Annotated in this window: 46 protein-coding genes and 2 pseudogenes (1 of these 48 running past the window's edge); 9 read left to right on the top strand and 39 right to left on the bottom strand. The window is 71.8% G+C overall.

Translation table 11 applies throughout. The annotated features are described in order from the left end of the window. The 8 genes from PGB27_RS09135 to PGB27_RS09100 form a co-directional block, all read right to left on the bottom strand. Positions 1-23 carry the 5' end (the start) of a hypothetical protein gene (locus tag PGB27_RS09135; protein WP_274200053.1) on the bottom strand. 703 nt of this gene lie to the left of the window's left edge, so the window shows 23 of its 726 coding nt (coding positions 1-23); its start codon is at positions 21-23; the stop codon falls past the left edge of the window. Then, on the bottom strand, positions 20-1,447 hold the full coding sequence (locus PGB27_RS09130) for a hypothetical protein (RefSeq protein WP_274200052.1): 1,428 nt from the start codon (positions 1,445-1,447) through the stop codon (positions 20-22). The genes PGB27_RS09135 and PGB27_RS09130 overlap by 4 nt, the downstream gene beginning before the upstream one ends. A 157-nt stretch (positions 1,448-1,604) precedes the next feature. After that, positions 1,605-3,041, bottom strand: coding sequence for a type IV secretory system conjugative DNA transfer family protein (locus PGB27_RS09125; RefSeq protein ID WP_274200051.1), 1,437 nt, complete (start codon positions 3,039-3,041; stop codon positions 1,605-1,607). A gap of 82 nt (positions 3,042-3,123) precedes the next feature. Beyond that, positions 3,124-3,471 carry a hypothetical protein gene (locus PGB27_RS09120; protein ID WP_274200050.1) on the bottom strand — a complete coding sequence of 116 codons (348 nt, stop codon included), beginning with the start codon at positions 3,469-3,471 and terminating at the stop codon, positions 3,124-3,126. Then, on the bottom strand, positions 3,458-4,003 hold the full coding sequence (locus tag PGB27_RS09115) for a hypothetical protein (protein WP_274200049.1): 546 nt from the start codon (positions 4,001-4,003) through the stop codon (positions 3,458-3,460). The genes PGB27_RS09120 and PGB27_RS09115 overlap by 14 nt, the downstream gene beginning before the upstream one ends. After that, positions 4,000-4,422: a WhiB family transcriptional regulator gene (locus PGB27_RS09110; protein WP_274200048.1), complete on the bottom strand. Its 423-nt coding sequence runs from the start codon at positions 4,420-4,422 to the stop codon at positions 4,000-4,002. The genes PGB27_RS09115 and PGB27_RS09110 overlap by 4 nt, the downstream gene beginning before the upstream one ends. Then, the gene (locus PGB27_RS09105; RefSeq protein ID WP_116709536.1) at positions 4,419-4,658 is read right to left on the bottom strand and encodes a hypothetical protein; all 240 of its coding nucleotides are present in this window, start codon (positions 4,656-4,658) and stop codon (positions 4,419-4,421) included. The genes PGB27_RS09110 and PGB27_RS09105 overlap by 4 nt, the downstream gene beginning before the upstream one ends. Next, positions 4,658-4,942, bottom strand: coding sequence for a hypothetical protein (locus PGB27_RS09100; RefSeq protein WP_274200047.1), 285 nt, complete (start codon positions 4,940-4,942; stop codon positions 4,658-4,660). Before PGB27_RS09100 ends, PGB27_RS09105 begins: the two co-directional genes overlap by 1 nt. 198 nt (positions 4,943-5,140) lie before the next feature. Here PGB27_RS09100 and PGB27_RS09095 point away from each other — a divergent pair, with 198 nt between their 5' ends. From PGB27_RS09095 to PGB27_RS09080, 4 genes are all read left to right on the top strand, one after another. Continuing rightward, entirely contained in the window at positions 5,141-6,205 is a 1,065-nt protein-coding gene (locus tag PGB27_RS09095; protein WP_274200046.1) for a hypothetical protein, read from the top strand. Positions 6,206-6,374: 169 nt separating this feature from the next. Beyond that, on the top strand, positions 6,375-7,340 hold the full coding sequence (locus PGB27_RS09090) for a hypothetical protein (RefSeq protein ID WP_274200045.1): 966 nt from the start codon (positions 6,375-6,377) through the stop codon (positions 7,338-7,340). Further along, a complete protein-coding gene (locus tag PGB27_RS09085; protein WP_274200044.1) occupies positions 7,279-7,746 on the top strand; it encodes a gamma-glutamylcyclotransferase family protein in 468 nt (155 codons plus the stop codon). The genes PGB27_RS09090 and PGB27_RS09085 overlap by 62 nt, the downstream gene beginning before the upstream one ends. Positions 7,747-7,823: 77 nt before the next feature. Next, positions 7,824-7,961: a hypothetical protein gene (locus PGB27_RS09080; protein ID WP_274200043.1), complete on the top strand. Its 138-nt coding sequence runs from the start codon at positions 7,824-7,826 to the stop codon at positions 7,959-7,961. A 43-nt stretch (positions 7,962-8,004) separates the two neighbouring features. Here PGB27_RS09080 and PGB27_RS09075 read toward each other — a convergent pair whose 3' ends face one another. The 3 genes from PGB27_RS09075 to PGB27_RS09065 form a co-directional block, all read right to left on the bottom strand. Next, positions 8,005-8,949, bottom strand: a complete 945-nt coding sequence (locus PGB27_RS09075) for a hypothetical protein (RefSeq protein ID WP_274200042.1) — start codon at positions 8,947-8,949, stop codon at positions 8,005-8,007. A gap of 831 nt (positions 8,950-9,780) precedes the next feature. Beyond that, the gene (locus PGB27_RS09070; RefSeq protein WP_274200041.1) at positions 9,781-11,103 is read right to left on the bottom strand and encodes an IS110 family RNA-guided transposase; all 1,323 of its coding nucleotides are present in this window, start codon (positions 11,101-11,103) and stop codon (positions 9,781-9,783) included. 941 nt (positions 11,104-12,044) lie between these two features. Next, a complete protein-coding gene (locus PGB27_RS09065) occupies positions 12,045-14,045 on the bottom strand; it encodes a pentapeptide repeat-containing protein (RefSeq protein WP_274200040.1) in 2,001 nt (666 codons plus the stop codon). 747 nt (positions 14,046-14,792) lie between these two features. Between PGB27_RS09065 and PGB27_RS09060 the strand changes: the two genes are divergently transcribed. The 3 genes from PGB27_RS09060 (at position 14,793) to PGB27_RS09050 (ending at position 18,667) form a co-directional block, all read left to right on the top strand. Beyond that, entirely contained in the window at positions 14,793-17,402 is a 2,610-nt protein-coding gene (locus PGB27_RS09060) for a hypothetical protein (protein WP_274200039.1), read from the top strand. 242 nt (positions 17,403-17,644) lie between these two features. Continuing rightward, positions 17,645-17,866: a hypothetical protein gene (locus PGB27_RS09055; RefSeq protein WP_274200038.1), complete on the top strand. Its 222-nt coding sequence runs from the start codon at positions 17,645-17,647 to the stop codon at positions 17,864-17,866. A gap of 300 nt (positions 17,867-18,166) precedes the next feature. Beyond that, the gene (locus PGB27_RS09050) at positions 18,167-18,667 is read left to right on the top strand and encodes an AfsR/SARP family transcriptional regulator (protein ID WP_274200037.1); all 501 of its coding nucleotides are present in this window, start codon (positions 18,167-18,169) and stop codon (positions 18,665-18,667) included. Between the two features lie 72 nt (positions 18,668-18,739). Here PGB27_RS09050 and PGB27_RS09045 read toward each other — a convergent pair whose 3' ends face one another. The 22 genes and pseudogenes from PGB27_RS09045 to PGB27_RS08940 form a co-directional block, all read right to left on the bottom strand. Further along, positions 18,740-19,351: an AfsR/SARP family transcriptional regulator gene (locus PGB27_RS09045; RefSeq protein WP_274200036.1), complete on the bottom strand. Its 612-nt coding sequence runs from the start codon at positions 19,349-19,351 to the stop codon at positions 18,740-18,742. 14 nt (positions 19,352-19,365) lie between these two features. Next, positions 19,366-20,438 (bottom strand): annotated as a pseudogene (locus PGB27_RS09040) (IS110 family RNA-guided transposase). 271 nt (positions 20,439-20,709) lie between these two features. Continuing rightward, positions 20,710-22,149: a hypothetical protein gene (locus PGB27_RS09035; protein ID WP_274200035.1), complete on the bottom strand. Its 1,440-nt coding sequence runs from the start codon at positions 22,147-22,149 to the stop codon at positions 20,710-20,712. Further along, a complete protein-coding gene (locus PGB27_RS09030; protein ID WP_274200034.1) occupies positions 22,143-23,540 on the bottom strand; it encodes a hypothetical protein in 1,398 nt (465 codons plus the stop codon). Before PGB27_RS09030 ends, PGB27_RS09035 begins: the two co-directional genes overlap by 7 nt. Before the next feature lie 9 nt (positions 23,541-23,549). Further along, on the bottom strand, positions 23,550-25,592 hold the full coding sequence (locus PGB27_RS09025; protein WP_274200033.1) for an ATP-binding protein: 2,043 nt from the start codon (positions 25,590-25,592) through the stop codon (positions 23,550-23,552). After that, positions 25,585-27,132: a serine/threonine-protein kinase gene (locus tag PGB27_RS09020; RefSeq protein ID WP_274200032.1), complete on the bottom strand. Its 1,548-nt coding sequence runs from the start codon at positions 27,130-27,132 to the stop codon at positions 25,585-25,587. The genes PGB27_RS09025 and PGB27_RS09020 overlap by 8 nt, the downstream gene beginning before the upstream one ends. Continuing rightward, positions 27,129-29,192: a phage tail protein I gene (locus PGB27_RS09015; protein WP_274200031.1), complete on the bottom strand. Its 2,064-nt coding sequence runs from the start codon at positions 29,190-29,192 to the stop codon at positions 27,129-27,131. Before PGB27_RS09015 ends, PGB27_RS09020 begins: the two co-directional genes overlap by 4 nt. Then, positions 29,192-31,384, bottom strand: a complete 2,193-nt coding sequence (locus tag PGB27_RS09010) for a putative baseplate assembly protein (RefSeq protein ID WP_274200030.1) — start codon at positions 31,382-31,384, stop codon at positions 29,192-29,194. The genes PGB27_RS09015 and PGB27_RS09010 overlap by 1 nt, the downstream gene beginning before the upstream one ends. Before the next feature lie 9 nt (positions 31,385-31,393). Continuing rightward, the gene (locus PGB27_RS09005; RefSeq protein ID WP_274200029.1) at positions 31,394-31,789 is read right to left on the bottom strand and encodes a GPW/gp25 family protein; all 396 of its coding nucleotides are present in this window, start codon (positions 31,787-31,789) and stop codon (positions 31,394-31,396) included. 41 nt (positions 31,790-31,830) lie between these two features. After that, positions 31,831-34,593 carry a polymorphic toxin type 4 domain-containing protein gene (locus PGB27_RS09000; protein ID WP_274200028.1) on the bottom strand — a complete coding sequence of 921 codons (2,763 nt, stop codon included), beginning with the start codon at positions 34,591-34,593 and terminating at the stop codon, positions 31,831-31,833. A gap of 221 nt (positions 34,594-34,814) precedes the next feature. Further along, positions 34,815-36,431 (bottom strand): hypothetical protein, encoded by a 1,617-nt coding sequence (locus PGB27_RS08995; protein WP_274200027.1) that lies wholly within the window; start codon positions 36,429-36,431, stop codon positions 34,815-34,817. Then, positions 36,428-37,093 (bottom strand): phage baseplate assembly protein V, encoded by a 666-nt coding sequence (locus PGB27_RS08990; protein WP_274200026.1) that lies wholly within the window; start codon positions 37,091-37,093, stop codon positions 36,428-36,430. Before PGB27_RS08990 ends, PGB27_RS08995 begins: the two co-directional genes overlap by 4 nt. A gap of 1 nt (position 37,094) precedes the next feature. After that, positions 37,095-38,177 carry a phage late control D family protein gene (locus tag PGB27_RS08985; RefSeq protein WP_274200025.1) on the bottom strand — a complete coding sequence of 361 codons (1,083 nt, stop codon included), beginning with the start codon at positions 38,175-38,177 and terminating at the stop codon, positions 37,095-37,097. A gap of 36 nt (positions 38,178-38,213) precedes the next feature. Beyond that, a complete protein-coding gene (locus tag PGB27_RS08980; protein ID WP_274200024.1) occupies positions 38,214-38,393 on the bottom strand; it encodes a hypothetical protein in 180 nt (59 codons plus the stop codon). An 80-nt stretch (positions 38,394-38,473) separates the two neighbouring features. After that, complete coding sequence (locus PGB27_RS08975; protein WP_274200023.1) at positions 38,474-39,667, bottom strand: CIS tube protein; 1,194 nt, start codon at positions 39,665-39,667, stop codon at positions 38,474-38,476. Next, positions 39,664-40,314 (bottom strand): phage tail protein, encoded by a 651-nt coding sequence (locus tag PGB27_RS08970; RefSeq protein WP_274200022.1) that lies wholly within the window; start codon positions 40,312-40,314, stop codon positions 39,664-39,666. Before PGB27_RS08970 ends, PGB27_RS08975 begins: the two co-directional genes overlap by 4 nt. Next, entirely contained in the window at positions 40,311-42,254 is a 1,944-nt protein-coding gene (locus tag PGB27_RS08965) for a phage tail sheath C-terminal domain-containing protein (RefSeq protein ID WP_274200021.1), read from the bottom strand. The genes PGB27_RS08970 and PGB27_RS08965 overlap by 4 nt, the downstream gene beginning before the upstream one ends. A 16-nt stretch (positions 42,255-42,270) precedes the next feature. Beyond that, complete coding sequence (locus PGB27_RS08960) at positions 42,271-42,726, bottom strand: phage tail protein (RefSeq protein ID WP_274200020.1); 456 nt, start codon at positions 42,724-42,726, stop codon at positions 42,271-42,273. 28 nt (positions 42,727-42,754) lie between these two features. Then, entirely contained in the window at positions 42,755-43,999 is a 1,245-nt protein-coding gene (locus PGB27_RS08955; protein ID WP_456298474.1) for a phage tail sheath family protein, read from the bottom strand. Then, complete coding sequence (locus PGB27_RS08950) at positions 43,897-44,586, bottom strand: hypothetical protein (protein WP_274200019.1); 690 nt, start codon at positions 44,584-44,586, stop codon at positions 43,897-43,899. Before PGB27_RS08950 ends, PGB27_RS08955 begins: the two co-directional genes overlap by 103 nt. A 16-nt stretch (positions 44,587-44,602) precedes the next feature. Beyond that, positions 44,603-45,517: a hypothetical protein gene (locus PGB27_RS08945; protein WP_274200018.1), complete on the bottom strand. Its 915-nt coding sequence runs from the start codon at positions 45,515-45,517 to the stop codon at positions 44,603-44,605. Next, on the bottom strand, positions 45,514-46,107 hold the full coding sequence (locus PGB27_RS08940; RefSeq protein WP_274200017.1) for a Pvc16 family protein: 594 nt from the start codon (positions 46,105-46,107) through the stop codon (positions 45,514-45,516). The genes PGB27_RS08945 and PGB27_RS08940 overlap by 4 nt, the downstream gene beginning before the upstream one ends. Positions 46,108-46,249: 142 nt before the next feature. Between PGB27_RS08940 and PGB27_RS08935 the strand changes: the two genes are divergently transcribed. Beyond that, on the top strand, positions 46,250-47,194 hold the full coding sequence (locus PGB27_RS08935; RefSeq protein WP_274200016.1) for a hypothetical protein: 945 nt from the start codon (positions 46,250-46,252) through the stop codon (positions 47,192-47,194). 322 nt (positions 47,195-47,516) lie between these two features. Here PGB27_RS08935 and PGB27_RS08930 read toward each other — a convergent pair. After that, positions 47,517-48,765: pseudogene (locus PGB27_RS08930) on the bottom strand (IS256 family transposase). A 306-nt stretch (positions 48,766-49,071) separates the two neighbouring features. Between PGB27_RS08930 and PGB27_RS08925 the strand changes: the two are divergent. After that, positions 49,072-50,130, top strand: a complete 1,059-nt coding sequence (locus PGB27_RS08925) for an IS110 family RNA-guided transposase (RefSeq protein ID WP_274200015.1) — start codon at positions 49,072-49,074, stop codon at positions 50,128-50,130. 1,737 nt (positions 50,131-51,867) lie between these two features. Here the strand turns inward: PGB27_RS08925 and mdlC are convergent. Genes mdlC through PGB27_RS08900 form a run of 5 tightly spaced genes read right to left on the bottom strand, consistent with a single transcriptional unit; the run spans position 51,868 to position 57,396 of the window. Next, positions 51,868-53,451, bottom strand: a complete 1,584-nt coding sequence (gene mdlC, locus PGB27_RS08920; protein WP_274200014.1) for a benzoylformate decarboxylase — start codon at positions 53,449-53,451, stop codon at positions 51,868-51,870. Between the two features lie 6 nt (positions 53,452-53,457). Continuing rightward, complete coding sequence (locus PGB27_RS08915; protein ID WP_274200013.1) at positions 53,458-53,850, bottom strand: hypothetical protein; 393 nt, start codon at positions 53,848-53,850, stop codon at positions 53,458-53,460. Next, a complete protein-coding gene (locus PGB27_RS08910) occupies positions 53,847-54,167 on the bottom strand; it encodes a hypothetical protein (RefSeq protein ID WP_274200012.1) in 321 nt (106 codons plus the stop codon). Before PGB27_RS08910 ends, PGB27_RS08915 begins: the two co-directional genes overlap by 4 nt. Beyond that, positions 54,164-55,960 carry a CocE/NonD family hydrolase gene (locus tag PGB27_RS08905; protein WP_274200011.1) on the bottom strand — a complete coding sequence of 599 codons (1,797 nt, stop codon included), beginning with the start codon at positions 55,958-55,960 and terminating at the stop codon, positions 54,164-54,166. The genes PGB27_RS08910 and PGB27_RS08905 overlap by 4 nt, the downstream gene beginning before the upstream one ends. Positions 55,961-55,968: 8 nt before the next feature. After that, entirely contained in the window at positions 55,969-57,396 is a 1,428-nt protein-coding gene (locus tag PGB27_RS08900) for an FAD-binding oxidoreductase (protein WP_274200010.1), read from the bottom strand. Between the last annotated feature and the right edge of the window lie 275 nt (positions 57,397-57,671).

The following is a 57,671-nucleotide window of genomic DNA, read 5'->3' as shown; positions in this document are numbered from 1 at the left end:
TGTCCCGGTGGGCGGCGGGTCACCGGGGCCACCCCGGCTCGCCGTCACCGTCGCACCGCGTGTCCAGCTGCACGTCAGTGGCGCGGTGATCGTCGTCGTGCCAGCGGAGCAGCTGTTCGCGGCGCTCACCCTCGACGCTCGCTTCCCGGGCGGCGATCGTGGCCCGCAGGCCCTCGACGCGCTGGCGCAACCGCTCGGGGTCGTCAGGTTGGGCCGTGTCGTCCGCGGTGACGGGGTCATCAGCACCGGCAGCCTTGGTCACCGCACCGGTCGACGACCCGCCGCTCCTGCTGTCGTCGGAGCCTCCCTCGTCGGCAAGGTGCTCGCGAACGCGGCGGTCCTCGCCGTGCGAGTCCTGCACCGATCCACGGTCCGGCTCGTCCCGGCCGAGGCGAGGTAGGTCGTCGAGAGCGTCGCGCTCGGGCAGCGGGGCGAGCTCGGCGAGGGCCTCGAGCCGCTGGTACTCCGCCCACGCGTACGGGTCGTGGTCGTGGGCCCAGTCGGAGTGGACCGCCCGCTCGCGGGCGTCTTCCAGGGCGTCGTCGACTTCGGTGCTCGGCGGCAGCGACCAGCCCGGCGCGGCCGGGGTGTTCTCCTCGAGCCACGCGGTGCGCGCCGCGGCTTCGCCGTCAGAGGCGGGCTCGCGCCAGTCCGGGTCGCCGTAGTCCGCGGCCGGGTTGAACGGCGAGGTCTCTCTGGGGCGGCTGTCGAGGTAGGCCTCGTGCTCGTCCGCGGTCCACCGCGCTGGCTGAACCTGTGTGTCGGTGTGGGCCTGCTCGACGAGCGTCGCGCGCTCCTCGGTGGTCAGCGGGCGGACCCCGCCGGGCGCGCTCGGGTCGACCAGGACGAACCCGTCGCGCTCGGCGATCGCGGAGGAGGCCTCCCAGTCGACTGCGCCCAGGTCCTTCGCAGCGGGTCGTCCGTCGAGGCGGACGACCTGGCCGGTGTCGGTGTCGGTGTAGACGTCGGTGTCCGGGTCGTAGCCTGCGACATCCAGCCCCGCGGCCTGGGCCAGGCTCTGCGCCCGGTCTGCGCGCTCCCCCACCATCAGCTCGCTGCCAGCACCGCGGCCGGCCGCGAGGCCATGGGCGGGTTCGCTGTGGGGCAGCGCGGTGTCGAGCTGCTGGCGCCAAGTGGCGGCCTCGATGGCGAGGGCGTGGTCGTAGTCCTCACGGACCAGACCGATGTAGCCGGCGACCTGCGCCGGGACGCTGATCGCGGGCAGTCCGGCGGCGCGTCGCTCGGCCTCGTCCCACGCGGCGTCGAGGTCGCGCAGCGCCGCGGCCTGGGCGGCGGGGCTGCCGGTGTGGGCGATCTCGTCGCAGTACGCAGCCCGGGCGATCAGCTCCCGGTCGGTGAGCTGCTCGGGTGGCAGGGTCGGGTCCGGCGCCGGCCATGCGGGGTCGGCCTCGACGGTGCGGGTGTGGTCGTGGGTGGGCTCGCTCATCAAGGACTCCTGTACGAGTGCGGCGTGCTCGACGCGGTCGAGGTCGTGCTGGGCTCGTCCGCGTCGAGCGGTAGCGGTCGTGGTCGAACTCGGGGCTGCCGTCAACGCGGCTGCCTCCGCGCGCTCGACCTGCTCGGCGGCGGCAGGTCGGGAGTGGTCAGCGCAACCACGTCCGGTCGCGGTAGTCGTGGTCGTGATCGCCGAGCACGGGCGGGGCGACGGGCTCGACATCGATCACCAACGCCGGCCCGTCCTGCGATCGCGCAGGAGGCGGCGAGCTGGTGGTCCGCCGGCAGGCGTTCACCAGCCAGGGCCACCTGGCGCCGGTGCCGGCGGACCGGCTGCCCCGCGGGGCGGCGACCCGGCGCCGCAGGGCGGCGAGTCCGACGTCTGCCCACGCGCGGGCTCGCTGCCACCGGCCACGCCACCCGATCAGGACTTGTTGGCGCTGGGCGCGGACGTCGGGGCGGGTCCAGGCCATGCGGGCCCGCCCGATCACCGGAGCGATCCCGCGGCGGTAGACCACGACCTTCCCCGCCGGGAGGTTCGCGATCTGCGCCGGCGCGAGCACCGGCACCTTTCGCACCGTTCGAGAGGCGACTCGCCCGCGCATGTCGGTGGTGGTGATCCGCTCGTCGCGCTCCCCGGCCAGGGTCGACCAGAAGTGCAGGTCGGCCTGATCACGGGTGCCGCCGAACAGCAACACGGAGCCGGTGTTGTTCAAGATCGTGGCGGTCTTGTGCTCCCCGTACCGGGCGAGGAGCTGGGCGCGGGACTGGAACGGGGCGATGATCGTGACCCCGCGCCCGCCCATGTCCGCGGTCCAGTTCTCCAACGGCACCGGACTGATCAGCGCCGCCTCGTCCAACGCCAGCAGCAGCGGCGGGTCCAACCGCCCCGACGGCTTGGCGACGGCGAGCCGCCGGGCCTCGCGGGCAATGTGCCCGGTCAGCGCGCACACCAGCGGCCCGGTGTCGGCCTCCTCCGCACCGAGCAGGAACACCGTCGCCCGCCCGGCGAGCAGTGCCTCGACGTCGAAGGGCTGATCCGTGGGCGCCGCGGCGGCCGCGGCGTCGGGATGATTGAGCCACCCCAGCGCCGGCATGATCGAGTTGGTGATCGAGGTCCGGGTCCGGTCGTTGGTCTCGACGAACTGCTCCGCGGCCTTCTCGAACGACTCCACCTGCGACCGGCGCAGCAACGCCGGCACCTCACGCGAGGCACGAGCGTTGTCCGCGACCCACCCGAGCACGTCGCGCATCGACCCGCCCCCGAGCGCCGCGGCATGCAGCAGCGCCGCCAGCACCCGGCGGGCCTGGGCGTCCCACCGCTCCGCGTCCCCGTGGGTGGCCCGAGAGGTCGCGGAGACCATGTCCGTGGCGCGCTCCATCGCGGTCACCGGGTCGGTGCAGCCGGTCAACGGGTCGAAGCTGATCGTCGAGCGCAACCCGCCCAGCCCGACCGGGTTGAACACGAACACCGGCCCCCGGGACTTCTGCCGGATCGGGGCGCACAGCTCCAGCAGATCGGTCCGAGTGGACGTCACCACCGCCGCGCCCGGGGCGTCGAGGACCCGGCCGGCCAGCCAGCGCACACCATCGCCGGCCGGATCGCCCCGCGCGTCAACGACACCGCTGTCGCCGCCACCAGCAGCACCAAGATCACGAATGTGCCCATCACCGTGACCACCCGCCGTGGCCGGACGGGACGCGATCAGCCCCGTCGGCGAGCCAGTAGCCACCGTCGCGATGGCCGAGCTGGAAACGCACGCCGTCGCCGAGCATCCGCCGTGCCCAGCCTTGGGCCGCCTCGTCGGTCATCACCTCGTCGGTGCGGCCGACCAGCACCGCGTCGACGAACAGCGCCCACGTCACCGGCCCGCCGGCCGGGACCTCCCCCAACGGCAGCCCGAGCACCGTGGCCGCGACATCGGCACGGACCAGCTCCGTGCCCAGCAGCAGCGGCGCGGTCTGCCCCAGGGCTGTACTGGGCGCCGACGTCCTGCGACCTCTACTCCTCGACATCGGACCCTCCCTCCGTCTCGCGGCGCCACGCCTGCAGGGCGGCGGTCCGCCGGGCGCAGCCATCGACGTGGCCGGTCTCGCAGGCGTCCGGGTGTGAGGCGAACGGGCCGGTGTCACGCACACGCCCTCGGCAGGTCGTGCACGTCCACACCGCCGACCAAGGGCAGCCGGGCTCGCGGGACGGCGCGGGCGGGCGGTGCTCGACCAGCCACTCCCACGCCGCCTCAGCGCGCGTCCCGCCCTCGAGGGCGGCGGGCAGCTCCAACGCCTCGCCGACGTCGTCCCAGGTACGACCGGCACCCCGGGCGCGCAGCGCCCACTCCCGCAGCTGGCCCGCGGCGACGTCGGACACCAGGCGCCCCGCGCGCACCCCGGCCAGCGGGTCGTCCAGCGCCGGACGTGAGAGCTCGTGGAACCCCTCGATGGGCTCCCGGTGCTCGATCGCGTCGAACGCGGTCACCGCCACTCCGCGCACGAGTTCGCGGGTCCTCCACGCCGCCTGCTCACGCCGGCTCACCTCGAGCGCGCTCATCCGGCACCTCCCTCGGCTCCGGTCTGCTGATCACGGCGCAGTCGGGACGCCCAGCGCTCGACGGTCCGTACGCTCACGCCGAACAACCGCGCCACCTCGGGATGCGGCCGGCCGGCCTCGAGGAGCGCGCGCCACCGCGGAGCGCCCAGGCCGGTCGCGGGGCGCAGGTGGCGGCGTTCCTGCTCGGTCAGTCCGCCGGCGATCCCGTACGGCATGCGACGCAGCGCTTCGGCGAGACAGCTCGACCGCACGGGACAGCGACGACAGACTGCCTTGGCCGCCATGACCTGGGCCTGGTAGGCCGGGCCCAGCGACGCCACGGGGAAGAAGAGCTCAGGATCCTCGCCGCGACAGGCCGCCCAGGCTCGCCAGTTCTCGCGCGCTGCGCCCGCATCGGTGCCGGGCGTGAAGGGGTTCATCGCGGCCCTCCCTCGGCATCGGCGTCCTGCGTGCCCGAGAGGGCCGGGGTGGTGGCCTGGTCGACCGTCGACATGAGCGTGGAGATCGCTCCGGGCAGGCTCTGTCCGGCGGGAGTGCCGATGAAGAGCACCAGGGCGACCAGCGAGAACACGACGGCGCCGGCGGCGGAGCGGGTCTTGGCGCAGATGAAGGCGCCGAGGATCGCGAAGAGGATCAGAAGGCCGACGCTGGGCATCACGCGCCTCCCAGCATCTGGTTGTCGGGGTGCGCCATCGCGGACGCGGCGTCGGACCCGGCCGCCCACGCCTCGGCGATAGCCCGGTTCACGTACCAGCGGTTACCGATACGACGGGCCGGGAGGACGTGAGGGATGAGCCGCCGAATGCGTTGGCAATTCGTGCTGGCCGAACCGTTCTTCCCCACCTCACCGAACCAGAGCCGCGCCACCTCCTCCACGGTGATGAGTAGTCCGCTGTCGCCGCGCTCGATGACCTCGGGCGCTTTCTTGCGCTCTTCCATGTCCGCTCCCGCTCTCACGTCCCTCGTGCTGCGGCCCTGACGGCCACCACCCGTTGACGTGCTGAACGGTGCTGTGACGAGGCGTCGCGTTGCGACGCCTCAGATGTCGCATCTCTGCCGCGAGCGTCTCCCGACGTTGCGTCCGTGTCTCGTTTCGTCGTACAATTGACGCTTCCGGGAACGAGTTGGGGAGTCGGAATGGCCGATCCCGTTGTCCTGCGCGACCTCCTTCGCGAGAAGCACTGGCAGAAGTACCAGACGTTTCTTCGTGAGTACGACAAAGCCGCGGCGAGCATCGACAGCTCGTTGGTGGGTACGGCGCCGAGTCGTGCGCAGCTGCACCGTTGGCAGTGCGGTGAGCTGAAGGGCCTGCCGCATCCTCAGCACTGCGAGGTCCTCGAGGCGATGTTCCCGGGCCGCAAGGCGGCCGAGATGTTCGTCCCCGCTCAGCGCAGTGCCGCGCCCAGCACGGCCGACCTCGCGGCCGCTGTCGGGGACGGCCTCGAGGGCGTGGCCCCGGTTCCTTCGGCGTGGTCGACGCCCAGCCGTCCCGTGCCCGAGTCCTCCGGCCCGCTGCCGGTCAACACGCTTCGAGGTCCCGCCCACGACCAGGCCGAATCCCTGGCGAGAGCGCTCCAGCTCCTGGGCAGGCGTCGGCGCATCCCCGACGAGGAGATCGCGGAGCTGGCACTCCTCGCCGGCCACCTGGTCGACCTAGAGATGGAGTGCACCATCGACATCGAGCCCGACGGGTGGTCCTCGGTCACCTACCGGTTCGAGCTCCTCAACCTGACGAACGCACCGGTCAAGCGCCTCCTCCGGGAGCAGTGGTTCGAGAACACCGACGGAGTCCGCATCGAACCGCATCCCGACGGTGAGCGACGGGTCTCGATCCAACGGCTGCACGACATCGGCAACATGACGAAGTTCGCCTGCGTGCTCTCGCCACCGATCGAACCGGGCGATATCGGAACCGTGTCATATACCTCCCGCGGCGGGCGCTTCGTCCACGATCACTATTGGCAACAGTCCACTCCCCGAAACACTCGACACCTCACGCTGACGATTCGCCACCGTGGAGTGGAGATGTTGGTGGGCTGCACCGCGGTCGAAGATCAACCCGATGGCGCGCAGGTCTCCGCGATCGACGACCTCTTCTGCGTCGAGGATGACGAGGGCGCACTCATCACGTTGACCCGCGATTATCTCCAGCCCGGCCAATCAGTGACGATTCGATGGGAGGTCGCGCGTGGAGGATCGTGACTGCTTGGAACGGCTCGTTCGCGGGTGGCACGACCTCGAGAAGAAGGCCGGCTCGAGCGCGGTCATCGACTTCGACTGCGCGCCCGACGTCGTCGGGGACGACGTCCAGGACAGATTCGACGTCCTCGACCGGTTCGTCGCGTTGCGATCCGGAGGCCACGGGGACGACGTGGGTGCCGTGCTGGACGCCCACATCGCCTACCTTCGAGCGCTGCTCGGTGAACGCCTTGACTTGGCCGAGTACATCGAGCTCACTCAGGGCGCGCCCACCACAGGCTGGGCGCCCGCCTACGTCGCCGAGGTCGGCGAGCAAGCGCGCCGCGCTCTCGCGGACGTCGACGTCGCATGGGACGACCAGACGCGCACTGCTTTCGACGCCTTGAGCCCCACCGTGCCGGCGGAGGACGCCGGCGACGTGATCCGCGATTACGCGCGCGAGTACGAGGCGCAGGTCAGGAGCCTGACGGGAGCGGAGACCACCTTCGAGCTCGACGTGGAGACGGTGGAGGTCGACGCGTACTGGTCCTACTGGCTGGACGGCGAGGGCCGACGAGCTCGGCTGCGGATCAACCGGCGCAACGCGTCCTTCACCCAGGTCGACGCCTACCGCTTCGCGCTCCACGAGGTGCTGGGGCACGCGCTGCAGTACGCCAACCTCACCGACGTCTCCGAGCACACGGAAACGCCCTGGCCCCGGCAGCTCGCGATCCACTGTCCGCACCAGGTCCTCTTCGAGGGCCTGGCGCAGGTCCTTCCTCTCGCGGCGAGCCCGGACGACCCCCTCGTGCGGGCGCGGACCCGGCTCGACCACTACGTGCAGCTCGTCAACGCCGAGCTCCACCTCATGGTCAACGCCGGCGCCAGCGCGTCGGCCTGCCGTGACCACGCGCTGTCGAGGTTGCCGTTCTGGCGACCGGCCGACGTCGCATCCGCCCTTCGCGACCGGTCGCTCGATCCCCAGCTGCGCTCCTACCTCTGGGCGTACCCGGCCGGCATCGACTGGTTCCTCAACGTGCACGATCACGGCGGTAGCCTCCTCGCGGAGGTTCTGCATGCCGGTTACCAGCGACCGCTTGTCCCGCGCGAGCTCGAGCAGCTCTGGCCCGCCGGACCGCGGATCGGCGGGAACGCCTGACCTGTTCGTCTACGGCACGCTCGCACTCGACGACGTGGTGCGGACGTTGATCGACCGTGTTCCGGCGAGCGAGCAGACGAGCGCTCCCGGGTGGCGGGCGGCGCGGCTGCCGGACCTGCCGTACCCGGGTCTCGTCCGCGATTCTGAGGCCGAAGCGACAGGTCGGGTGTACACCGACCTCAGCGAGACCGAGTGGAGCGTCCTCGACGCCTTCGAAGACCCGACGTACTCCGTCGAAGTCGTGCGCCTGAGGTCGGGACGGTCGAGCCTTGCCTACGTCTGGCCCGACGAGGTGCTGGCCGACAGCTGGACGACGGGCTCGCTCGAGGGCGCCGACATGCAGGCCTACCTCGAGCGTTGCTCCCGTTGGCGCGCCGGCTGGGAGACCCGCAGCGGAAGTGGCTGAGCGCCGCCTCACCCGCTCGCGTGACATGCCGGTGTCGTCTCCCCGTCGATGTCGGTGGTGCTTCCTACCGTTCTTCCGTGCCGGAGGACTCGCCGCAGGGAGAAGACGCCCGCCCGCTCACCGTGCTCGAGCGGCTCGTGCGAGCTGGCATCGAGGAGGAGCGGCGCGCACCTGGATCCACTCGGGTGGTGCTCGCGTCGACGGCGAGCCCGTGACTGATGTCGACTACCCGGCCGAGCCTCCCCGCCGCGTCGTCCTCTACCCCGCGTGACTCCTGAAGTCCTGTCGCTCTCCGCGCGGCTCAGCGGTCCGTGCTGACGCGAGCTGTTCGAGGAAGCAGTCGAGACCGACGCGGCCGTAGAGGTCCATGGCGTCCTCTCCGGGCTCGCCGACGAGCACGCGGGCGTGGGGCAGGGCGGCGACGAGGCGGTCGAGGCAGGCGAGCCCGGGGTCGTCATGGTCGGGGACGATGACGACGTCGGTGCCCTCGAGGACCCTCGTGAGGGTCTCGATGGGCGGGCTGCCGGCACCCCCGGCCCAGGTGGTCGCATAGACGCCGTGCAGGGCGTCGCAGGAGGACTCGCTCTCGCAGAGCACGACACTCTCGCCGGCGGCCGCGGCCATGCGGACCTCGTCCTCACGGTAGAGGGGCAGATCGACCTCACGCGTGCCGAGCAGGCCCGGGACCCACTCCCCTCGCGCGTTCCGCGACTCCCACCGCATGGTCTTGGAGCCGTCGGCTCGGCGCAGCCGTTGCTTCGCGTGGTCGGGGCCGTAGAGGTGCCAGGCCTCGTGGCGGTAGCCGGCCGTCTCGCGGTGGGCAGCGGCCCTGAGCTCCGGCCATTCCCGGCGCAGCCCGCGGAGGCGGACATAGCGGCTGGGGGTGATGCGAGGCGGCCGCTGCAGGTGGTTGGGGCGCAACCCGAGAGCGCGCAGGACAGCGCTGATCGAACAACCGGCGTGACAGTGGAGCCAGGCGCCCCGATCGTCGTCGCGACGGCCGATCGCCAGGGCGGCGGAGTGCAGCCCGGTGTGTCCGTGCGCGGGGCACTGCCACTTGCGGCCGGCACGGCGACAACCCATGGCCGCGAGCACCTCACCGAGCCAGTGTTCGGGCGAGGGCGTCGGCGCGCCGGGACTGCTGCGTCGGCTGGGGACCCGCGTTGTCGGGCTCGACGTGGTGCGGACCTCGGTGTCGGTCATGACGTTCTCCTCGGGCTTGTCGGGAGGGTTCCCTGTCGAGCGGTCTCGACGCGCGTACGTGGAGTTGGGGCTCGGGGCGATGGGTGGAGGCGTGCTGTCTGCCTCCACCGCCCGAAGGGCGCCGAGCGGGCCGTCGAGGCTCGCGGTCAAGGGCCAGCCGGAGGCTGGTCGCGCAGCGACGCGTAGCGCCCTTGATCAACGTAAGAAGTCGAACGCAAGTGTTGATCTCGCGAAGCGGTGCCTCGTCGGGCTCGGTGCCCATCGGGTGAAGGCGTTCTGTGCCTTCGCCCCGGGGGCGCCGCGTCCGTCCGTGGAGGCTCACCAGCAAGGGTCGATGAGCAGAAGATCTCTCGGGCCGCGCTCGCCGAGTGACGGAGTCGGCCCGCAGGGCCGTCGATGTGGCGCGGCCCGAAGATGTTCTGCGGCCCTTGCTGGTGAGGGGCGGGCGGATCAAGCTTCCGGGCCCGACAAAGAAGTCAGTGCCGCCGCAGGCGGCTCGATCGTCGGTCTCGGCCGCGCGGCCGTGAGCAGCCCTCGGCAAGCCGCGAGCACCGCTCAGACCTGGTGGATGACTCGCCGGCCTGCTCGTCCCTGCATAGCAAGAAGCGGGGTCCCGGCCGGTGTTTCGGCTGCTCAGGCCCCGACAGCGCATAATCGGGCTTCAGTGAGACAGGCGGGCGAGCTGCTCATGATCAAGGGCGAGGTCCCTGCTCGGGCCTCCCTGGGAGAGTGGAGCTTGCACACCGGGCGGACCGGCCTGCCGGCCGGCCCGCGGTCTGAGGAGCCGCCTTGCGACTCGGGTAGGGCCTCGAGGTCGGCGGAGTCAGTGGGTCAGGCGGCGCTGATCACCTTCTCCGGGGGCGCGCCGACGCAAGCGCCCGCAGCGACGGCGACGGGCTGAGGTCGCCGGCCGGCGGCGACGTCGGGGTCCCAGGGGACGCGGCGCACGACCACGACGTGCAGCCAGCGCAGCAGCGTCGCCGCGCAGGCCGCGCGGGCCTGCATCCCGGCCAGACGGTTGTGCTCGCGGGTGGTCAGGTGCTCATGACGCGCGCGCAGCACCGGGTTGGCGTGCTGGGCGCCCCACGTGGCCCGCCACGCCGCCGTGCGCAGCTCGGGTCGCCCGCGCCCGGAGAGTCGGGAGTGACCGCGGTGCTCGCCGCTGGAGTCCTCGCGCGGGCAGAGCCCGGCGTGCTTGACCAGCGCCCGCGGGGTGGGGAACCGCGCCGGGTTCCCGCACTCGGCCAGCACCGCCGCCGCCCCGAGCACCGACACTCCCGGGATCGAGCCGACCAGCTCGGTGAGCTCGAGCTCGTCGAGCACCCCCAGCATCCGCGTCTCGACCTCGGTGCGTCGGGCGTGGACCTCGCGCCAGTCGGCGATCACGAACCCGGCCCGCTCCAACGTCCCGCGCCGATGAGCGACCAGCCCGACGGCATCATCGGTCGCGGCGAAGACGGCCTCCACGATGCGCCGACACGACCGCGTCGAACCCCACGCCGATAGCTCGTGACCCACCGCCGCGACGAACCGCGCCTGGCCCATCCGCCGCACCGCGGACAGGTCGCCGTCGCCGGCGCGAGCGAGGACCACCGCGATCGCCGCGCACCACGACGCGGACTCCAACGGGCGCTTCGCCGCCTCCAGCGCCGCGGGCCACACGCACTCGAGCAGGTCACGCAGCTGCTGGCCACACGCGGTGGACTCGGTGAGCAGCCGGCGCCGGCGGGCGCCGAGCTGGCGCAGCCGCGACCAGGTGCCGTCACTGGTCTCGGGCTCGTAGCAGCGCAGCTGGGTGGTCAACCGAGCGATCAGCATCGCGTCCTTCGGGTCGGACTTGTCCCAGGTCAGGTCCTCGCCCTCCCGGGCCCGCCACACCAGCAGGCTCTGCACACACACCATGTTCAGGCCGCGCTCCGCGGCGAGCTTCTCGAGTACCTGCCAGCGGTGCCCGGTGGCCTCGCACGCCACCGTCACCGACGAGAAGCCCGCGGCCTGGGCCTGCTCAACCGCCCAGTCGAGCACCGGGCCGAGCTCCCAGGCCCGGCACACCGCGCGGCGTCGGGCCAGCACCCGCGAGTCGTGGTCGGTCAGCGCCGCTGCCTGCTTGCGGTCGGCGAGGTCGATGCCCAGCACCGCGTTCGTCGCCGGCACGAGCGCCCGCAGCCGGTCCAGGCGCTTGTTCCGATTCCGATCACCCCGCGAAAGACCGCTAGCGTTCGGCACGGACGTCCCCCTCGATGCGTGGGAAGCCAATCCCGATCACCGCATCAGGGGGACGTCCCCCAGCCCCCGCCCGACGCGCCGTTCCTGCAGGTCTGGGGCACTTACTACCGGGAGAGCGGCCCGATCAAGCTCGCCGGGGCACACCAGACCGCGCCGCGCAGCGGCGTCGATCTCGCGCCGCAGGCCCACTGCCGCGCGGCCCCGGGCGCGCATCGGGCGCGTCGAGCCATCGCTCCGCTGAGGCTGAGAGCTACGCCGATTTCACCATCAGGTCGCGTTCGGATGTCGAATCCAGAACTCTCAACTTAGGGGAGCTTCACGCCGACACACCACTCAGGCGCCCCGGGGCCAGTCCTTCGCCACCCGACGTGTAGGTAAGCGCTGGCGGTTGCATGGCGACCACCTCCAGCGGGACCATGCGTCGGCGAGTCCGGCCCTAACGCGGCCTGGGCGGGCGCTTCGCGAGAGACCTTGCACCTGTCGGCTCACGGTCTAGAACCGTCTCCGCCGGTGGCGGGAGCGCGGGGTGCTGACGCCGAGGCGGGAGCGGTCGGCCTACGCCTGCAGTTCCTCCTCAGCGCGCTCGTCCTCCAACTCGCCCGCGGGACCGATCCTCGTGCGCTTTGCGGAATGGACCGACTGGAAACCCCTCGGTCGTCGAGGTCGTCGAGGTCGCGTACAAAGCTGCACTCACTGCGCAAGCCAGCGGTCAATTGGCCACGGCAGACCTGCTTCGCGACCTGAGACAGCGAGGGCTGATCCTGGCGAACGCCACTCCGGCTCAGGTAGGAGCCGTGGAGGACCGCCTCCCCGCCCAGATACGGGCACGGATCGCGCTCGAGCAGCCCGAACCCTCCAGGGTTCGTCATCTATCTCTTTGTTCGTCCTCGTACAGCAAGCGCACCGAGGCCTAAGAGGAGCGGGCCGAGTAGCCGCAGCAGCATGTCCAGAACCGTCCCAGTCCCAACGGTGATTATCGACGGATTTCCCGGTAATCGCAGTAGGGCGAGACTCTCTCGCACGGAGAATTCCAGGGATTCAGCAAACGATATCTGCCCCCGCTCGCCAGTCCTTTCCACCCCCGGAGCGTAGGCGATCTCCCCCGTCTCGACATTGACTGAGGAGATACGATCAGGAGTCGGAGCCAGCCTGGCAAAGGCTTGGTTCGTAAATAGAACCGCGCACACTACGATAAGGACAGCGTACGCCAAAATTGCCCGAGATGCTCTCAGTCCGTAACCAGATATCACCCAGTAAGCTGCTAGCAGCCAGCGCTCGGATCTCGATGGGACCTGCTCGACTCCATCGTTCTCAAGCCTAGAGCTGGAGTGGCGCCCACGAGGTCGTCGCGCGGACAATCGTCGCATCTCCATCTCCCCATAGTAGAAGTCAGCCGCTTCTGGCTCATCCTTCGAATCCTCCAAGCTCTTTCGCAAATTCCGGTAGATTCCAGCCACCTGAGTAGGCTGAAGGACACGGCGGTGAGTTTGCGGCCAACGTCCCAGGCTACGGAAGTAACCTTCCGGCGCACCCGCTACAGGTACATCGATCTTTGGGTTCGGCCAACGCCGCGTATGTGTTGAGCGCCAGTGCGCTTCCTCAGATAGAACCCGTCGCTGGGAGTAGGGGGACACGGACCAGCGACCAATCGTCCAGACTGGCGGCCGCCCAAACGAGCACGAACTATCCAAACGAATCTCGTCCAGCCCGTGCACTCCAAAGAAGGCACAATTGGACAGATCAATCCCCTCGAGAACGAGATCACTCACTAGAGCGCCACTCAAGGAGAAGACCTGATTCTTCGGGCTCGAGCGCTCTCCAAACTTCTTTGCTAGCTCCACGCGCAACTCGTGACGCAACTCGGGATCGCGCATCGGCCCGGCCTCCCGAAACTCGGACCACCTACCTGGCGCTCGCTCTCCTGCGGCGACGATACTCGGCTTGAGGAACTGAGCATCTGCGAGCCGGAGCTCGTCCGACCTGACAACTAAATGGATACCCTCCTTGGCCTGAAGGCTATTCGCCACGAGCATGGAGGCTGCAAGCTCCAGCCGGCATCTCGAATGAAAAGTAGCTCCAGTCAGACTGATATGTTCTGCTACCCAAGGCCCAACCGTCGACGCGTAGAACTGCGCGTCGTCGAACCGAAAGCCATACCACACACCCGCCTCCACGTTGGTGAAGGTGCCGGCCAAGGCATCTACGAAGCGGGCTGGGCCCGAAAACGAACAGGAGGTGAAATCCGCACCTCTTGCAAAGGTGGAGCTTGCGAACACTGAGGCGCCAATCACAGTGCTTCTACAAAAATAAAAGCCTCGTTCGAACACCGCCCTCGAGAAGTCGACGCTGTGGAAAGAGGCGTCTCGGAAGTCTGCTTGGCCTTTGAAAGTTGCGCCTTTGAAGACACATGGTTGCACAAAGGTCGCATACCGAAAAGACACGTCTTGGTGAAACTCAGTCAGCGTTAGATCGACCGCCCTCGTGAAACGCGACCCATCGAATTCAACTCTGCCAAGGCTGTTTGACGGAGCTGTAACGAGGCCGTCGACACGACAGGATTCTAGTCGAATTTTCGCGCCGGGCGGCCGCCTCGAACCGAGCAGGCTGAGTTCGCCCTGGATTACTGCACCCTTGAGATATATCTCGGCAACTGGCGGGAGATCGAGGTAGTACCCGCCCAACATCGCCTCAAGAATTGAGGCCCTCACGACGCGGTCCTCGCCCCACCCGTCCATCTCGACGACATTGATGGTATCGTCCTGGGACCACCACAGAGCACGAGCCTCGTCCCCTGATCTCACCGAATTTCGAGCAAGATCGACCAACTGCACCTCGGCTGGAGATCGGGGCTCAAACTCATCATCTTCCATGACTGTCTCCGCACCTCCGACGTCCCACACTGTGCGGGCCCCCGTGCCCATACATCGACCACTAGATTGGCAAGCATCGGTTGAGCTTCGCAACCACGGGTGGTACCTAACAAGAAGCCGCTCCTAGCGAGCGGGCAAGCCTCTAAGTCTGGCAGGTCCTTCACGGGCTTTGTACGGGGCCCTTCGTCTGACGAACATACATCCGCAGCGCTCGGCGTCGACTGGAGCAATTGGAGGCCGAGTACGCGCATCCGCAATCCTGTGGAGCGCGCCGAGCACGGCGGCCCGGCCCGCAGCCACCTTCGGCGACACCCTCCATCGGCGAGGGACTCACCGCAACCGCCGCCTCACCCGAGCCGTACCAACTGTCGTCGAGCGCGGCCGGCGAGGAAGGAGCCGCTCGAGTCGTACGAGTGGTCGTGACGTTGACCAACAACTCGAATCGCTACATCAACTTCGGCGAGCGCTACCATCCACAGATCAAGATCGACGGTGCGCGTACCGGCTCAGTCATCGAATCTGCGTGAACCCACCACGATCCACTTATGGTGACAGCCGGAGCACGGAGAGCAGTCAACCGGCGACTTGGCGCCTCTCGTACCCGCGAGACACTGGACTGTTCAGGTGGAACTGCTGGCGCCGTTCTCGGCCCGCGCGAATAATCTGGCAAGAAGCAGGTGTACCGCGTGGGGGGCTGATGACAGCTACACTGCCCGAGGCCTTCAAGGTAGAGGAACCCTCTGCTTCATGAGCAACGACCCGTATGACGTCTGCCGTCCGCGTTCGGTGCGCGATCGCCTGGTAACGCAGCTCATCGCAGGCGAATGGCTCAATCTGGTCCCAGACTACGAATGGCACGTCCCTGTAGGGGAAGCGGCCATGCGCGAGTGGGGGCGAGATCACGATCTCGATGCCGAGGACCTGCGCGCACTACTGTTGGGCCGTGGTCTGCCTGATCAGGAAACGGTTGACCCGCGCGGCGTGCAGTTGCGCGGAGCGCGCATCGTCGGTCGCCTCGATCTCGACCAACTCAGTGCAACCGTCCCCCTCACCCTGGTCGATTGTCGCCTCGACGAAGGCGTGACCGCCCAGGCCGCGCACCTGCCCCACCTGGCGCTGCATAGATGCTGCGTCAGCACCATCTATAGCTCAGCTCTTAACGCAGCGGGCATCCGTCTGGACGACGACCTGCACCTTACGAGCAGCGTCCTGACGACGACCGCTACAGACACTTTCGCCGTCAGCTTGGCGGGGGCGCGTATAGAGGGCGACTTTAACTGCTCCGGTTCGAAGCTGGTCAACGAGTCTGGAGCTGCGCTCGTCGCTGACCGGGCCGAGATCACTGGGGAGGTGAGCTTCAGTGGCGGCTTCTCGGCGCTTGGAGCGGGCATGGCCAGCGCCGTGAGGCTGCGCGGTGCGCGGATCACCGGCGAGCTATGGTGCCGGGAGGCGGAACTCGTCAACGAATCCGGCCCGGCGCTGGACGCCACCGGAGTGCACGTAGGCCGCGACGTCGTCCTCGCTGCCGAGCTCATCGCGCGAGGAAGCGGTGAGAACGGCGCAGTGCTGCTGAACCCAGCGAACATCGTCGGCAGCCTGGTCTGCGCCGGCGCGCAGCTGGTCAACAAGTCCGGACCAGCGCTGTCCGCCGACGGTGTCCAGGTCGGTGGCGACGTGTTCCTGACCACGGAGTTCTCAGCGTCAGGGGCCAGCAAGCGCCCCGCGGTGGGGTTGTCGCGAGCGCGTATCGGCGGGGCGCTCGTCTGTGATCGTGCGGAGCTGGTCAACGATTCTGGGCCGGCGTTGACCGCGCCCTTGAGCCGGGTCGGCAGCGCCGTGCTGCTCAGTAAAGAGTTCAGGGCGCACGGATCCGGTAAGGACGGCGCCGTGGGGCTGACGGGCGCGCACATCATCGAGATGCTCAGCTGTGAAGGGGTGGAGCTCGTGAACGAGTGCGGGCCAGCCATATCTGCCCCCGGGCTCCAGGTGGGCAGCGACGTGATCCTACTCGGCTTCACGGCGCACGGAAGCGGCGAGAACGGCGCGGTGCGGCTGCCCGGGGCAAACATCGCCGGCCAGCTCAACTGCCAGGATGCTGAGCTCGTCAACGACTCCGGGCCCGCGCTCCTCGCTGACGGAATCCAGGTCACCCGCGACGTGATCCTCCAGGGCGTCAGAGCGCGAGGAGTGGGCGAGAACGGCGCGGTACGGCTGTCCGGAGCGCGGATCACCGGCCAGCTCAACTGCCGCAGCGCGGAAGTGGTCAACGACTCCGGACCCGCGTTGACCGCCGACGGGCTCAAGGTCAGCCAATTGGTGGCCATGGACTGTGGATTCACTGCGCGCGGCAGCGGTGAGAAGGGCGCTGTGAGGCTGCTCGGGGCCCACATCGACGGCCAGCTCATCTGCCGAGGCGCGGAGCTGGTCAACGATTCCGGACCCGCGTTGACCGCCGACGGGCTCCAGGTCAGCCGCGAAGTGGCCCTGGACAGCGGATTCTCCGCTCACGGCAGCGGACAGGACGGCGCGGTGCGATTACTAAGTGCGCACATCACCGGTCAGCTCAACTGCCAAGGCGCGGAGATGGTCAACAAGTCCGGGCCGGCGTTGGTGGCCGATGGTATACACGTGAGCGGTGGATCAATCCTGGATGGCGGATTCCCGGGACACGGGGGCTGTGGGGCGGTCATCTCGCTCCGTGGCGCCAAGCTCGAAACGTTGCGGCTCGACGGGTCGACCGAGAGCACCGAGCAATGGAACCTGGACGGAGCAACTTACACGGGTATCCCCCGCCCGGACGATGTGCGGTGGTGGCTCACGTTGCTGGGCTCCAGGACGCCGGGATACGCGGCCCAGCCCTACCAGCAGTTGGCCGCGGCGTACCGGGCGGCAGGTCACGACCGCGATGTGCGCGACATCTTGATCGCCCAGCGCCGAGACCAGATCCATCGAGGCCGTCTCTCGTGGTCCGAGAAGGCGTGGGCGACGTTCACCGGATGGATGCTGGGCTACGGATGGAAGCCCTGGCGGGCCCTGTACGGGCTGATCGCGGTGTTCGTTCTCTCCGCGGTCCTCTCGACCGTGCTCGGCCACGTCGGTGCCCTCATCCGCCCACCACTGCCCGGCGTGGCCCATCAGTCCTGCTCCGTCCTGGAGCGGGTCGGGGCTGGGCTCGACTTGGGCACCCCCCTGTTCGGATCGACCACCAAGCCCAGGGACCGTTGCGTGATCAACCCCGATGCGGGGAGTGCGAGCGCGACGACGTTGGTGATCAGCACCTGGGTGCTCCAACTCGCGGCTTGGGGCTTTGCGGCATTGTTCATCGCCGGCTTCACCGGCGCTGTTCGCAAGACGTGACGCGAGACGACGAGGTCCCCGACGATGGCGCTTGAGGCGCACCCGCAATCCGGGTCGCCGCTCGACGACGCCTGGACGAGGCGCCGTCGCGATCGAGGATCACATCGGACACCCTGACCGGCGATCGCGCGCTGCGATCCGACCTCGTGCCTCGACCGCGGTGCTCGGCATCCGCAGCAGGTACCGAGGCGGATCGGCACCGAGGCAACGGTCTTGTGACGGCTGCACGGCAGGCTCTCCGGATGAGCGCAAGAGAGGGTGGGCAAGCTGTGTGCATCGTTCGCGTGGAACGCCACGATGAACATTTGTATTTCACCATCCGCACCGTTCCGAACACCCTTCGTGACGACACCAACGTCTTCCACGTCACCAACCTCTTCGAGGCGGTGCTGACTGTCAGGAGGTTCCTCGTCCAATTTGCTCTCGGTGAGAGTGAAAGTGATCGACATGCTCCGGAAGGGTGAATATTCGTGACAGCGACGTGACGGGTCGTGCGTAATAGTGTCTGAGGCGCTCACGGAAACGGAGGGTTCGACGTGGACGAGGCACCGTGGCACCTACACCTTCTCGTCGGTCCGTACCTCCAGAGCGGAGAATGCCTGAAGGCCATCCCGGAGGGCGGTAAGAGACTCCTCGCCTACGTAGCGCTGCGCCCCGCACCCGTTCCTCGGCGACTCGCCGCCGGGGCGCTCTGGCCCAACGCTGACGACTTCCGAGCGGCCGGGAACCTGCGGTCAGCGCTGTGGAGGCTACGCGCCGCCGGCGTGGACCTGCTCGTCGACGACCGCGAGACCCTCGCGCTCGACGAGCGAGTGAGCGTCGATCTCCATGTCGCCGAAGGATGGGCGGCACGAATGATCGACCGCTGCCCTCGGCCCAAGGACCTGAGGTTGATGCCCTGGTGTCGAACCGCGCTCGACCTCCTGCCCGGGTGGTACGACGAATGGGCCATCCTCGAGCGTGAACGTCTTCGCGCCCAAACCCTGGCGGCTCTGGAAGCCTTGGCCGCAGAATTCATAGAATGCGGCCGGCCAGCTCGAGCGGTGGAGGCAGCGCTTCTCGCGGTGAGTACCGACCCTTTGCGAGAATCTGCACAGCGAGCCCTGCTCGAAGCGCACCTCGCCGAAGGAAACCGCGCTCTCGCGCAGCGCGCCTTCCGGCTCTACGAGTCCGTGCTGGACCGGGAGCTCGGGGTGGCTCCATCCTCGCGGATTGTCGAGCTGTTGTATCCGAAGGCGAACGGGGCCTGGAAACGCACCGGGTGAGTCGGCCAGCCTCGCGGCCCGAGACTACCGGCCGTCGTCGGTTGGTGGCGTCGGATCGTCACCGCCGGGAACTCATACCGAGATCGGGCGTCGACCGGCTCGCGTCGCGTCCCACGCCGCACGCAGTCCGCGCCTGGCACTCGCCCGCAGAGGAGCCACGTCGACGAGCACGCCGGCCGCCTCGGCCGCCTCGCCGGGTCGACCCACGGCGATGAGCCGGTGAACGAGCGCTTCCCAGCCGTGCACCAGGTGGTGACGAACGAGCTCACGCTCGCGCTCCACCCAGTCGTCGGCGAGTCCGGGTAGGAGCCGTGGCGCGACTGGTGGGCGATGACGGATGTCGAGGTCTGCCGGGCCCTCGACGCCATCGATGAGGCGGTCGGCCCAGCGCATGGCCAGGCGGAGGTCGACGGTCGTGCCGGGCCGCAGCCAGATGGCGCCGGCGTCGCCGTCGAGGACCGTGACGCCAGCGCCGCGGAGCCGCCAGAGCGCCGATCGCAAGTTGGCGACGGCGCGGGCGTCACTGCCCGCCGGCCACAACGTGCCGGCCGCGGCACGGCGGTCCAACCACCCGCCACCCAGCACGACGAGTCCGACGAGCCGACGCGACCCCTCCGGGATCCTGCACGTCACCCCATCCTGGACGCAGTACGGGCCGTCGAAGAGGCAGAGCTGCGGCGTCACGGATTGCTCCCATGTCAAGCCGCCGCGGGCCGCAGGGCAGCCGCGGAGGTGGTCGGGGTCTGCAGGAGGTGGAACACGACGCGGGCGAGGCGTCGTTTCAGGGCTCGCAGTGCTTCCATCTTGTTGCCGCGCAGGTCGAGTCGTCGCTGGTGGTAGGCCCGAGGCCACCGGGCAGGCGGGCCTGGGTGACCGCGATGCGGTGCAGCGCGGCGTTGAGCTGCCGGTTGCCGCTACAAGCGAGCCAGTGGCGGTTCGTGCGCCCCGACGAGGCCGGGATCGGCGCCACGCCGGCGTGCATGGCAAAGCAGGCCTCGGAGCGGAACCGACCCGGCCGAGCGGTCTCCCCGACAATCTTCGCCGCGGTCAACGCCTCGCACCCAGGCAGCTCGAGCAGCGCGGGTGCGTGCTGGCGCACCCGGCCGGCGATCTCGCGTTCCAGCGCCTGGATTCGCCGGGTGCTCTCCCGGATGTCGGCGAGCAGCTCACCGGCCAGGCGAGCCAGTAGCCCCTGGTGGTGCTCATCGAGCTCGGCGGCGAGCCGGTCGAGCAGCACGAGCCGATCCAGCGCCCGGGCCGGGACGTCGAGCTCGGGGTCGAGCTCGTGGAGATGCCAGCCCAGTCGGTTCTGCATCCGGGTCCGCTCGCAGACCAGATCCTCACGATGATCGACCAGCAACTTCAGTTCCCGCGAGGCCTGGTCGTGCTCGGCGACGGGCAGCTGCGGTTCACGCAGCGCAGCCCGCGCGATCGCCAACGCATCGATCGGGTCCGACTTACCCCGCGTGCGCGCCGAGCTACGAGCCCCGGCCATCAGCTTGGGGGGCACCCGCACCACCCGCTGCCCGGCCGCGAGCAGAGCCCGCTCCAACCGGACCGACACATGCCGGCAGTCCTCCACCGCCCACACCCGCTCACCGCCCTGCGCGCGCCCATGCGCCCACCGCACCAGCACCCGGTGCCCGGCATCGGTAGCCCGACAGGTGCGCTGGGCCCGCTCCCGCCCGAGCTCGTCGACCAGCACCGCGGTGTGGGTGTCCTTGTGGACATCGATACCGACCGTGAGCACCATCGAGAGGTCTCCTCTCATCAGCCTGTGGGGTGACAGGCTGGGCCGGTCGGCGGACACACTTCAGTGGGGGCGCAGCCACGCTCCTATCTAGTCACGCCGGCCGGTCCTGGCCGCTGATGCTCGGCACAATGCGTGATCGCCAACCGAGCAGGCGGCACGGACGCTACGAGCCAGAACACCAGCGGCCAGGCTCCCAACCACCGCAACGGCGGCGACTGACCCTGACACTGAACCAGGACGCTAGCGACGAATACGTCACCCATCCGTCACTCCCGTCGATGATCCTCAGTCACCCGCCGCCGCCATCGCCGCCGCCATCGCCACCGCCATCGCCACCGCCATCGCCGCCGCCATCGCCGCCGCCATCGCCGCCGCCATCGCCGCCGCCATCGCCGCCGCCATCGCCGCCGTCGCGGACGTCGCCTTGTTGGCGCTGGGTGCCGTCGCGGTGGACGAAGGCGACCCAGTCAGTGAGGCGTGCAGGGCTCTCCATATCGGGCTGGCGCCCGAACGGCACTAGGATCTCGACGTTGTCGCGTTCACGAGACTCGGGGCGCAGTCGGATGCGTCGGCGGTGGCGGGCCTGCTCGATCGCCTGTCCGACGTCCCCTACGCCACAGTTGGCGAACGACATAGCTATCCCCGGGCCCAGCAGGTTCCGGAGTGTCTCCTGGAACTCCTGATCCGAGCGCGGGGATTCGAGGAACCCGGCTGGCGGCAGTTCCGGCATCGACGTCGCGAGCGAACCGCCCTCCCGCCGCGCCGCGCGCGGTGACGTGTCCGCGGCGTCGGCGGCGGCCCGTAGTTCCTCGGCGAGGGCCTCCGATGATCTCTCGGTGCCCTGCGCGAGCACTTCGTCGATCAGCTCGCGCAGGCTCGGACGGCTCCGGCCGGGGCCACCGGCCGGGACGAGGTCGGCGTACTGGGCCTGGAACTGCAGGACCTGGGCGACGAACACGCTCCACGGCCGCATCGCGAGGCGCCGGCGCCACGCGTCGTCGGGCGCGGTGGCGGTCCGGTCGCGGCGCACCATCCAGGTGTCCACGGTCCAGGACTGGTCGTCGAGCGGGAGCAGCACGGCCACGGGGACCCCTGACGCCGGGGTCGTGGGGGCGGGCGGCGACCAATTCCGGTGCAGGGCCGTGTCACCCGGCCGCCCGGGCCAGGCCGGTGGTTCGCGGCGTTCCTCCCGGGCGAACAGCTCCGCCGCCAGCCGACCCCGGCGCTCCTCGACCGACCAGCCGTCGAAGCCGAGCTCGTGGTCGGGGACCAGGACGGCTTGCACGCCCTCCGCGCGGTACGGGACCGCGGTCGCGTCGTCGTCCGTCCGGTTCCCGCACGGCGCGCAGAGGCGCGTCCCGAGGTGCTCCGGCCCGTACACCTGGTCCTCGGGATGGATCTCGACGCGGTACCAGCTGTCGTCGGGACGGGTTGTCGGCCGAGGCACGAAGATGTTGCGCCGGGAGCGCAGGGGGCGTCCGTCGGGCGTGATCGCGAGCCCGTGGCCGACCTGGAGGCGGCCGTCGTCGAGCTGGTTGACCGCGTACCCCTCCACGACCCCGGCACCGCCGGCGGCGCCGACCGCGTAGGTGAGGTCGCGGGCGTAATCCTGGATCAGGCGGAGGTGCTCGGCCCGCAGGAACAGGCCGTCGTAGGCGGCGAGACGCGTGATCTCTCCGGCGCCTGGCGCCGCGGTGGGGGTCGTCTGATCATCGGTGGTCGTCACCACTGCTCACTCCCTGCTGCCTGCTCAATCCGGCTCAGCATCACCGCGTCGTGGCCGATCTTCTGTCCGCCGGGTGGACCGCCGACCTCGCCGGCGAACGGCACGCGCGGCTCGTCGCCGAGCAACGGGGTCGGCCCGGTTCCCCGAACGACGATCCGGAAGGTCCGGTAGCCGATCCGGCGGGGCGAGTCGAGCTCGACCTTCAGGATCTGCGTCTGGTGCTCCGCCAGGACGACACCGTCGAGCACGGTCGGCGTGCCGTCGGGCTGGTGGAGCTCGATGCCGTCCCCGTCGACCGTCGTCACGGCGCGGCAGAACTCGTCGGACCACCCCCGCCCGTCGTCGTCGAGCGACGCGACCTGAACGGCCTTCTCCCCCGAGCCGGGAGCGATGGGGCGGTCGACGCGGAACGTGAACGAGACGTCGTCATCGCGCCACCGCAACGACGAGGGCAGCAGTCGCGGGCCACCGTCGTCGCCTGCCGCCGGCACGCCGAGCAGGCCGGGCGCCAACCCCGTGAGCAGCTCCTGGATCGTCGCGGTGGGCAGCAGGGTGCGACGGACGGTGAGGTCGATGTCGTCGATCGTCACCTGTGTCGGACGGTCGCAGCCCGACCCGGTGGTCGCGGTGAGGGTGATCCGCGCGAGCAGCACGGCGGCGTCTGGGTCCGCGACGGGGAAGCGCACACCATTCTCGTCGCTCGGGAGCAACTCACCCAGCTCGATCGCGTCGAGGGCGGCCAGCTCGCGGAACGCACGGAGGAGGGCGCGGGGTCGCCGGTGGGGGTCCTCGGCCAGAACGCGGTCGCGCACGCGGTTCACCTCGGCGGCGCGGGCGCTGCCGTCGGGCAGGTGGCCCGGCAGGCCCAGGAGGTGGCGCACGCGCCGGTAGGTCAGCACCCGCCGAGGCGGTGTGGAGACCAGCCGTAGGCGCACCTGCTCGGCGACCCGGCTCTCCACCGTCACTCGCCGAGTCACGTCGCATGGATCGGCAATCGTGGGACGGTCCTCGCCCGGGCACGCACGGAACTCGGCCACCAACCAGGCCGTGAGTGGGTTGGTGGCGCCCAGTGCACACTGCTCGCGGGCCCACGCCCGGACGCAGACCGGCTCGGTCGCGGTGAGTGAGAGCTCACGCCCGTGCCCGTCGACGGCGAGTCCGGGTCCGACGGCGATCTCGCCCTCGGTGACGTCCTGACGCCGGCACACCGGCAGGCCCCACACGACGCCGGAGCCGTGCAGCCACGCGTTGTGCATCATCTGTTTGCCGCGCGGGTTGCCGGCCAGGATCCGGAAGTCGTCCTCGCCGAGCAGCATCCCGTAGGTCACGCGCAGCGCGGTGAACGGATCGTCGGGCAGCAGCGGCGCGACGTCGTCCGGCGGTATCAGGGACATCGTTCCTCCTCAGGGACCCGGTCGGGCCGGGGCCGTCCGGCGGGCGTGCGCAGCCAGCACCTCCGCGGCACGGGCGTCACGGGCCACTGCGGTGGGCTCGGCGAGCACCGGGAACGGCCGGTGGTCCTTCGCGTACTCGCGGCGCAGTGCCGTGATCAGGTGGTCTGCGGTGACAGCCCCGTCGGGGTCCTCCGCCGCAGCGAGGTAGACCGCGTCGACGGCGGCGTTGCGGATGGTGCTGCCGGTGACGTCGAAGCGACGCGCGAGGTGGTCGAGGTCGACGGCGCCGGCGAGGCGGTCGAGCGGCAGGTGCTGCTCCCAGAGCGCGCGGCGGGTCGCGGTGTCGGGCCGCTCGAACTCGACGACGAAGTCGATCCGTCGCAGGAAGGCCGCGTCGATGTTCTGGCGCAGGTTGGTCGCGAGGACGGTGAGCCCGTCGAAGTGGTCGAGGCGCTGGAGCAGGTAGGCGGTCTCGAGGTTGGCGTAGCGGTCCTGGGCGTCGCCGACCTCGGTGCGGGTGGCGAACAGGACGTCGGCCTCATCGAGCAGCAGGACCGCCTGGGTGCGCTCAGCGGTCTCGAAGGCGGCCGCGAGGTTCTTCTCCGTCTCGCCGAGCCACTTCGACACCACGCGGGAGACGTCGACGACCAGCAGGTCGGTGCCGGCATCCGCCGCGACGCCGTGCGCGGCCAGGGTCTTGCCGGTGCCGGGTGGGCCGGTGAAGAGCAGCCGCACCCCGCGGTCGGCACCCGCGCGGCGCTGCAGGTCCCAGTCGTCGAGGACCGTCGCCTGCAGCTCCAGCCGCTGGACCGCGTCGTGCAGGAGCATCGTCGCCGCGGGGTCGAGGATCGGGCGGCGCCCCCGCGGGTCCGGCGTGCGCAATTCGACCCCGGGCGGGAGCGCCGCTCCGGCCCGGGCGCGGATGACCGCCGAGACCTCCGCGAGCGTGGGGCGTTCGGCGCCCCGGGCCGCGAGATCGAGCGAGACCTGTGCGGTCAGGGCCGGGTCGAGGGGATGGCGGGCCGCGAGCGCCGGCGCGAGGTGGCCGTCGCCGGGCAGGGCCGCCCGCCAGGCGGCGCGCCGGTCGGCTACGCCGATCGGACCGGTCGGGACGGTGAGCGCGGCCCGCTCGGCGTCGGGGACGAAGGAGCCGGGAGGGGCGCACACCAGCACCGGGCCCCGGACGCCCGTGAGGTCGGGGGCCGGGGGGACCGGTCGCGCACCGGCCGTCTCGGCGGCGGTCGCGGTCGGTCCGGGCACCACGAGCAGGGGAAGGGCCGATCGTGCCGCGGCGTGCGCGACGAGCCGGCGGACGTCCGCGGCCGTCTCCACTCGGGCGGCCACGACCCGGGTCCCGGCCGCTCCGGCGAGCGCGGCAGCCCGGCTCAGGCCGATCGCGGTGCCGCTCGCGCCGAGCACGAGCGACACCGACTCCTCCGTGGCCAGCAGCGCCCGCGCGCGCTGGACCTCGGGGAGGTCGAGCCAGCCGTCGAGGCCCGCGGGCGGATCGCCGACCAGCACCCGCGCGAGCCCCGGCGGCCACGCGTCGTGACCATGCAGGGCACCCCACAGTCCGGAGGCGAGCGTCAGCGAGCGCTCCGCGAACGGCTCGCCGCCCGAGAGCTCCAGGACCCCGGCGCGGGCCGCCGGGCCCTCCAACAGCAGGCGGCGCATCATCGCGTCGTCCGGGGTGTCGCGCCGGGTGATCTCCTGGACCAGCTCGACGGTGGGGTTTGGCTCGCCGCGCGGGTGGCACCTGCGGCAGGCGTCAGCGAGGCCGTGGTGCTCCTCGGGCAGGCCCGCAAGCAGGACGAGGTCGACCTCGGCCCCGCTCAGGCCCAGTCGGCGGGCGAGCTCGTCGATCGGCACGGGCTCGCCGGGCGTCACGTCGACGGTGACGCGGTCGGCCCAGGCGCGCAGCCACGCCACCGTGTCGTCGCGCTCGGCGCTCTCCGGGCAGGCGCTCTCGACGTGGTCGGCGAACCGGCGTGCCATCGCGCCGACGCGGGAGGTCAGATCGTGGCTGCGGGCCTCGCCGGGCGGGCTACTCATAGACGTACCTGACGACGGCGCCGAGCCATGGTGTCCAGCCCGGGTCGAGGTCGAGCCCCGCACCTCGGATGCCCGGGTCGACTGCACTGTGCGGGAGATGGATCTCGATCCATCCGGGGACCGCCACCACCCGGCCGGGGCGCCGGGCGAGCCAGGCAACCGGGTCGGTGTCCGGGGGCGCGACCGCGATCAGGCGGTCGCCGGTCACCCGGGCCCACTCCACGGCGAGGGCGCTCAGGGCCCGGTCCTCGTCCTCGTCCGGCCCCGGGCCGGCGAGGACGGCAGGCGCGCGCTCCGCGTCGAGGCCGGCCAGCGCGAGGCGGGCCGGGTCGTCGGGCGCGGCGGGCACCAGGAGGCCGCCCAGGCGGTGGCGCACCCACGGGCCCGAGCGCGGGCCCACCACCGGGTCGTCGACACCCGCGTCGACGGCGGTGGCCAGCAGGAACACCAGGCCCGCCCACGCGGTCCCGATCCCCTCGGGCTCGTCGGGTCGGAACGTCTCCGGATCCGCTCCCGGATCGGGGCCGGTTCGTCGATCCGGGTCGACGGCGTCGTCGCGCGGGCGAGCGTTCGACGTGGTCGCCACCCCTGTCGGGGACGCCGCGCCGAACGATGCGGGCCGTAGCGCGGGGCCTGCCGCGGGGGCCGCACCCACGATCTCGGCGTGGTCGCGACCGGCCCGCCCCAAGGCCGCGGGGGGCGGGGCCCCCTGCGCCAGCGCACCGTGCACCCAAGCCACGCGCACCGCGGCATCCGGTCGCACGAGGGCGCGTGGGTCGGCGTCCAGCACGATCAGCACCGCCCACGCCCGGGCGGTGGCGGGGTCGGGGCGGAGCCGGGAGCGCACGACGAGCTGCGCCAACCGCGAGCGCTCCAGCCATCCCGGGTCCGCGGTCACGCCCAGATCGGTCGGCTCGACCGTGGCGGCCACCCCGGGGGCGAGGGCGGCCGCGAGGCCGCGCCAGCCGCGGGCGCCGAGGAGCCGGTGGACCGCCGGGAGCCCGGCCCGCGTCACCCCCTCCACCACGGCCGGGACGGCATCGGCGCCCGCGGCCGCCAGGCAGGCGGCGGCGACGTCCCCGACGGCACCGGGACCGGGGACGACCGACGAGGTGATCGTCGTCCCCCCCGCCGCCGGCAGGCCGGGCGGCACGACCCCCGCCTGCACCCAGGCCCACCAGCGCCGGGTGTCGCCGGCAGCGAGGGACGCGACGAGGTCGGCCAGGACGTCGGCGGTGTCGTCGTACCTGAGGACGTCTGGACCGGCCAGAGCCGTGCGGACCGCCTCAAGCAGTGCCTGTGACCAGCGCGCGCCGAGCCCGGCGGCGTCGTCCTCGGTCTCCGGGAGGACGAGCCGCACGTCGAGCCGGGGCAGGCACCACAGCCCCGGTCCAGGAGGCCGGACGTCGTCCGCGAGCGCACTCGTCCCCGATGCGGCCAGCGCGCGATCGAACCCGGCGGCGACACGACGGGCGCGGGCGGCGTCGGTGCATCGCACGACGGTGTGCGCCCGCGCCACGGTGAGCGTCGTCCCGGTCACCCGACCCGCCACCCTCCGGTGCGGCTGGTGACCCCGAGGCGGGCGCCCTCGCCCGTGGTGCCGGCGACGGCGTCCTCGCCCAGCGCCCCCTCCCCCACCCGGGGCCGCGGGTGGCCGGGCGGCGGACCGACGAAGGTGGTGAGGCCGATGTGGGCCTGCTGACCCACCACCATCCCGATCCCGAGTTCGCACACCTCGGCCACCGTGTGCGCCGGCTGGTGCGCCTCGAGGACGGCGTCGACCCGGGCCCGCAGAGTCCGGTCGAGGCACCCCGGCACGAGGACGGTGAACCGGTGCGCAGTCGCCGTGTAGCCGTCGGTGCCCGGTCGTTGCCCGCCCACCCGGAAGCCGCCGAGGCGGCCGGCGGTCGCCCCCACCGCCGGCGCCGGGCGTCCCGAGGGCAGCGCCCCGAGCACGGCGCCGCCGAGCCCACGTAGTCGCCATGCCTCCACGACGGTGAGCGGCACGCCGAGGGCGAGCTCCAGCATCCGCTGCAGGCCACGCACGGTGCCGCGGTAGCGGTAGAGCTCGAACGCCTCGGCGAGCAGCCGGCGGCGCGCATCCTCCGGCCAGTTTCCGTCGAGGGCGACGCCGAGCATCCGCGCGAGCCACGGCAGGGCCTCCGACGGCGTCCGCACTGGGTCCACCAGGACCGACCGCCGCGCGGCCCGCTCGTCGATCTCGTGCAGCAGGCCCTCGGCGGGCGCCAGCGCCCGGTGCAGCAGCCCGGCGTCCGCCTCGTGCCGGGACCAGGCCCGCGGGAGCATGTCGAGGAGTCGGTGCCCTGGGCGTTCGACGCGCAGCGCGCGGATGCGCGGGGTCGCCTGCTCGCCGCCGGTCAGCTCCAGCACGATCCACAGGTACCGCCCCGGCGGGGCGTGGACCGGGGACTCGTAGGTCTCGAAGGTGTCCCCACCGGCGACCTGCGCCCACGGCCACTCGCGGCCGGTGGGCCGGCGGTAGAGCCGCCGGGGAGTGAGTTCGGCCAGCGCCGAGATCGAGGGCAGCTGCGGAGCCGGGTCGGGCCGGCCGACGTGGGTGCGCGCCGGCGGGGCCCAGGGCAGAGGATCGGTGGCGTCGTCCTCCTCGGCGGTGAGAAAGCGCAGGCGCACGTCGGTGCCGGCGGGGACGCAGGCATCGAGGAACACCCGTCCCCATCGGGTCCGGGGACGACGCGCGTCCAGTCGGTAGGTGACCACCCGACCCGTCCGTGGGTACCGCACCCGCGGCCCGGCCGCCCGTCCGTAGCCCCACGGCGTCGTGACCGCGACGCCGCCGTCCGGCGTGGCCGCGATCGCCCCGCCGTCGTGGTCCCGCACTCCGAGCGGTTCGATCTCACCGACGCCGCGGCCGGGGACGCGTCGGAAGCGGCGCAGCACCTCGTCGCGACCGCGAGCGACGACGAGGACGCCGTCGACGGTCTCGAGGTCGGTGGCGCCGTCGACCGCGGCGACGACACGGCCGTCGACATCGGCGACCTCCCCGCTGCTCCAGAGGACAAGCACCTCGCCGTCGAGGACGGCGACCCGCCGGGCCGCGAGCCCGGGAGCCGGGGCGACCGGGGCGACCCGGCCGATCGGGCCTCGCCGTCCGCGGATCCGCAGGAGCACGTCGGCGCGGGTCAGCACGACGGCCTCGGCACCGTCGGCCGCGACGTCGAGCGGGGACGACGCCAGCGGGACCGCCCGGAGCACCCGGTCGGCCTCGAGGTCGACCACCCGCACGATGCCCGCACGGGCCTCGGTGACGTAGAGCCGGTTGCGCTCGTCCACGGCCAGGCCCAGCGGGCGCCGGCTCACTCCCGGCGGCCATGGCGCCCCCGCTCCACCAGGGTGGGGGCGCGGCTCGACACGGTCGCGGTCGGGCCACGAGCGGTAGGCCACGCCACGGCGGTCGAACACCAGCCCTGAGGGCTCGGCGGGCGCCGTGCTGACATCGGTGACCGGCGCGGACCAGTCCAGCCCGACCCCGCCGCCGTCGAGCAGCATCGTGTCCCGGTGCGCGCACCGGCCCCACTGCGTGGGGGTCGCGACGGCCGACATCGCGCGCTCGCCGTCCATCAGCACACGTCCGGTGGCAGCGGGACCAGCACGGGACCGCCCCCCGGTGGCGGCGGCGGCTCGACGCTTGGGGGCGGCGGATCGCCCGGAACGACGGCGACCGCGACGACCTCCGGGACCTCCCACTTCTCGAGGCGGACCTCGTCGGCCTCGGTCACGGTGGTTCCCGTCGTGCCGGCCGCGGCCGTGACCACGAGTCCGAGACGGAGCTCCCGCACCCACCGCACGCCCTCGACCTGCGTCGCGACCGCGGCGAGCTCGTTGCGGCCCACCGTGCGCCCAAGGTCCCAGCCCTGGCCGTCGGGGCCGTAGGGCGGCAGCGGGGCGAGGAACTGGCGCAGGATCAGCGCGACCCACCGACGCACCGCGTCGATCGGGTGCCCGGGCTCGACCTCCACCCCCACCGAGAGCGCGATCCGCCGGTAGGTCGGCGGCACGACGTAGAGCTCCGTGGTCACCAGGCGGCGCGGTTCGAGGTAGGTGACCACCCGCCGCAGGAGGTCCAGGTCGGGCTCGGGCGCACCGGGGCGACGCCGGTCTTCGGTCGGGAACACCACGACCGTGACGACGCCGGCCGCCGGTTGCGTCGGGGTGTCGGGGTGGAACCGGGCCAGGGTCTCGGCGCGCGCCACCCCGGCGACCTCGCCGGCGAGTGCGGCGACGTCCTCGGGGGTCACCGCACGGTCCCGGCGGTGCACCGCGACCGGGACCTCCTCGAGGACCTCGTCGAGGGTGGGCGCGTCCCGACCGCCGGTGGCCGGGAGCACGTTGGTCCCTTTGACGGCGAACCCGTTCGGCGGCGAGAGCGCCTTGGCGGGAACGTTGCCGGCCGCGCCACCGCCGACGCGATAGGACAGCACCCGGACCCGCTCACCGGCCTGCGGGACACGGGTGCGGGTTCCGCCGAAGCGCACGGTGCCGGTGGTCGGATCAACGGTGAACGGCCGAGCGTTCTCGTCGGCGAGGGCGAGAGTGGCTGGCCCGTCGACCTCGGTCCAGCTCCGCCACCCTCCGTCCTCCTCGACCTGCAGCCGGGTGCTGCCGACGAGCACCGGGTGCCCGACCAGACGGAACGTCTGGCCCGGTTCCCCGGTGCCGACGCCCAGCAGCTCAGGGGTCGCGGTGCGCGCCTGGTCGACGTCGACGGCGTTCAGCCCGACCCAGCGGACCCGGTGGATCGCGTCGTTCTCGTGAGCCGGCCGGCGCGCGCGCAGCCACCCGACCACCCGCGCCGCAAGCTTCGGGTCGTCGAGGCGCGGCGGAGCGTCGATCCCGCCCTCGCCGTTGTCGCCCTGCTGCCCCCGAGGGCCGGGCGGAAGGTCGATCATCACCACGCCGGTGACGGTCAGCCCTCGCGTGCTGTCCGCGGGCGTGGACAGGGCGGTGAAGGGATACGGCGCCCGCGCCGACGGCGGGTGCCACAGCTCCCAGTCGACCGCCGGCGGGTCGCCCCGCAGCGTGTCGGCGGTGAAGTCGCCGCTCGCGGCCCGCTCGAGCGCGAACGGGTGCGGATCGACGTCGGTGTCGATCGCGACCCCGAGGAAGATCGACCGGCCGGCGTCCGGCAGTGCATCGCCGACCAGCGCGACCCACAGCGCACCGTCCACGGTGGCGGCGACGTCGAGCGGCTCCGCTCCGGGTGCGGTCGGCTCCACCGGGACGTGCTCGGTCTCGTAGTAGACCGGCGGGTTCGCGGCGGCTGCGGCCTGCGCGGCGGAGGGGAGCCAGGCCACCGCGTGCTCGCGGCGCCTCTTCTCGGCCGCGGCGGCGGCGGGGTCGGTGGGCAGCGGGCCGGCGGCACGCTTCCCCATCGCGTGGGCCTCCAGCGGCCACGCGACGACCTCGCTGCGGGTGGAGAACTCGGTGGCGCCGGCCCTGCTGAGGGAGCCGGTCGGAACGGACACGCCCTTGTCCACGTCCGTGCTCAGCACGAGCAGCGTCGAGGCGATCTGCGCGGGACGCGGCTGCACCCCGAGCAGGCGCAGGAACGCGACCTGGGTGGCCTCGGGGATCTGGTTGAACCGGAACAGCAGCGACTCGCCGAGGTAGGCGAACAGTTCGAGCAGCGCGATCCCGGGGTCGCTCTCGTTGTGGTCGGTCCACTCCGGGGCGTAGACCGGGATCCGCGCGACGAGCTCGTCGCGCAGCTGGGCGTAGGTGCGGTCGTCGAGGACCGGTCCCACCAGCGTCACGGCCGGCCCCTACCGCAGGGCGAACGGGTAGACGATGTTGTCCGCCCGCAGGTCGACCCGCCGCACGTAGGCGATGTCGATCCACACGACGGTCGGCTCCTCGGCAGGGGTGACGGTGACCCCCGTCAACCGGATGCGCGGTTCCCAGAGGGTGAGCGCCTGGGTGATCTCCTCGGCGATCGCACTGCGCGTCGCCGGGTTGTTCGGCGCCATGAGGAACCGCCGCAGCCCGCACCCGAACTCCGGGAGCATGACCCGCTCCCCCGGTTCGGTGCCGATGATCGTCTCGATCGCCTGCCGCACCCGCGCCATCCCGCTCGAGTACGCCGGCTTCTCGATCGGGAACCGGAACCCGGTGCCCAACCACGCGTCGGCCGGGTCCTGCACTCGTGGGGGTGCGGTCATGCCCCGATGCTGCGCGAGCGCGCGTCACGAGCCCGTCGCCCTCACAGGGTCTTGTCGAACGATGAGAGCAAGATGGCGGGGACCGGCACCCGCTCCCTGACCCCGGCCGCCATGGGGTTGTCAGCGAACCGCAGCTGAGTCGCCTTGACCCTCGGGTGGTCCTTGGAGCCGGTGATCTGGATTTCGTAGGACGCGACGTCGTGCACGCGGCCGTCGACCACGGCCTGCAGCCGATATGCCACGCCCCCGAGACGTCGGGTGTCGGGAATCGTCGATGTGGAGGTGATCACTCGATACTGGTGACCGGGAGGGGGACCCGTCGCCAACGAGCGCATGTAGGCCTCGATGCCCTGGTTCTGTAGGTCCTGATTGACGACGCGGGGCGCGTAGTAGATCGCGTACGGGCTCTCGAATCCCGTTCCTGCGCCGAGCGTGTGAGCCCGTTCGTACTTCGGACCGGCGGCGAGATTGCCGTGCTCGGAGGCCGTGAAGTGCTCCTTCTCCTGGCCTGCCCGAGCCACAGCTGCTCCGAGCGGCGCCTCGTGACGCACGGGCCCACCGACCCTGTCTCTCCAGGCCCGAACTCCACCTGGCATCTCGATGGCGACCTTCGGCTGAGGGACGACATCCGTGTCGGCTCCGGGCCGATCCCAGAAGTCCGGGTCGGAGCTGGTGAAACTGACCTTCTTGATCGTGTAGCCGGGGGGAACCGAACTCCCTCCCGGTATCCCGCTCGATTCGGCGTCGATCTCGGCGACGTCCTTCTCGACCGGGCTCATGGCCGCGTCGACGGACCACTTGCTCCCCTCCCGGCGCGGGGTGAGAGTGGTGAAGCCCTTGTCCTTCTTGATGGCCGCGAGGCTCGCCCGGATCTCCTTCTCGTCCTGGGGGTTCTCGTGGGAGCGCCGGGCGAGGTCGGCGAGGGCCTCTTTGCCCTCGTTCCACCGCTTCTGGGCGGCCGGGTCGCGGGTCGGGACCTTGCCCACGTCCTTCTTGGCCACGGCGGGCTCGTCGGCGGGCTTGCCGACCGCGGGCTTCGCGGTCGCACCGGCCGTGGCGTCGGGCTTGGCGGGTCGGGCCGGTGCCGCTGCGCCGGCGCCTTCCTTCCACGTGCCCGGCTTCTTCGCGTCGGAGGACGTCTTCGGGGGGACCTTCTCACTGAGCAGGTCGGTCATGAACTTGCTGCCGTCGAAGGCGACCGGCGAGAACTTGATCTCCGGGACCTTCCCGGACCCCAGGACGTGCTCGACGTCGGCGCCGATGCCGAACTGGCCCGGCAGCGGGTACTCCAGCGAACCCAGCGGCCAGGTCCAGCGGTGGTCCGGAGCCGGCGACCAGAACGGACTGTCGAGATCGACGAACAGCTCGCCGCGCAGCCCGAGGAACGGCTGGGCGGCGAGCTCGAGGTGCCCGGCGACGAAGAATTCACCGCGCTTGCCGGCCTTGGGGTCGGCGAGCTCCCGGTAGCCGATGGTGGGCGTCGCCTCGACGTAGCCCTTGATGCCGGCGACGGCGGTGATCCCGACGCCTGCGGTGACCTCGTGTCCGACGAGCTCGACGCCCGCGCCGCCCTCGACCGTGATCTCCAGGCCGGCGTAGGCCGAGACGTTCAACGTCCCGGTGAGGCCGAAGTTCTTCAGGACTTCCGGCTTCGTGGAGTACGTCCCGTTCAGGGCCATGTGATCGAGCGTGGCCGGACCGATCCAGGCGACGGCCGCGGGGCGCACCTGGACAAACACGGACACGTTGCCGACCAGGGGGATGCCGTACAGCGCCTTGATCCGCGGCGCGGGGAGGTCGAGGCGGAACGGCTTCTGTTCGAACAGGGGCTTGTCCATCTTCGGAGTGATGGATCCGACGACGGTGATGTCGCCCTGGTGGTCGACGACGACCAGCGCCTCGCCGCTCAGCCAGTCCGCGAGCCGGATCCGGACTGTTCCCCACCCAGCGATGACCCTGGGTCCGGGCTTCGGCCCGGCCGGTGCGGGCGCGGCCTGCGCGGGCCCGACGGGGGCCACGGCCGGGCCTGCGGCGGCCGCGGCGGCGGGCATGGCCTGCGCGGGCATCCGCGCGTCGGTGAGGGCCTTCGCGCTCGCGGCATCGGTGGCGACGAGGGTGACCTGCCCGCTGAACCGCTCGTCGGCATACGTGACGACGCCCTGCACGTCCACCGCGCCGCCGGCGAAGGCGGCGGTGAGCTGCCCGGTGAACCCGCGCATCGCGAGGTTTCCGACCCCGCGGCCGGTGAGGGCGCCGTCGGCACCCCGCGCGAGGTCGAGCTCAACCGTCGCCACCTGCCCGACCCGGCCGGTGGCGTGGGCCTGGAACGTCACCGCGGCGTCCTCGACGCCGAACGTCCCGCTTCCGGCGAGGAACTGGCCGATCCGGAAGGACAGCCCACCCGCCCGCAGCACCAGGGTCGGGCCACGCAGCGCGTTCTCGATCCCGTCCATCTTCAGACCGTCAAGGCCGTGCCAGCCCAACGCCGCGGCGTGGTCGACGACCGCGTCGAGCAGTGCCTTCTCCCCCACCAGTGGGCGGCCGTTGCGCGCGATCGACGCCCGGCCCTCGACAGCGCCCTTCGCGATGTTGACCGCGACAACGGGCACGACACCGAACCGCTCGAGCGGCGCGAACACTGCGTAGTGCAGCGGCAGCGCCGCCCAGCCTCCGACCGACTCGTAACCCCCGGCGACGAGGCGGACCTGGAGGTCGCCCGCGGCGACCGTCCCCACGCTCACCGGGATCGACGCTCCCTTTTCTCCGGCGGCCGCGACCTGGGCGGCGACCGGCTCGGGGAGCACCAGCGGGGCACCACCCGCGAGGGCCACGGCACCGCCGCCCGCGGCGGCCGCCGGCGCGGCGGTCGGTCCGGGCGGCGCCGGCGGACCGAGCGGGGCGCGCGGCGGCGGCAGGGTCCGGGCGAGCGCCCCCGACAGCGCCCCCGGGGCCGGCGCGGCCGGAGCCTGGGGTACGGGCGCGGGCCGGGCGGGGGTCGGGAACGTGGGCGCCCGCTCCGGCGGGCTCAGCACAGGGGGTCCGTGGGTCGGCCGAGTGGTGGGGGTGGGTCCGGCGGCGCAGGCGGGGTGTCGGGGGCGAGCTCGTTCACCAGCTCCCGTCGCTGCAGTGCGCTGAGCCCGCCGAGGGCGGTCGGTGCCTTCAGCAGGTCGACGACCCTGTCCCGATCGGCCCGGTCGACGCCAAGCACGTCGGCAAGCGTTTCCCGCGGCCCGTCGGCCAGCCCACCGAACCCGCCGCCCAGCGCCGTCAGCAGGGCCGGCACGGCGGTCGGGCGTGGCCAGCAGAAGCGCAGCAGCAGCATCCACCAGAGACCGAACAGCAGGATGACCACGGGCAGGAACAGCCGGAGCACGAACATCGCGACGATCGTGATGAGCTCGATCGAGAACGAGCAGAGCTCGGCGGCACCACCTGTCGGGCGTGCCGCGGGCTTGGACGGGAAGGCACCAAAGGGCGGGGCCGGCAGCTGCGAGCCCGCGGGGGTCTCCACGGTCACGCCCGGACGCGCGGTCCCGGACCCGACCTGGCCCTCCAGCGCCCGGAGGTCCGGGAGGGTGATCCGCACCGGGCGTTGCGCGGTGCCGGCCGGGTCGAAGAACGCCGCGACACGATAAGGACGGGAGTAGTCGCTGCGGACGGCGTCGGGCGGGCAGTAGGCGGGCCGCGGCGTCACGTGATGGGGATGGGCGACGCACTGCAGGACGTAGGTGGCGTGCTCGTCGAACCGCGGCGCGCCGTCGGCGTCCAGATCGCCGGAGAAGGTCGGCACCGCCCCGAACCAGACGGAGCGGTTCCGGGCCCGTTCGCAGTCCTGCGCCGCGGTCGGTACGCGCCACATCGGCAGTTCGAGCTCGGTCTCCCCCGCGCCGGGCGGCGGGACCCCGGTGCCCGGGCCGGGCTCGAGGTCGTCGGGAGGTGGGTCGGTGGGCTCCGGTGTGGGCCCCAGAACCGCGCGGGGTACCGGTGCCCACCGTCCCCGCCCGGTGTCCTCGTCGACGTACCAGCCCTGGATCTCGTACTCGACGCTCACCTGGCCGAGGAGCGCGGTGTGGCGTGCCTTGAAGCCGGCGTCGATCCCGGCCGCCGTGAGCGCGCCGTCGAGGGTCGGCTCGTCGAGGGTCTCGTCGGGATCGGCGGCGTCGTCGGGGTTGCCGAACAGTTCGCGGGCGGCGGCGCGGACCAGCGCGCGGCGAGCCGCGAGCGACCCGCCGAGGATCGGCACGCGGCGGCGCACGACGAAACCGACCCGTGGATCGGGCCCCGGCGCGGGCAGCGGGAGCCCGGGGGCGCCGCAGAACAGTTCGATGGTCACGGCGTAGAAGCGCTGGTGGGCGGGCTGGTAGAGCTTGCGCATGCCGGTGGTGACCGTGCGCCGGGTGCTCAGCCGCTGCCGCAGCGTCGTGCCCTGACCGGGCTTGCGAGGCATCGTGAAGGTCCACCGGTCGCGCCGGTCGAAGCGCAGCGACGCCCGGGGGTCGGCGAGCAGGCTGTCGACGAAGTCGTCCCGGTCGTACTTCTGGATCGCCGGCGCGCGCTGACCATCGGAGAAGCGGTCCTGCCTCGGCGTGGCGCGCGCCCCGACGTACCAGGGCGTGCGCAGCACGATCGGATGTCCGCTCACCAGATGTTCCCTGCGCCCGGGGTGTAGGCCGGCGACATCACCATCTGCTCGGCGATGAGCGTGCCGACCTTCACGAGCCCGCTGAACGTAGACACACACGCGTCGACCTTCACCGTCGGCGCGTTGACCTCCACCGAGGCGTTCGCCCGCACCTCCACCGACGTGTCGGTCAGGCGGACCACCGCACCGGAGGCGTGGGTGATCGTGACCTCCCGCCCGGCCTCGTCGAGCTCGACGCGGTGGCCGTTGGCCATGGTCAGCCGGACCGCGCCGCCAGCGGCCGCGTCGTCGAACTCCAGTCGGCTGTCTCGGCGGGTCCGCAGCAGGCGGACGTCGTTGGCACGCTCGGGTGGATGCGGCAGCGCGGCACGCCCGTTCCATGCGGCTCCGATGACGTAGGGCCGGCGCAGGTTCCCGGCCTCGAACGCGACGACGACCTGGCTGCCTACCTCCGGCACGGCGAGCAGGCCCTGCTCCCCGTCGGCGTAGGGCGAGCACAGCGTCGCCCAGGCCCGCACGTCGCGGTCGCCGTCGACGCCCAGCCAGGGGAACCGGACCTCGACCCGGCCGAGGCCGTCGTCGTCGACGAGGTCGGTCACGATCGCCGGGTAGACCCCGAAGTACCCGGGGGCGGCGCCGTCGACGGGATGCGGCAGTGCCATCTCAGGCCACCTCGTTCAGGGTCGCCCGCTCGGCGTCGAAGCGGGTACGGAAGCCGCGGTGCAGGTCGAAGGTGTGCCGAACGGACGTGATCTGGTAGCCCTCACCCTCGAACACCGCGCCGACGTCCTGCAGGCGCACCCGGCTGCCGACGACCAGGTCCGGGCTGCCGAGCGTGGTGCCGGTGACCGTGACGAACCGGCGACCCCGGCGCAGCATCTCGGCGCGGGCCCAGGCCGCCGCCTCGGTCGCATCGAGAGCCACCTCGCGGACCCGCAACGAAGCGCTGGGCCCGAGGGCCTGGGTGACCAGGCGCGCGCCGCACCGCCCGCCGATGATCTCCTTCTCGACGACCTCCGGGCCCGCGCGCTCGTCGACGACCGCCCGGGTCGAGGCGTCGTATCCGGTCACGACGACCTCGCTGCGCTGCTCGGAGAGGTCGGCGACGAGGCGCACCGAGAGCAGCTCGGCGCCGCGGACGAGCGTGAGCTCCGTGCCCGACCGCATGGTGCGGTCGCGGAAGTGCAGGGTTCGACCGGTGCTCCACAGCTCGGCGCCCAGCAGCCGCGCACGGTCGCGCAGGAAGGCCAGGTCGCTCTGGTTGAGCTGCTGAACGACGTCGTAGCGCGGTCCGTCGGCGTCGACGTCCGCGGCCAGACCGTGGGCGTCCGCGATGTCCCGGGCGACGTCGGCATCGGTGACGTCATGGTAGGTCCGCGATCGCCGGGTCAGCCGCAGCCTCATCAGCGCGTCCTCGGCGAGGACGACGACCACCGGCGGGTTTCCGTCCTCGAGCACGAGCTCGAGGGCCGAGATCGTCCCGGCGAACACGATGCGCTGCGCGGTCGGCGGCCCCAGCGCCACTTGCATTGCCCGCCCGAGGTCCAGCGATCCGTCGAGGTGGGCCAGCGGCCCGGGCGGTCCCGGTACGCCCGCCCCGACCGCGACGAACCGAGCCTCCAGTGTGCGCAGCCCGGCGACGTCCTCACCGACCTCGAGCCGCACGCAGTCGCGGGCCAGACCCCGCTCGAGGTCGCCGTCGACGGTGAAGACCGGCGAGGTCGACGCGACCGAAGCCTCCATCATCGACGGCCCCGGCGGGTCGCGTGGGCACGCGGCGCGTCAGTCATCGAAGCCCTCCGCGGCGACGCGACAGACGAGCCACCGGACTCGGCGGGCCTCGTCGCGTGCCCGGTCCCGGTGCGACTCCGGGTCCTGACCCGGCGCGGCGACCGCGCCCGGGCCGGTGATCGGGTCGGGGGTGACGATCTCGGTGCGCAGTTCACCGATGTGGACGGCCACGTGGTCCCCTCCCGGTGCTCGGACACGGTCCGCCCAGCATCGCGGCGTCGCCGTCACCGGTCCGTCGCGTCGTCGACGGGTCAGGGCCCCTGGTCCTGCCACGGCACGCCGGAGGACGTCCCGGGACGCGCCCGGCGGGCCCGGGCCGCGCGCGAGGCCAGGCTGTGGGCGACCTCGGTGGCGCCGGGCCGGCGGCGATCGCGCAGCGGGACACCCGTCCCGTACGTCGCCGCCCGGGGGTCGGGAGCCGTCGACCCGCCGGGCAGAACAGCGGGAAGGGCCTCGGGAACGGCGCCGGCACCGCCGCGGGTCGCCACGCCGAACCCGGCCCGCGCGCCGTCCGCGGCCGCGCCGGTGATGGCGGCGGCGACCGCGCCCGCAGCAGCCGAGATGCCCCCGGCGGCGGACAGCAGCAGCCCGGGGTCCCCGGGCCCCGGGGCGGCACCCTCGCCGAGGGCCGTCGCCAGAGCCGCCGGGGACGCCACGTCGCGGCCGGCGGCGAAGCCGGGTCCCGCATCCACGACCGGGGCACCGCGCGTCTCCGGGCCCAGGCGCACCGGAGTGCCCGCCGGCAGGGCGAGCGGGCCCTCGAGCCCGCTCATCGCGGCCCGCCACGCCTCCGGGTCCCGGCCGACGCGGGCGAGCACCTGCGCGGCGCTCTCGCCGTCCTGGGCACGCACGATCTGGTCGGTGCGCTCGCTGCCCCGCTGTCCCGGGCCCGCCCCGGTCGTCCCCGGTTCGGTCGCGCCGGCGGCGTCCCTGGCACCCGCGCCCTTCTCGGTGGCCTCGTAATCGAAGTCCTGCTCGGCGATGCTCACCGCCACCTTGGCCCGCAACGGCGTGCCGTCGGGCGCGAAGTGCTCGAGGTCCTCGGCGACCTGGTCGATCACCCCGTCGAAGCACAACGTGCCCCATCGGAACCGCACCGCGGGCGGCGGGTCGCCGGGTCGGTCCCTCGGGACCTCGATGAATTGACGCAGCAGCGCGGTCCAGTCCCGCACGCTCACCCGGGAGGCGGCGCTGCCCTGCTCTGCGGTGTCGAACTCGAGGTCGAACGCCAGCGTCGACCCCTCCGTTGCGGGGTGCTGCCTCTTCTGGGTCTTCGTCGTGACCCCGCCGCGGTCGACGTTGTTCTTCCGGCTGATCTTCAGCGTGGCCGGGTTGAACTGCACCGGCACGGCCGGCCCCTGCGGCTCGACGCGGGCCTTGCGGTTCTTGCCGGCGCGACGCAGGTAGCTCAGGCGCTGGAGGGTGGCCGGCGCGAGCTCGGTCACGGTGCGTTCCCCCGTCCTGCCCCGGCCGCGCCCGGGGCGGCCCCGGTGGCCGTCCCGCTGGTCGCCGCCGTCGTCTCGAGCCGCAGCCCCTCGTGCGCGATCTGGAGCTCTTCCAGGGCGATCTCGCCGGTCTTCGCGTTCAGCGCGGGCCCGGCGACCTTGGCCGGGAGCCCGCGCACGAACGACCAGTGCGCGAGCACCCGCCGGCCCGCGGCGTCGTGGACCTCGACGTGCCCGTCGTAGCGCGGGACCGGCAGTGTCCCCGCGATCATCCCGCCGATCCAGTCCCACAGCGCGCCGTCGGCGCCGCCGCCGGCGGTCGGGACGAGCATCCCGCGCCGCAGCGTGATCGTCCCGGCCTTCACCCGCCCCACCCGGCGCACTACGCCGTCGTTGCGACCCCCCTCGGCCAGTTCGCGCAGCTCGACGTCGAGGTCCAGCCCGGAGCACTCGGCGAACCCCCCGTCACCGAGCTGGTCCGGCCCGGCCGTCGCCGCGGTGGGACGGGGCGGGCCGCTCCCGCGCGGTGAGCCGGTGAGATCCGGCGACGGGGTCAAGGTCGGTGAGGGCACCGCGGAGCGGACCAGCCGCACGCGGAACCAGAACGCGGGCACGAGGTCCAGGCGGCGCTCGTCGGGCAGGCTCACGGCTCGCTCCCCCGCTCCTCGACGCGGGTGCTGCCGTCGGCGTCCTGTGTGACCCGCAGGACGAGGTGTTCGAGCGGGACCGAGGGGCAGACGCGGATCTCGGCGACCAGCCGCCCCAGCGCCTGGGTTCGTGGCGGGTTGAGGACGTCGTCGCAGCGCACCGAGAACGACTCCGCCTCCGTGGCGCCCGCGAAGGCCCCAGCGCGCTGCAGGTCGCGCAGCAGTGCGGTGACCGTTCCGGTGAGTCCGGCGCGCAGCGGAGCGGTGTTCGGCTCGAACACCAGCCAGCGGGTCTGGCGGACCAGGGCGAGCTCGAGCATCGTCATCAGCCGGCGCACGCTGAGCTGGCGGTAGTCGGGGTCGGTGGACAGCGTGCGCGCCGATGTCAGCCGGAATCCGTCGCGCTCGGCGCGAAACACGTCGACGCCGAGCCGGTGCAGGGTGTTGTGGTCGGCGTCGGAGACGTCGGTGGCGGCGAGTACGGCCCCCGCCGCAAGGGCGTTGGCGGGGCCCCAGGGCAGGCCGAGCCGGTTCTCCCGTTCGGCGATGATCCCGGCGGCGAAGCCGCAGGGCGGCACCCACACCACCTCGGAGGTCGGGTCGAAGGGATCGACCACACCCAGCCACGGGTGGTACGCGGCAGCGAAGGAGCTGTTGAACCCGGCGCGCCAGCGGGTGATGGTCCGGGTGGGAGCGTCGCGCGGCACGTCGAGGAGCGCGACGAAACGGTGGGCCCGGTCGGCGAGCTCGACCATCCGGTGCTGGCGTCGGGAGATCTCGGCGAGCTCGGTGCCCGGGTCGAGCATCGCGACACGCCCCGGGACCGCCATCTCGAGCCGCGGCGCCGGCGGCGCGCACCCGTCCCCCGGCGGGCGCGGTTCGACGGCGACCGTCGTTGTCGGCTCCCGCGAGGCGACGAGCAGGTCGGGCGCGGCGAGCAGCCCGATCTCGGTCTCCAGCGCCATCCGGTCCAGTCCGTGCACCGGGGTGGCAGGGTCGAGATCGTCGCTCTCGGCCGGGAGCGCCCACACCGGCCCGTCGCCGGCGAAGCTTCCCGGGCCGATGGCGGCCCACCGGTCCCGCCCGGCGTGCACGAGCTCGCCGGTCCATGGGCCGAGTCCGGTGTCGGGCCGCAGGCCGTCGGCCCAGCCCCGACCAGGACTCACCAGCCGCGACCGGGTGTCCAGGACCGTGTAGGCCCACCGCGGGTGGTGGGGGTACAGCCCGAGGTCGGTGAAGACCTCGCGGCGGTCGAGGTCGGGCGCGCGGTCCTCGACGGTGATCGTCGCGGTGACGAGCGCGGCCTCCACGCTCCCGCGGGACAGTGCCGGCCCGGGGTCGAGCACCGCCACCGAGCGATCGGAGGCGTGCTCGCCCTCGATGAGCGCCACGACGCGCCGCAGGGTGCCGGGTCCGGCCCCCCGCAGCTGCAGCAGGCTGTCGGGCGGGACGACCGCGCCCTCGGGCAGGACCAGCGCCGTCGGCCCGTGAGCCGGGTGGTGGTCGCTCACCAGCCGCACGGTCGTGTCAAAGGTGCAGTGCACCTCGAGGCCGTTGCCCCACGCGCCCTCGTCACGGGCCACGATCCGGAGCGGAGAGCCCACCGGCCCGAGGCGGAGCTCGGCGCGGGCGTCGTCGGCCGCGGTGGCCGGGCTCCGGGGCAGCGGCGAGACGCGCAGCACCAGTGCCCGCCGTCCCCCCTGGACGAAGAAGGCGTGCACCGCGTGTCCGAGCAGGCCGTCGGCGGCGTCGCGCGGGGTGCCGAAGCGCCACTGGTATTCCGACCAGCTGGTGACGGCCACCGGCGCGTCGACCGGCCCGCGCGGGGCGACACCGACGAAGCCCGCGATGTCGAGGCGCTCCGGGCGCAGCGTCTTACGGGGTCGCGCCGGCTGCCACACGACACCCGGCGCGCCCAGCGAGAGACCCGCGGAGCTCACCGCGTCCACCACCGGGTCACAACGAGAGGAAGTCGATGCGCTCGGAGACGAGCTGGAGCTCCTCCATCGCGACGTCGCCGCCGCCCTTCGCGGCCAGGGTCGGCCCCACCCATTTCTTCGGCTGGGCGGCGCGCAGGGTCCACTGGCACACCGGGGTGCGGGCCTCGTCGAGCAGCGTCACCACGACGGTGCGCGGATCGAGGTCGCCCTCCCGGGTCTCCTTAAGCCAGGTGAACAGCCGCAGGTCCCCGATGATGCCGCGTTTGAGCGTGACGTCGTCGGTGGTGTTCACGTTCGGGATCTTGCGGACGTGGTTCTCGGGGTCGTTCCCATTGCGGTACTCCGAGTACTTGATCTCGTTGGCGGCCCCGGTGAAGTCGGAGAACCCGCCCACGACGTCGCCCTCGCCGCCGGCGTCGCCGAGCTTTACGGTGAAGTTGAAGTTCCCGTAGGGGTTGGGTCGGATGGCCACGACGGTGCTCCAAAGGTCTCGGGCGCGCTCAGGTGCGGCGGGCGTCGGCGGTCCACTGACCGACGCGGAAGATCACGAACTCGGCGGGGTAGGTCGGGGCCACGCCGATCAGGCAGATGAGACGCCCGTTGTCGAGGTCGTTCTGGGTCATGGTCGTGCGGTCGCAGCGCACGAAGAAGGCCTCCTCGGGACGGTTGCCCATCAGCGCCCCGCTGCGCCAGGCGACCAGCAGGAAGTCCTCGATGCTCTGGCGGATCGAGCTCCACAGCGCCTGGTTGTTCGGTTCGAAGACCGCCCACTGCGTCGATCTGAAGATCGAGTGCTCGAGGTAGATGAACAGCCGCCGCACGTTCACGTAGATCCATTCCGGGTCCGAGGACATCGTGCGGGCGCCCCAGATGCGGTTGGCCCGCCCCTCGAAGAAGCGCAGCGCGTTGACGCCCTCGGGGTTGAGCACGGCTTGGCGGTCGCCGGTCACGGTGGTCGCGAAGCGGTCCAGGCCGTAGACCACCTCGTTCGCCGGGGCCTTGTGCACGCCCCGCTCAGCGTCGGTGCGGGCGTAGACGCCGGCAACGAAGCCCGACGGCGGCAGGTCGAGCATCGGTGTGGGGCCACCGGGGTCGGGGCGGCGGCTCGGGTCGACGATGCGGACCCAAGGGTAGTACAGCGCCGCGTAGGACGAGTCGAACTGCGCTCGGAAGCGACGGACCTCCGCGAGCGAGCTGTCCTGTGGCGGATCGACGACGGCGATCCGGTAGCGCAGCGACTCGCAGTGCCGGATGAGGTCCCCGGTCGCCTGGCGTTGTGCGGCGTCGGGCAGGTCGACGATGTCGGGCATCGCCACGATGGCGATGTCCTCCACCTCGCCGAGAGCGGTGAGCCCCGTGGCGGGTTGTCTCAGGTCGTCGACGTTCGCGGGACGACCACGCAGCGCGTCTCCGTCGATCGGCTGCCCCTCGCCGCCGCCTGTAAGGTAGGCGGCTGGGGCGGCCAGCAGGGCGGTGAGCAGGGCGCCGGGGTCCGGAGTGGGGGTCGGCAGGTCGAGCCAGACGAGGCTGAACTCGTCGGGCGGGTCCTCGGCCTCCAGCACCCGGGTGATCGCCCGGGAGTGGGGTTCGCGGAGCTCCATCTCGCTGTAGACGTCGGAACGCTCGCTGCCGAACGTCACCGTCACCGCGAGCGTGATGTGGAACCCCTGCACGTTGGCGGGCACCGGGGTGACGGCGCCGCCTGCCCCGACGAAGCCCAGCGCCCCCTGCTGGTCCCGGCCCACCACCCGGATGGTCGGTGCCACCGGCAGCGTCCTGTCGTCGGGGCGGGCCGCCGCGGCCGGCAGCACCTCCACCGCCGCCCCCTCGCGAACACCGCGGAGCTCCCACCGACGATCACATTGCCGCTGCGCCGGAAGCCCGTGGCAACCTGGATCCGCCGGCCCGCCACCCCGGGCCAGCGTGCCCGCCACACCGCCATCGGGGTGCCCCTGGCCGGGATCGGCAGGGACGCGAAGGTGGCGGCGACGTCGAGCTGCGGGTTGGCTCCCGTGGTCATCGTCGGGGCGAACACCCGGGAGACGTAGAGCCGACGGCCGCCGTTGGCGAAGAAGGCGCGGGCGGCGTGGGCGAGCCGGCACGTCGTCCCGTCGACGAGCAGCCCGCCGAACGCCCGCTCGTACTCGGTGATGCTGGTGACCAGGGTGGGCTCGGGCAGCATGCTCAGGCGATCACCGGGCAGGTTGTAGGGCACCGGGCCGTACTCGGTGCGCCCCGCCATCCCGAAGGTCGCGGTCGGCACGCCCTGGACCGGGCGGGACCGGAAGCTCGTCTCCTCGACGTAGACGCCGGGGGTCAGGTATTCGGGCATGGTCAGACTCCAGGGGTCACGGGCGCGGGACGAACGTCTGGTCGGGCAGGACGCGGGTGCGTCCGACGGTGAGCGCGACGACCTGATCGGCGGCGGCGCGGTAGCCGGCGGGCGGGGTGATGCCGCGGGCGAGGTCGTCCTCGGGCGGCGGACCGGTGGCGCCCGAGGCGACGGGCACCAGGCCCAGGGACTCCGGGGGCAGGGTCGCGAGCGGGTCGCGGGGGTCGAGCGTCGGGTCGGGCGGGGGGCCCGTCGGCGGGCCGTACACGCGCAGGACCGCCGGGTGCTCGTCGACGTCGACGGGGACCGCCCCGGCGTCGGCGACGACGAGCAGCACCTCGCCCGCGCGGTCGCCATGTCCCCACGCCACCCGGGCGCCCAAGGCTCCGGCGAAGAGCACGGCCCGGACCCAGGGCACCGGGGCGCCGGAGGGCCGGACGACCCGGAACCGCAGGGTCGTCGCTCCGCGGGGCACGCTCGTCGCCGGCCCCGGCAGCAGCCAGGGCCGCACCCGGCGGGCCCAGGCCGGGACGAACGGCCCGCCCTCCTCGGCCGCGAGGATCGGCCCCGGTCCACGGACGACCACGTCGAGACGGCGGGGCACCCAACGCGCGACCGGGTCGTCGAGACGCAGCCGCACGACGACGTCGGCCTGCTGGTCGGCCTGGTGCTGCACGGACGCGTCGTAGGTGAGCACCGCGCGCCCCGCCGCCCCGGAGGGTAGGTGCTCGGCGGGGTAGCGGGGCAGCGGGTCGCGGGCCCGCCGCGCGACGTGCATCGACCGTCGCGTCTCGCGGCCCACGCGCACCCCGACGGCCGGGCCGCCGGTGATCCCGTCCCGGGGCTCGACGGCCAGGGCCGACCGATGCAGCACCGGGGCGGGGCCCCAGGGCGAGTCGACGTTCCCGAGCGGGATGGGTGCCGGGCTCATCGCAGCGCCTGCGCCCGGGCGGCGACCGTGGTGACGGCACCGCCATCGTCGTCGCCGGCCCCCTCGATCACCACCACCCGCACCTGGTACAGCAGATAGGTCCGGAAATCGGCGGTCAGGGCCTGGAAGGCCTCGCTCATCGATTCGAGCGCCATGTCGTCGGGAACGATCTGCAGGCTCTCCTCGGCCGCGAAGCCGCCGTCGGGGTGCAGGGTCGGGCCCTGGAGCAGGTTCTCGGCTTCCAGCACGCTCGCCGTCAGCCCCAGCCAGCGCAGCTCGTTCTCGACGAAGTCGTCCCATGCGGTGAGCAGCAGGTGCATCCGGAGAGGGATGCGCGGAATGCCGTCGGCAGCCGCGACCGCCGACCAACCCGGTCGTGTCTCCCGATCCACCGAGATGCGGTAGCAGTACACGGACACCGCCGGGAAAGCGATCTGTGCGCCCGGCGTGCCGACCGCTTCGAGGTCGGCGGTCCCGACCATGACCACTGAAGGCCGACGGTCGCCGGGCGGAATCGTGGCGCGGAACCGGCGGTCGAGCAGCTCGACGATGCTGCGCATCGTCGCGGCGAGAGCGGCATGACCAGCCATGTCGCGCAGCGTGGGGAGGGCGGCGTCACGGTCCCGTCGCGCGCTCCCCACCGGGTCGCGCCTCGAGCACGAGCGCGGTGCAACGGTCGCGTGACGTCCGTTACGCCACGGTCGCGTCTCCGCGACGCGAGGAGGTCTGCAGATGAACGCGGACGAGAAGGCCGACCAGTCCGCCGGCGACAAGGACGACACACCGTCGGAGCTCGCGCGGCTGTCCTGCTGGATCCGACGCGCCGAGCGGCAGGCGGAAGTGGCCGGGGAGAAGAAGGGCGACCTCGCCGACCTCAGCACGCGCTACGAGGCCGCGCGAGCCGCCTACAGCGAGGCGTGGACCGCTGCCGACGTGGCGATCGGCGCTGCCCGCAGCGACCTGGAGGCCGTGACGAAGGACGTGGGGTGCAAGCTCGAGGCGGACGCCAAGAAGCGCCTCGACACCGCCTGGACGTCCACCGCGAAACGGCTGAACGAGTGCGCAAAGCCGGACCACGCGCCCTCGGTCCCGGACTGCAAGCCCGATACCACGAAGGAGAAAGGCGAGACCGCGGCCTCGCTCGCCGGCCGCGTCCACGATCTCCGGGTCCAGGCCGAGCAGCGGCAATCGCTCGTCGAAGCACTGCTCGAGGAGATCGACGACCTCCCCCGGCGGGTGAAGGACGTGGAGGACGAGATCGCTGCCCTCAAATCGGACCTCGCCGCGCCGAGTCCCGACCTCGCGCGCCTCTATGCTCGTGCCCTGGTTGCCGGCTGGCGCCTCGATCACATCCACCGAGGCTTCGCCGATATCGACATATACGTCGATCTCGTGCGGCAAGCCACCGTGGGGCTTTACCAGTTGTGGCAGGCCATCGCGATTCTGGAGGGTCGACAGGCGTACCGGGCGTGCCTGGCCGATGCGAGCCCGGCCGGTCCGTGCGCAGTGCTGCTCGCCGATCCGGTCGCCGACCTGCTCAAAGGAGGGACAGACGGCGGCAGAGCGACGGGCGGTGGTGGCGCAGCGGCAGGTGGTGTGGGAGCGGCCGCAGGTCTCGGCGCCGCGGCGGCACCTGACGACGACGCCGCTAGGGGTGGCATCACAGGGGACAGATGACGGCGGCATAGGGACATGATCGTCGGCGCAACGGCGGCGGACGCGGGTACGGGCTCGGAGCGCCTGGTCCTGGCGCTGGTCGGGCCGCTGATCACCGTGATCCTCGGGAACTCGTCTCGGGCCTCGTGCTCTGGCGACGTCGTGAGCGAGTGAACAGGACCGACGTAGAGCCGGGGATCAGGCGAACGTGCGAGCACCTATCGGGCGTGTCGTCGCGAGCGCCTCGAGCAGCCGTTGCGGACATGATCGACCCGGCCCCCTTGCTCTTGGGTCAAGCCCAGGGGCGTGGTGTAGCGCGGTCGCGTGATCCTGTTGTTGTGGGTTAGGCGCTCAGCGCTGGGACGATGTCGGTGTTGGCCCCTTCGGCGGTGTCGGGGGTGGTGATGGCGGCGCGGGCTCGGGCGAGGGCGTCGAGGCCGAGGTAGCGGCGGCCTTCGGCCCATTCGTCGTGTTGTTCGGCGAGCACGGCGCCGACCAGGCGGATCACTGCGTCGCGGTCGGGGAAGATGGCGACCACGTCGGTGCGCCGGCGGATCTCGCGGTTGAGCCGTTCCTGGGGGTTGTTCGACCAGATCTGTCGCCAGATCTCGCCGGGGGAACACGGTGAAGGCCAGCACGTCGCCGCGCGCGCGGTCGAGGTGGTCGGCGACCTGGGGAAGCTTGTGCTCGAGGGCGTCGAGGACGCGGTCGAACTGGGCGTGCACCGCCGCGGCGTCGGGCTGGTCGTAGACCGAGTGCAGCAGGGTCTTGACCCACGGCCAGCTGCTCTTGGGGGTTACGGCCATGAGGTTGGCCGCGTAGTGGGTGCGGCAGCGCTGCCAGGCCGCGCCGGGCAACGTCGCGCCGATGGCCTCGACCAGCCCGGCGTGGGCGTCGCTGGTGACCAGCCCGACCCCGCCCAGGCCGCGGGCGACCAGATCGCGGAAGAACGCCAGCCAGCCGGCGCCGTCCTCGGCGCTGGAGACCTGCAGCCCGAGCAGCTCGCGGTGCCCGTCGGCGTTGACCCCGGTAGCGATCAGGGCGTGCACGTTGACCACCCGGCCGGCTTCGCGGACCTTGAGCACGAGCGCGTCGGCGGCCACGAACAGGTACGGGCCGGCATCCAGCGGGCGGGTGCGGAACGCCGCGACCTGCTCGTCGAGGTCGGCGGCCATGGTGCTGACCTGGGACTTCGACAGTCGGGTGATACCGAGGCTCTCGACGAGGCGCTCCATGCGCCGCGTGCTCACCCCGAGCAGGTAGCAGGTGGCCACCACGCTGGTCAGCGCGGCCTCGGCGCGGCGGCGACGCTCGAGCAGCCACTCCGGAAAGTAAGTCTCCCGGCGCAGCTTCGGGATCGCCACGTCCAGCGTGCCCACCCGGGTGTCGAAGTCGCGGTGCCGGTAGCCGTTGCGGTGATTCACCCGGTGCTCGCTGCGTTCGCCGTGCCCGGCGCCGCACACCGCGTCGGCCTCGGCCGACATCAGTGTGTCGATCATCGTGGTGAGCAGCGAACGCAGCAGGTCCGGACTCGCCTGGGCCAGGTGCTCGTGCAGGAACTCGGTGGGGTCGATACTCGGGGCCGCGGCCATCGCGTGGATCTCTCCGATCTTGAGCGGGAACTCAGTTCGAAGGATCACGCGGTGGCCGCCCTACACGACGTCGCCACGCCGGTCAGCGCGGTCGGTACACCACTCTGCTCAGTGCCAGGGTAATCACCGACCCGACCGGCTCGCTCCACCACTCTGTGCCCGCCTGAGGCTTAGTCCGCTTGTGCGGCCGGTCGAGTCCGTCGGACCGACCGGCGTGGCTTGATAGGAGCGTGGCACCGCCCCCACTGAGCTATGCCCGCCGGCCGGTCCTGCCGCCCTCCAGGACAGCCGAAGGGAGACCCGCCCATGGTGGTTCTCGGGATCGATGCTCACAAGCGCAGCCACACCGTCGTCGCGGTCGATCATGCTGGTCGCAAGCTCGGCGAACGCACCCTGACCGCGACCACATCCGATCACCTCGCGATGCTCACCTGGGCCGAGCAGTTCGGTGACCAGCGCCAGTGGGCGGTGGAAGACTGCCTTCACCTGTCTCGCCGACTCGAGCACGACCTCCTGGCCGCCGGCGAGAGCCTGGTCCGGGTGCCGCCCAAGCTGATGGCGCAGACCCGCGACAGCGCCCGCACCTACGGCAAGTCCGACCCCATCGACGCCCTCGCCGTCGCCCGCGCGGTGCTGCGCGAACCTGACCTGCCCACCGCCCGCCTCGACGGGCCCGCCCGCGAGGTCCGCCTACTCGCCGATCACCGAGACGACCTCGTCGCTGAACGGACCCGAGTGATCAACCGGCTGCGCTGGCACCTCCACGAGCTCGACCCGTCCTGGGCCCCGCCGGCTCGTAGCCTCTGGCGGCCGAAGAACCTGGCCACCGTCACCGAACGCCTCAAGGACCTGGCCGGCCTGGTGGCCCGCCTGGCCCGCACCCTGGTCGAACGCTGTCGCGAGCTCAGTGGCCAGATCGCCGAACTCGACCGCGAGCTCAGCGAGCTCGTGGCCCAGGTGGCACCCACGCTGCTCGAACTCTGTGGATGCGCCACCCTGACCGCGGCCAAGATCGTCGGTGAGACCGCCGGCGTCGACCGGTTCCGGTCCCGGCACGCCTTCGCCCGCCACAACGGGACCGCCCCGGTACCTGTCTGGTCCTCCAACCGGGCCCGCCACCGGCTTAGCCGCGTCGGCAACCGCCAGCTCAACGCCGCAGTCCACCGCATCGCCATCACCCAGGCCCACTACCACCCCGAGGCCATCGCGTTCCTCGAACGCCGGCGAGCTGCCGGCGACTCCAAGCTCGAGTCGATCAGAGTCCTCAAACGACGCCTCTCCGACGTCGTCTACCGAGCGCTCCAGGCCGACCTACAGCACACGCCCCGAGCCTCGCACCGTCGCCTGACAACCACGTTGACATAGGAGCAAGTGGACGCCACTTGCTCTTGCACCAGCGCGGTCGGTCAACGACCACCTGCGGAACTGTCACCTTACGTCGGCATCGGGGTGAGCCATCGCTTGCGCGAGCACGAGCCGGCGCATGATCGGTCATTCGCCCTCTGGTCCTGCCGTTCGACCTGCGCCATAGCTTGACTGCGAGCGGTCGGTCTGGTCGAGCCCGCCCTCGAGGTCGGATATGTGGTCGAGCCCCACCGTGAGAACGTCCGCAATTCGATCTATTCGAGGACGCGCCTCATCACCCCTCCGATTCACCGCGTTCGGCGACAAGGGCACATGCACTCCCAGCAGGGCGGCAGAGGCGGTGATGACGGGCGCGACGACGAAGTCCCGGACCGTGTGCGAGGAGAGCGACGACCTCGGCATTTCGCCGGATCTCGTCGCGCACCTGCCCCGGCCGAGGCAGCCCCGTCCAACAGCACGAGCCCCTTGGGTACCCGACAGATCGAGAATCTCGTTCCGAATGCTCTCAGGTGCTCGTTGGCGTCCCGCAGCTCTTCGACTCGGGTCGTCGCGAGGTCGCAGATTCTTGGAAGCGACCCGGCCACTACCAACGTTCCGACAACTCCTCAATCGAAGCGGCACCACAAGACTTGGATTCGTGCCATGTTCCGTCGGGATTTCCGTTGTTCCGCCTAGCGCGTAAGGGTTGATGGCGATCATCGCAGCGGCTGACGCTTTTGCGAGTACTGCATGGATGACTCTGCTTTCAGGGGCGGCCAACAATTCCACCCCGACGTCATCAATCCCGTATCACGTGATAGCCGCAGCTGTCCGTTTGACGGCTGCCGTCGTGGACTAGTTGGACAACCCTGCAAGCGTTACAACGTGGCCGGCGTTTCAAACGCCGGTTGAGGTCGCCGGACGCGGTGAGGACATCGTCGATCGCGGGAGACGGGTGATGCCCGCGGCGCTGTCGGTGCCGACGTTGTCGGGCACCGACTCCCGAGGGAGCACCTCGCCGCCCGAGGCGTCGGCGGCGGCGCCGAGGAGGGTGTCTGGGCCTCGTTGGCCGCCCTGGCGTCGTGGTCGGCAGGGCTTCGGCGAACAGCTCCACTTACCCGCCGTCGAGCGAGACCGGGTTGCCCTCGGCCAGGGTCCAACACGCGAGGTGCGAGTGCCGTCATCATCTCCCGCCCCAAGGCGGCGGTGTGGATCGCCGCTGACCTCCTCAAGCTCGGCGCCGAGCGCTCCAGCTCGAAGAGCAGGTCCGCCGGCGGGGTGTCCTGCACGGTTTCCCGGGCGAGTACCTCGCGCACAGCCAGGGTGAGAAGTCGTTACGACGAGGCGCGAGACCGGCCGCTTAGGTGTCCGCTTATGCCAGATCACGTTCCTCACTGACACACCATCGCTAACGATCGATGCTGAGCAGCACCGTTGCTGACCAGCACGAACGAGCAGCAGGCTTCACCACAACCACCGTGACTCTTGTCCACTGGGTTCGGGGTTCGAGTCCCTGACGGCGCACTCTTTCCGCTGGTCACGCACCGTGGAGCGATCTTCGATGTGACTCCAGATCGTTCCGGGGCACGCTTACTCCTGACGTTCTCGCCCAGGAAGATCGTTCGCGCCGGCCCCGACCGGTTGAGAGGTCGCCGCCTTCGAGCCGTGTCCGTCGCCTGCTGAAGGACTGTCGGAGTGGACCTCCCAGAAGCCAGCCGCTCGCTGCGACGTGCGTCGAGGTCACCTGGCGAGGGCGACTCAGGTGGACAGGCGCTGCTGGGGGACCTCGACCAGGCGAGGGCCGTCGGCGGACAGGGCTTCCTTCACGGCGGTGGTGAGTTGGGTGAGGCTCGTGGCGCGGGTCGCGGGTACTCCGTATCCGGCAGCGATGTCGGTGATGTCGATGTCGGGGAGGTCGAGGGCGGGAACGTTCTCGAACTGCATCACCTGGGCGAAGTTCTTCAAGGCGGCGTACTCGCGGTTGCGGGCGACGACGAACACGACCGGTACGCGGTAGTGCGCGGCGGTCCAGAGCGCGCTCACGGTGTAGTGCAACGCGCCGTCACCGAGGACGGACAGCACGCGCCGCGACGGGTCCCCCAGCTGCAGGCCGATCGCTGCGGGAAGGCCCCATCCGAGCGCTCCCGCGTCGGGGAAGAAGAGGCTGCCCGGACGGGAGAGATCGAACCGGTCCCAGGTGGTGTCCACCGAGGTCCACTCGTGCGCGATCACGGTGCTCTCGTCCTTGGCGGCGTCGAGCGCGTCGATGATGGCCTCGGCGCTGAAGGCGGGACCTGGTTCGTCGAGCGGCCGGGGCCGGGCGAGAGCAGCGAGGGGCGCCCGCTCGCCGGAGGGGGTCGTGTCGGCGAGCCGGGTGAGGGCATCGGACGGGTTGCCGATCAGAGCGCGACCGACGGGGCTGCGGGCCGCTTCGTCGGGGTCCGACGTGACGGTCCAGAGCTCGGTGCCCGCGGGGAGGTAGTCGCCGTCAGCGAAGACGTGGTATCGGAAGATCGCGGTACCGAAGGCCATGGCGAGGTCGTGGCCGTCGAGCGCGCTCGCGACGCCAGGGATGTCGGAGGGCAGGATGCCCCGGTAGTTCGGATGGCGGGTGGGGAACGGGCAGCGCGACGGACTGGGTGCGACGTACACGGGCAGCGCGAGGTTCTCGGCCAGCCGGGCTGCTCCGTCCCAGCCGGCAGCGTCGTCGGTGCCGGGCCCGAGGATCATGACGGGGTTCGAGGCTGCAGCCAGCCTGCTGCGTATCAGCGCCAGCGACGGCTCGGCCAGCACGGGGTCACCGTGGACCGCCCGGATCTCGAGCTGCGCGAGGGCACCGGCATCGACATCGTGGTCCCAGTCGTCGAGCGGCAGTGAGAGGTAGACCGGCCCGGCCGGGGCCGATCTCGCGAGCAGGATGCCCCTCGACAGTGCGTGCGGGACGTCTTCGGCGCGGAGTGGCTCGTTGCTCCATTTCACCAGCGGCCGTGCCAGCGTCGGCGCGTCGACGTTGGTCAACAGTGCCCCCAGGGCTGCGTAACGACGAGCCTGCTGACCGGAGGTGACGATGACGGGGACATGCCCGGCCTGGGTGTTGGTGAGGTTGCCCATCGCGTTGCCGGTGCCGGCCGCGGCGTGCAGGTTCACCAGGGCCGGCTGGCCCGAGGCACGGGCGTAGCCGTCCGCCATCCCGATGGCTGCGCCCTCCTGCAGCGCGTGGATGTACTGGAAGTCGGCCGGCAGGTTGCTCAGCAAGGGCAACTCGTTCGACCCGGGGTTGCCGAAGATGGTGCGGATCCCGTGGGCGCGGAGCACCTCGTAGAACGCGTCGCGAACGTTCACCGTGTGTCACTCCCGGTCCTCGGACGATGGGGCTGGGGCCCCGGCGTCATCTGCGCCCGGTCCTCGGGCCCACAGGGCGCGCATGTCGCGCAGCACCCACGTGAGGGCGCCGTCGGGGATGAGGTATCCGGCGATCCCCGTGGTGTGCAGCATGTCGTAGGCCCGCCCGGAGACGTCGGCGAGTCGCGCGGGGAGGTCGGCCTCCTGCTCGGGCGGAGCAGGGACGACCGCGGTGATCGTGTCCGGCCTCTGCTCGATGACCTCGATGCGGTAATCGCCGTCGACGATCGCGCCGAAGTACGCAGCGAGAGCCGCCTTCGGGTCGGCCACCAGCTCCGCGCGCTTCTCGGGATCGGTACTGACCAACCGATAGTGCTCGGCGACGCGGTCGCCGCTCACTGCTCGTCCTGGCCGGTGCGGCCGCGGAACTGCTCGCGCATGCTCAGCAACGCCAACTTGGCGTCCTGCGACAGGATCCACACGAACTGGTCGCCGCTGCGCCACAGGTCCATCTGGTTGACCACGCCGCCTGGCTCGCCGTCGGGGGACGCGGGTGGGATGACCAGGTACAGGGTGTCCCGGCGCTGGACCCGGACGTCGAGGCGCATGCCGTCGGGGACGTCGACGCCCAGTCTCGACATCGCCGCCGCGGGGTCCTGGAGGACAGCAGGATCGCCCCAGGCGAGCGCCGTGAGCGCCTGCTCGAGATCCGTCATGGCGAACCCATCTCGTGGGGGCCTCTCACCGATCCCCCGGAGACGGGCACGGTGGTCACCTCGAGCCAGCTCTCCCCCGCGTAGTGCACGGTGTTGCGGGACAGGTAGGGCGGGACGGGGAGATCGAACTGGGCGTAGCCCTCGCGGACGTCGCTGCGCAGCAGGTCCGAGCGGCTGGCGAGCTCGAGGCGCAAGGTCTCGCCGACGCACAGCCGGGTCGGCGCGGGCGTCAGGCTGAAGCGCAGGACGACCGCATCGCCGGGCACCAGCGGCTCGCGCCGCCCGGAGTCGATCGCGATCTCGATCGCCGTGCTGCGCGCGACGTCCTCGGTGCGGGCCACGGGCCGGATGGCTCCCATCGACAGGTGGTGGAGAGTGCCGGCGGTGTCGACGCGCGAGAGCCGGGCGAGGACGTAGGTGTCGATCTCGTTGCTGCTGACGCTCAGCCGGGCGGTGACCGCCCCGGCGAGGTGGAGGTCCTCGGTGATGGGGAGGTCGAAAGCCAGGGTCTGGTTGGCGATCTCGTCGAGGCCGCCGAGAACCGGGACGCCGAACGGCACGGCGACCCAGGAGTTGGCTCCCGGAGGCGTGCGCTGCGCGTCGAGCCGATGCTTCGCGTGATCGTCCCCGCCGGAACCGAGGTAGAGGCGCGTCACCTCCCCGTCGGGCGGTGGGAACGCGGTGGAGGTGGCGAACCGGTCGGCGCCGTCGAGCCAGTAGCGCACGGGTGGCTGCGCGTCGTAGCCGTTGTCTACGTCGCGCAGGATGTGGTCGAAGAACGCGAGCGCCTCGCCCTGCCAGGCGTACACGGGCAGGTCGAACCGGGGCGGACCGAGGATCATCCACTTGCGGTCGGCGGGGGTCGCGGCGTTCTCGAACAGGTCGTAGCTGCCGAACTGGTGCAGGTTGAAGTACCCGAGGTTCTGCACCACCGTGAACGGGACCTGGACGTCGCCGAGGACGGGTGACGAACCCTCGGGGATCGTGGACTCCTCCCGCGTCTTCTCGTCGAAGATCCAGTGGGTGTAGACGCGCCGCGCCCACTCGACCGGGGTGCTCGCCATGAAGGAGTCGAACATCCGGTCGGCGTTCCTGTGCACCAGCTTCTCGATCAACGGGTGGAGCGGACCGTTGGTGAGGTGGCTGATCAGAGCCCGGCGGTTCGGCGCCATCCGCTTGGTGTAGTTGGCCTCGGTGTAGTTGCCGCCCATCCACAGAGCGAGGAAGAAGCTGGCCGGCACGCCGCCGAACTGCACGAGGTGCCGGAAGAAGTCGGTGCACATCTCGTTGGCGAAGAACGCCCGCAGAGCGGGCGGTCGTCGGGCGGCGACCAGGGGCTGGGTCATGCCGTAGTACGAGGTGCCGAAGAGCACGACCTGCCCGTTGCACCAGGGCTGCTCCGCCGCCCAGGCGATGACCTTCTCGTGGTCGTCGACGTCCTGGGGGTCGAAGAACATGACCTGCTCACCGGTGGAACGGCCCATGCCGCGGCGCTCGACGATCACCGGGCAGTACCCGCGGTCGGTGAAAACCGGCGGCGAGCCGATCTCGTTGGTGCCGGTCGGGACGCCCGCGGTGTGCCATTCGGTGCTGTAGCCGCCGAACGAGACGACCGCTGGGTAGCGGCCGGGCGTCGACGGCGTGTAGACGTCTCCGTTGAGCGTCACTCCGCCGCCCACGGGGATGCGCTGCCCGGCGAGGACGTGGTTGCCGAGCCCGGACATCGCCACGGCGGCCGGCTGCCACCCGGCGTACTGCATGCCCGCAGTCGAGCCCTTGAGCGGAATGCTCACGTGGGACGTCATGAGACGACGCCGTCGAGGTGGGACTCCGACGTCGTTCCTGGAGTCGCCGCGTCCGTCGCCCCGGGCGGGATGTTGTGGTTGATCCGGAAGACGTTGCCGGGGTCCCAACGGGTCTTGATCTCCACGAGACGGGTCCAGATCTCGGGCTCGTAGGCGGCCCGGACGTCGGCGGGGGTGACGTGGGGGCCGGCGAGGAAGTTGACCAGCGCGCCGCCGTCGCTCCAGGGCGCGAGGTCGTCGAGCAGGGCCTGCTCGGCGGCGCCGTCGGACGCACGAGAGCCGGCGGGGTGCGGGTACGCGGTCGTGTAGACGGTGACCGCACCGTGGCGGTGCCCGACGGCATTGGGTACCGCGGGCTCGCGGGCCAGCGCCCCGCCGAGCTGTCGGAGCTCGACGCCGAACGACGCGTCGGGCCCGGCGTGGCGCAGCACGGTCGCCACGGCGTCGTCGTCGGCGCTGTGCAGCACCAGCGAGCGGGTGTTGGTCGCCCGCGGCGTGGTCGGGTCGTTGTGGATGGTCCCGACATCGGTGACCGGCATCGTCCGCACGGTGTCGAGCAGCGGGGTCGCCGCGCGTCGGAGCGGTGCGATGACCTGCTCGCAACGCTCCGAGGTACCCGTCGAGCTGACACGGACCTGGCAGCACCAGCGGCCCCGCACCGCCGACGGCACGGTCGCGAGATCGGGGAAGAGCATCAGGGCAGCCGACAGGCTGAGCTCGTCGGGGGCGTCGCGGCCGACGGCGAGCAGCGCGGAGAGGACCTCGGCAGCCGCCTCGCCAGGGAAGAACAGGCCACCGCCGTAGAGCTCGGCCAGCTCCACCAGCTCGACCTGCATCCCGGTGACGACCCCGAAGTTGCCGCCGCCTCCGCGCAGCGCCCAGAACAGGTCCGGGTGCTCCTCCGCGGTGACCACACGCAGCTGCCCGTCACTGGTCACGATGTCGAGTCGGCGCACGTGGTCGGCCGAGAACCCCCACCGCCGGCCCAGGACTCCCAACCCGCCGCCCAGGGTGTAGGAGACGGCGCCGACCGCGGGCGCGGAGCCCGCCAGCGGCGCCAGACCGAACGGCGCCGCCTCGCGCAGCACCCGGCTCCAGATCGCCCCGGCCTCGAGCCACGCGGTCCGGTCGGCGGGGTCGACCCGGACCCCGTCGGCCCGGCGCGTGGTGATCAGCAGGGCGTCGTCGGCGGGCACGGTGATGCCATGACCGGTCGCCTGCGCACCCACAGCGAGACCCGCGTCGCGCGCGTAGCGCACCGCGGCGAGCACATCGGCCGGGCCCGTCGCCCCCACGACGATCGCGGGCCTCTGGCTCACCGCCAGATCGAAGCCCGCGAGCTCGTCCTCGTAACCCTCTTCCCCGGGCCGCAGGACAGGGCCCGCCACCCGATCGGCCAGGTCGCCGACCGCCGTGGCGGTCATGCCGGGCACCGATCCGTCGACGCTTGGAACGACACGACCGCCAACCCCTCCGCCGGCGGCAGCGAAGCCGGACAGCGGGGCGACGACGCCGGGCCATCAGCCTCAGCCGCAGTGCTCCCGGCGCGCACGCCGATGCATCCCGGCTCGCCGCTTCCCGACACGTCTCGGTTCGACGTCTTCATCACGTGCCTACGCCCCCTGTACTCGCCGTCGACATCGACCAGGTCTCGCTCCGCAGCTCCGCCGTAGGCACCGCATCGCGCGGCTTACATCTC

Source organism: Actinomycetospora lemnae (assembly GCF_028737315.1).
In the GTDB taxonomy this organism is placed as follows: domain Bacteria; phylum Actinomycetota; class Actinomycetes; order Mycobacteriales; family Pseudonocardiaceae; genus Actinomycetospora; species Actinomycetospora lemnae.
The sequence above is the reverse complement of the archived record's forward strand: the minus strand, read 5'-3'. Positions and strand labels throughout refer to the sequence as shown.

What these genes read in the sequence shown, in the direction of transcription:
- PGB27_RS08935 (WP_274200016.1), top strand. Translation starts at nt 46,250, where the DNA reads ATGAACGCGGACGAGAAGGCCGACCAGTCCGCCGGCGACAAGGACGAC.
- PGB27_RS09005 (WP_274200029.1), bottom strand. Translation starts at nt 31,789, where the DNA reads ATGACCGCACCCCCACGAGTGCAGGACCCGGCCGACGCGTGGTTGGGC.
- PGB27_RS09025 (WP_274200033.1), bottom strand. Translation starts at nt 25,592, where the DNA reads ATGAGTAGCCCGCCCGGCGAGGCCCGCAGCCACGATCTGACCTCCCGC.
- PGB27_RS08940 (WP_274200017.1), bottom strand. Translation starts at nt 46,107, where the DNA reads ATGGCTGGTCATGCCGCTCTCGCCGCGACGATGCGCAGCATCGTCGAG.
- PGB27_RS09060 (WP_274200039.1), top strand. Translation starts at nt 14,793, where the DNA reads ATGAGCAACGACCCGTATGACGTCTGCCGTCCGCGTTCGGTGCGCGAT.
- PGB27_RS09105 (WP_116709536.1), bottom strand. Translation starts at nt 4,658, where the DNA reads ATGCCCAGCGTCGGCCTTCTGATCCTCTTCGCGATCCTCGGCGCCTTC.
- PGB27_RS09115 (WP_274200049.1), bottom strand. Translation starts at nt 4,003, where the DNA reads ATGAGCGCGCTCGAGGTGAGCCGGCGTGAGCAGGCGGCGTGGAGGACC.
- PGB27_RS09030 (WP_274200034.1), bottom strand. Translation starts at nt 23,540, where the DNA reads ATGTCCCTGATACCGCCGGACGACGTCGCGCCGCTGCTGCCCGACGAT.
- PGB27_RS09100 (WP_274200047.1), bottom strand. Translation starts at nt 4,942, where the DNA reads ATGGAAGAGCGCAAGAAAGCGCCCGAGGTCATCGAGCGCGGCGACAGC.
- PGB27_RS08925 (WP_274200015.1), top strand. Translation starts at nt 49,072, where the DNA reads ATGGTGGTTCTCGGGATCGATGCTCACAAGCGCAGCCACACCGTCGTC.
- PGB27_RS09015 (WP_274200031.1), bottom strand. Translation starts at nt 29,192, where the DNA reads ATGGACGGCGAGCGCGCGATGTCGGCCGTCGCGACCCCCACGCAGTGG.
- PGB27_RS09055 (WP_274200038.1), top strand. Translation starts at nt 17,645, where the DNA reads ATGAGCGCAAGAGAGGGTGGGCAAGCTGTGTGCATCGTTCGCGTGGAA.
- PGB27_RS09065 (WP_274200040.1), bottom strand. Translation starts at nt 14,045, where the DNA reads ATGGAAGATGATGAGTTTGAGCCCCGATCTCCAGCCGAGGTGCAGTTG.
- PGB27_RS09130 (WP_274200052.1), bottom strand. Translation starts at nt 1,447, where the DNA reads ATGAGCGAGCCCACCCACGACCACACCCGCACCGTCGAGGCCGACCCC.
- PGB27_RS08945 (WP_274200018.1), bottom strand. Translation starts at nt 45,517, where the DNA reads ATGAGCCCGGCACCCATCCCGCTCGGGAACGTCGACTCGCCCTGGGGC.
- PGB27_RS08990 (WP_274200026.1), bottom strand. Translation starts at nt 37,093, where the DNA reads ATGGCACTGCCGCATCCCGTCGACGGCGCCGCCCCCGGGTACTTCGGG.
- PGB27_RS09095 (WP_274200046.1), top strand. Translation starts at nt 5,141, where the DNA reads ATGGCCGATCCCGTTGTCCTGCGCGACCTCCTTCGCGAGAAGCACTGG.
- PGB27_RS08910 (WP_274200012.1), bottom strand. Translation starts at nt 54,167, where the DNA reads ATGACGGATCTCGAGCAGGCGCTCACGGCGCTCGCCTGGGGCGATCCT.
- PGB27_RS09110 (WP_274200048.1), bottom strand. Translation starts at nt 4,422, where the DNA reads ATGAACCCCTTCACGCCCGGCACCGATGCGGGCGCAGCGCGCGAGAAC.
- PGB27_RS08985 (WP_274200025.1), bottom strand. Translation starts at nt 38,177, where the DNA reads ATGATGGAGGCTTCGGTCGCGTCGACCTCGCCGGTCTTCACCGTCGAC.
- PGB27_RS09120 (WP_274200050.1), bottom strand. Translation starts at nt 3,471, where the DNA reads ATGTCGAGGAGTAGAGGTCGCAGGACGTCGGCGCCCAGTACAGCCCTG.
- PGB27_RS09075 (WP_274200042.1), bottom strand. Translation starts at nt 8,949, where the DNA reads ATGACCGACACCGAGGTCCGCACCACGTCGAGCCCGACAACGCGGGTC.
- PGB27_RS08900 (WP_274200010.1), bottom strand. Translation starts at nt 57,396, where the DNA reads ATGACCGCCACGGCGGTCGGCGACCTGGCCGATCGGGTGGCGGGCCCT.
- PGB27_RS08950 (WP_274200019.1), bottom strand. Translation starts at nt 44,586, where the DNA reads ATGCCCGAATACCTGACCCCCGGCGTCTACGTCGAGGAGACGAGCTTC.